This is a genomic window from Polaromonas sp. CG_9.11 (assembly GCF_015752225.1).
GTDB lineage: Bacteria > Pseudomonadota > Gammaproteobacteria > Burkholderiales > Burkholderiaceae_C > Polaromonas.
In genome coordinates this window covers 56955-113149 of record NZ_JADOVE010000004.1, presented here as the reverse complement: position 1 = coordinate 113149, position 56195 = coordinate 56955, and the positions used below count along the sequence as shown (strand labels likewise).

51 protein-coding genes and 1 tRNA gene (1 of these 52 only partly in view) are annotated in these 56195 nt (G+C 62.8%); 27 read left to right on the top strand and 25 right to left on the bottom strand.

What is annotated here, in order from left to right:
• Nucleotides 1-85 precede the first annotated feature (85 nt).
• The 3 genes from dcd (at nucleotide 86) to IWX85_RS05080 (ending at nucleotide 1820) form a co-directional block, all read left to right on the top strand.
• A complete protein-coding gene (dcd, locus tag IWX85_RS05090) occupies nucleotides 86-658 on the top strand; it encodes a dCTP deaminase (RefSeq protein WP_036809536.1) in 573 nt (190 codons plus the stop codon).
• A 230-nt stretch (nucleotides 659-888) separates the two neighbouring features.
• A complete protein-coding gene (locus tag IWX85_RS05085) occupies nucleotides 889-1110 on the top strand; it encodes a TIGR02450 family Trp-rich protein (RefSeq protein WP_196868966.1) in 222 nt (73 codons plus the stop codon).
• Nucleotides 1111-1175: 65 nt separating this feature from the next.
• Nucleotides 1176-1820 (top strand): heme-binding protein, encoded by a 645-nt coding sequence (locus IWX85_RS05080; protein ID WP_036809541.1) that lies wholly within the window; start codon nucleotides 1176-1178, stop codon nucleotides 1818-1820.
• A gap of 38 nt (nucleotides 1821-1858) precedes the next feature.
• Here IWX85_RS05080 and IWX85_RS05075 read toward each other — a convergent pair whose 3' ends face one another.
• Both IWX85_RS05075 and IWX85_RS05070 read right to left on the bottom strand, forming a co-directional pair.
• A complete protein-coding gene (locus IWX85_RS05075) occupies nucleotides 1859-2626 on the bottom strand; it encodes a DUF2189 domain-containing protein (RefSeq protein WP_231379558.1) in 768 nt (255 codons plus the stop codon).
• Nucleotides 2627-3041: 415 nt separating this feature from the next.
• Entirely contained in the window at nucleotides 3042-3410 is a 369-nt protein-coding gene (locus IWX85_RS05070) for a TraR/DksA family transcriptional regulator (RefSeq protein ID WP_196868964.1), read from the bottom strand.
• Nucleotides 3411-3610: 200 nt separating this feature from the next.
• Here IWX85_RS05070 and IWX85_RS05065 point away from each other — a divergent pair, with 200 nt between their 5' ends.
• The 9 genes from IWX85_RS05065 (at nucleotide 3611) to galE (ending at nucleotide 11560) form a co-directional block, all read left to right on the top strand.
• Entirely contained in the window at nucleotides 3611-4480 is an 870-nt protein-coding gene (locus IWX85_RS05065) for a DUF2189 domain-containing protein (protein ID WP_081932624.1), read from the top strand.
• Complete coding sequence (locus IWX85_RS05060) at nucleotides 4480-4689, top strand: DUF2788 domain-containing protein (protein ID WP_196868963.1); 210 nt, start codon at nucleotides 4480-4482, stop codon at nucleotides 4687-4689. The genes IWX85_RS05065 and IWX85_RS05060 overlap by 1 nt, the downstream gene beginning before the upstream one ends.
• A 157-nt stretch (nucleotides 4690-4846) precedes the next feature.
• Nucleotides 4847-5014, top strand: a complete 168-nt coding sequence (locus IWX85_RS05055; RefSeq protein WP_081932625.1) for a DUF2256 domain-containing protein — start codon at nucleotides 4847-4849, stop codon at nucleotides 5012-5014.
• A complete protein-coding gene (locus tag IWX85_RS05050; protein ID WP_196868962.1) occupies nucleotides 5011-6609 on the top strand; it encodes a cryptochrome/photolyase family protein in 1599 nt (532 codons plus the stop codon). Before IWX85_RS05055 ends, IWX85_RS05050 begins: the two co-directional genes overlap by 4 nt.
• Nucleotides 6606-7775, top strand: coding sequence for an FAD-binding domain-containing protein (locus tag IWX85_RS05045; RefSeq protein WP_196868961.1), 1170 nt, complete (start codon nucleotides 6606-6608; stop codon nucleotides 7773-7775). The genes IWX85_RS05050 and IWX85_RS05045 overlap by 4 nt, the downstream gene beginning before the upstream one ends.
• Before the next feature lie 339 nt (nucleotides 7776-8114).
• Entirely contained in the window at nucleotides 8115-8444 is a 330-nt protein-coding gene (locus IWX85_RS05040) for a hypothetical protein (protein ID WP_196868960.1), read from the top strand.
• 20 nt (nucleotides 8445-8464) lie between these two features.
• Nucleotides 8465-9307, top strand: coding sequence for a 2-keto-4-pentenoate hydratase (locus IWX85_RS05035; protein ID WP_036809554.1), 843 nt, complete (start codon nucleotides 8465-8467; stop codon nucleotides 9305-9307).
• A 120-nt stretch (nucleotides 9308-9427) separates the two neighbouring features.
• Nucleotides 9428-10315, top strand: a complete 888-nt coding sequence (locus tag IWX85_RS05030; RefSeq protein WP_196868959.1) for a neutral zinc metallopeptidase — start codon at nucleotides 9428-9430, stop codon at nucleotides 10313-10315.
• Between the two features lie 234 nt (nucleotides 10316-10549).
• Nucleotides 10550-11560: a UDP-glucose 4-epimerase GalE gene (galE, locus tag IWX85_RS05025; protein ID WP_196868958.1), complete on the top strand. Its 1011-nt coding sequence runs from the start codon at nucleotides 10550-10552 to the stop codon at nucleotides 11558-11560.
• A 107-nt stretch (nucleotides 11561-11667) separates the two neighbouring features.
• Here the strand turns inward: galE and IWX85_RS05020 are convergent, their stop codons facing one another.
• The 6 genes from IWX85_RS05020 to IWX85_RS04995 form a co-directional block, all read right to left on the bottom strand.
• Entirely contained in the window at nucleotides 11668-12567 is a 900-nt protein-coding gene (locus IWX85_RS05020) for a transglutaminase family protein (protein WP_051984275.1), read from the bottom strand.
• Nucleotides 12568-12721: 154 nt separating this feature from the next.
• Entirely contained in the window at nucleotides 12722-13606 is an 885-nt protein-coding gene (locus IWX85_RS05015; protein WP_196868957.1) for a transglutaminase family protein, read from the bottom strand.
• Nucleotides 13607-13743: 137 nt separating this feature from the next.
• Nucleotides 13744-14667: an SHOCT domain-containing protein gene (locus tag IWX85_RS05010; protein ID WP_196868956.1), complete on the bottom strand. Its 924-nt coding sequence runs from the start codon at nucleotides 14665-14667 to the stop codon at nucleotides 13744-13746.
• A 119-nt stretch (nucleotides 14668-14786) separates the two neighbouring features.
• Nucleotides 14787-15749, bottom strand: coding sequence for a transglutaminase family protein (locus IWX85_RS05005; RefSeq protein WP_051984276.1), 963 nt, complete (start codon nucleotides 15747-15749; stop codon nucleotides 14787-14789).
• Complete coding sequence (locus IWX85_RS05000) at nucleotides 15746-18298, bottom strand: circularly permuted type 2 ATP-grasp protein (protein ID WP_196868955.1); 2553 nt, start codon at nucleotides 18296-18298, stop codon at nucleotides 15746-15748. The genes IWX85_RS05005 and IWX85_RS05000 overlap by 4 nt, the downstream gene beginning before the upstream one ends.
• Nucleotides 18299-18378: 80 nt before the next feature.
• Entirely contained in the window at nucleotides 18379-21696 is a 3318-nt protein-coding gene (locus tag IWX85_RS04995; RefSeq protein WP_196868954.1) for a DUF2126 domain-containing protein, read from the bottom strand.
• Between the two features lie 493 nt (nucleotides 21697-22189).
• Here IWX85_RS04995 and IWX85_RS04990 point away from each other — a divergent pair, with 493 nt between their 5' ends.
• The 3 genes from IWX85_RS04990 (at nucleotide 22190) to IWX85_RS04980 (ending at nucleotide 24678) form a co-directional block, all read left to right on the top strand.
• Nucleotides 22190-22618 (top strand): pyridoxamine 5'-phosphate oxidase family protein, encoded by a 429-nt coding sequence (locus IWX85_RS04990; RefSeq protein ID WP_196868953.1) that lies wholly within the window; start codon nucleotides 22190-22192, stop codon nucleotides 22616-22618.
• 66 nt (nucleotides 22619-22684) lie between these two features.
• Nucleotides 22685-22990 carry a hypothetical protein gene (locus IWX85_RS04985; protein WP_196868952.1) on the top strand — a complete coding sequence of 102 codons (306 nt, stop codon included), beginning with the start codon at nucleotides 22685-22687 and terminating at the stop codon, nucleotides 22988-22990.
• 131 nt (nucleotides 22991-23121) lie between these two features.
• Complete coding sequence (locus tag IWX85_RS04980; RefSeq protein ID WP_196868951.1) at nucleotides 23122-24678, top strand: sodium:proton antiporter; 1557 nt, start codon at nucleotides 23122-23124, stop codon at nucleotides 24676-24678.
• Between the two features lie 421 nt (nucleotides 24679-25099).
• Here the strand turns inward: IWX85_RS04980 and IWX85_RS04975 are convergent.
• From IWX85_RS04975 to IWX85_RS04935, 9 genes are all read right to left on the bottom strand, one after another.
• Nucleotides 25100-25175, bottom strand: a tRNA-Thr gene (locus IWX85_RS04975).
• Nucleotides 25176-25187: 12 nt separating this feature from the next.
• Nucleotides 25188-26195 carry a class 1 fructose-bisphosphatase gene (locus IWX85_RS04970; protein WP_036809571.1) on the bottom strand — a complete coding sequence of 336 codons (1008 nt, stop codon included), beginning with the start codon at nucleotides 26193-26195 and terminating at the stop codon, nucleotides 25188-25190.
• Between the two features lie 49 nt (nucleotides 26196-26244).
• Complete coding sequence (gene pepN, locus IWX85_RS04965) at nucleotides 26245-28968, bottom strand: aminopeptidase N (RefSeq protein WP_196868950.1); 2724 nt, start codon at nucleotides 28966-28968, stop codon at nucleotides 26245-26247.
• Nucleotides 28969-29019: 51 nt separating this feature from the next.
• Nucleotides 29020-30124, bottom strand: a protein-coding gene (gene prfB / locus IWX85_RS04960; RefSeq protein WP_196868949.1) for a peptide chain release factor 2 whose coding sequence is annotated in 2 segments (ribosomal slippage) — nucleotides 29020-30042 and nucleotides 30044-30124 — 1104 coding nt in all. Because the reading frame shifts where the segments join, the coding sequence is not laid out codon by codon here.
• Nucleotides 30125-30221: 97 nt separating this feature from the next.
• Complete coding sequence (locus tag IWX85_RS04955; RefSeq protein WP_196868948.1) at nucleotides 30222-31430, bottom strand: hybrid sensor histidine kinase/response regulator; 1209 nt, start codon at nucleotides 31428-31430, stop codon at nucleotides 30222-30224.
• Nucleotides 31424-32023 (bottom strand): chemotaxis protein CheB, encoded by a 600-nt coding sequence (locus IWX85_RS04950; RefSeq protein ID WP_196868947.1) that lies wholly within the window; start codon nucleotides 32021-32023, stop codon nucleotides 31424-31426. Before IWX85_RS04950 ends, IWX85_RS04955 begins: the two co-directional genes overlap by 7 nt.
• Entirely contained in the window at nucleotides 32023-32937 is a 915-nt protein-coding gene (locus tag IWX85_RS04945) for a protein-glutamate O-methyltransferase CheR (RefSeq protein ID WP_196868946.1), read from the bottom strand. The genes IWX85_RS04950 and IWX85_RS04945 overlap by 1 nt, the downstream gene beginning before the upstream one ends.
• A gap of 3 nt (nucleotides 32938-32940) precedes the next feature.
• Nucleotides 32941-36417 (bottom strand): response regulator, encoded by a 3477-nt coding sequence (locus tag IWX85_RS04940; protein ID WP_196868945.1) that lies wholly within the window; start codon nucleotides 36415-36417, stop codon nucleotides 32941-32943.
• Between the two features lie 83 nt (nucleotides 36418-36500).
• Nucleotides 36501-37430: an alpha/beta fold hydrolase gene (locus IWX85_RS04935; protein ID WP_196868944.1), complete on the bottom strand. Its 930-nt coding sequence runs from the start codon at nucleotides 37428-37430 to the stop codon at nucleotides 36501-36503.
• 27 nt (nucleotides 37431-37457) lie between these two features.
• Between IWX85_RS04935 and IWX85_RS04930 the strand changes: the two genes are divergently transcribed.
• Nucleotides 37458-39338 (top strand): acyl-CoA synthetase, encoded by a 1881-nt coding sequence (locus IWX85_RS04930; RefSeq protein WP_231379542.1) that lies wholly within the window; start codon nucleotides 37458-37460, stop codon nucleotides 39336-39338.
• A gap of 87 nt (nucleotides 39339-39425) precedes the next feature.
• Here the strand turns inward: IWX85_RS04930 and IWX85_RS04925 are convergent, their stop codons facing one another.
• On the bottom strand, nucleotides 39426-40088 hold the full coding sequence (locus IWX85_RS04925; protein ID WP_196868942.1) for an OmpA family protein: 663 nt from the start codon (nucleotides 40086-40088) through the stop codon (nucleotides 39426-39428).
• Between the two features lie 219 nt (nucleotides 40089-40307).
• Here IWX85_RS04925 and IWX85_RS04920 point away from each other — a divergent pair, with 219 nt between their 5' ends.
• Genes IWX85_RS04920 through plsY form a run of 3 tightly spaced genes read left to right on the top strand, consistent with a single transcriptional unit; the run spans nucleotide 40308 to nucleotide 42569 of the window.
• Nucleotides 40308-41369: an aldo/keto reductase gene (locus IWX85_RS04920; RefSeq protein ID WP_196868941.1), complete on the top strand. Its 1062-nt coding sequence runs from the start codon at nucleotides 40308-40310 to the stop codon at nucleotides 41367-41369.
• Nucleotides 41370-41405: 36 nt separating this feature from the next.
• Nucleotides 41406-41897: an aminoacyl-tRNA deacylase gene (locus tag IWX85_RS04915; protein WP_036809586.1), complete on the top strand. Its 492-nt coding sequence runs from the start codon at nucleotides 41406-41408 to the stop codon at nucleotides 41895-41897.
• Between the two features lie 21 nt (nucleotides 41898-41918).
• On the top strand, nucleotides 41919-42569 hold the full coding sequence (plsY, locus tag IWX85_RS04910; protein ID WP_231379541.1) for a glycerol-3-phosphate 1-O-acyltransferase PlsY: 651 nt from the start codon (nucleotides 41919-41921) through the stop codon (nucleotides 42567-42569).
• Here plsY and IWX85_RS04905 read toward each other — a convergent pair.
• Both IWX85_RS04905 and IWX85_RS04900 read right to left on the bottom strand, forming a co-directional pair.
• Nucleotides 42563-43180 carry a TIGR02281 family clan AA aspartic protease gene (locus IWX85_RS04905; RefSeq protein ID WP_231379556.1) on the bottom strand — a complete coding sequence of 206 codons (618 nt, stop codon included), beginning with the start codon at nucleotides 43178-43180 and terminating at the stop codon, nucleotides 42563-42565. The two genes, plsY and IWX85_RS04905, sit on opposite strands and share 7 nt — an antisense overlap.
• Nucleotides 43181-43246: 66 nt before the next feature.
• Complete coding sequence (locus tag IWX85_RS04900) at nucleotides 43247-43738, bottom strand: YajQ family cyclic di-GMP-binding protein (protein WP_196868940.1); 492 nt, start codon at nucleotides 43736-43738, stop codon at nucleotides 43247-43249.
• Nucleotides 43739-43790: 52 nt separating this feature from the next.
• Between IWX85_RS04900 and murB the strand changes: the two genes are divergently transcribed.
• A complete protein-coding gene (gene murB / locus IWX85_RS04895; protein WP_196868939.1) occupies nucleotides 43791-44858 on the top strand; it encodes a UDP-N-acetylmuramate dehydrogenase in 1068 nt (355 codons plus the stop codon).
• Between the two features lie 118 nt (nucleotides 44859-44976).
• Here the strand turns inward: murB and IWX85_RS04890 are convergent, their stop codons facing one another.
• The 3 genes from IWX85_RS04890 to IWX85_RS04880 form a co-directional block, all read right to left on the bottom strand.
• Entirely contained in the window at nucleotides 44977-46431 is a 1455-nt protein-coding gene (locus IWX85_RS04890; RefSeq protein ID WP_196868938.1) for an alpha/beta hydrolase, read from the bottom strand.
• Nucleotides 46432-46635: 204 nt separating this feature from the next.
• Nucleotides 46636-47964 carry an argininosuccinate synthase gene (gene argG, locus IWX85_RS04885; RefSeq protein ID WP_196868937.1) on the bottom strand — a complete coding sequence of 443 codons (1329 nt, stop codon included), beginning with the start codon at nucleotides 47962-47964 and terminating at the stop codon, nucleotides 46636-46638.
• 40 nt (nucleotides 47965-48004) lie between these two features.
• Nucleotides 48005-48331, bottom strand: a complete 327-nt coding sequence (locus IWX85_RS04880; protein ID WP_036809631.1) for a pyrimidine/purine nucleoside phosphorylase — start codon at nucleotides 48329-48331, stop codon at nucleotides 48005-48007.
• A 142-nt stretch (nucleotides 48332-48473) separates the two neighbouring features.
• Here IWX85_RS04880 and IWX85_RS04875 point away from each other — a divergent pair, with 142 nt between their 5' ends.
• Both IWX85_RS04875 and IWX85_RS04870 read left to right on the top strand, forming a co-directional pair.
• Nucleotides 48474-49049: a sigma-70 family RNA polymerase sigma factor gene (locus tag IWX85_RS04875; RefSeq protein ID WP_036813403.1), complete on the top strand. Its 576-nt coding sequence runs from the start codon at nucleotides 48474-48476 to the stop codon at nucleotides 49047-49049.
• Between the two features lie 466 nt (nucleotides 49050-49515).
• Nucleotides 49516-50301: an anti-sigma factor domain-containing protein gene (locus IWX85_RS04870; RefSeq protein WP_196868936.1), complete on the top strand. Its 786-nt coding sequence runs from the start codon at nucleotides 49516-49518 to the stop codon at nucleotides 50299-50301.
• Nucleotides 50302-50399: 98 nt separating this feature from the next.
• Here the strand turns inward: IWX85_RS04870 and IWX85_RS04865 are convergent, their stop codons facing one another.
• The gene (locus tag IWX85_RS04865; protein ID WP_196868935.1) at nucleotides 50400-51137 is read right to left on the bottom strand and encodes a glycine zipper 2TM domain-containing protein; all 738 of its coding nucleotides are present in this window, start codon (nucleotides 51135-51137) and stop codon (nucleotides 50400-50402) included.
• Nucleotides 51138-51305: 168 nt separating this feature from the next.
• A complete protein-coding gene (locus tag IWX85_RS04860) occupies nucleotides 51306-51650 on the bottom strand; it encodes an arsenate reductase (RefSeq protein WP_196868934.1) in 345 nt (114 codons plus the stop codon).
• A 175-nt stretch (nucleotides 51651-51825) separates the two neighbouring features.
• Between IWX85_RS04860 and pip the strand changes: the two genes are divergently transcribed.
• From pip to purF, 5 genes are all read left to right on the top strand, one after another.
• Nucleotides 51826-52794 carry a prolyl aminopeptidase gene (gene pip, locus IWX85_RS04855; RefSeq protein ID WP_036809648.1) on the top strand — a complete coding sequence of 323 codons (969 nt, stop codon included), beginning with the start codon at nucleotides 51826-51828 and terminating at the stop codon, nucleotides 52792-52794.
• Nucleotides 52795-52928: 134 nt separating this feature from the next.
• A complete protein-coding gene (gene folC, locus IWX85_RS04850; protein WP_196868933.1) occupies nucleotides 52929-54239 on the top strand; it encodes a bifunctional tetrahydrofolate synthase/dihydrofolate synthase in 1311 nt (436 codons plus the stop codon).
• A gap of 87 nt (nucleotides 54240-54326) precedes the next feature.
• Nucleotides 54327-55262: an SPOR domain-containing protein gene (locus IWX85_RS04845; protein ID WP_196868932.1), complete on the top strand. Its 936-nt coding sequence runs from the start codon at nucleotides 54327-54329 to the stop codon at nucleotides 55260-55262.
• A 16-nt stretch (nucleotides 55263-55278) separates the two neighbouring features.
• Nucleotides 55279-55764: a CvpA family protein gene (locus IWX85_RS04840; RefSeq protein ID WP_196868931.1), complete on the top strand. Its 486-nt coding sequence runs from the start codon at nucleotides 55279-55281 to the stop codon at nucleotides 55762-55764.
• 54 nt (nucleotides 55765-55818) lie between these two features.
• On the top strand, nucleotides 55819-56195 hold the start of the coding sequence (purF, locus tag IWX85_RS04835) for an amidophosphoribosyltransferase (protein ID WP_036809657.1). It continues 1153 nt past the right edge of the window; only the first 377 of its 1530 coding nucleotides appear in the window; its start codon is at nucleotides 55819-55821; its stop codon lies off the right edge, out of view.

Below are 56195 nucleotides of genomic sequence, written 5' to 3'. Positions count from 1 at the left end.
ACGGAGCGCTGCCACACCGTAGCCAAATGCCAGCTTCTTCAATCGACGTTGCCTACAATCACCGGCAACGCAAGGAACCTTCCCAATGAGCATCAAGAGCGACAAATGGATACGCCACATGGCCGAAACCACCGGCATGATCGAGCCTTTCGAGCCGAAACAGGTGCGCGAGCGAGACGGCCACAAGATCATCAGCTACGGCACGTCAAGCTACGGCTACGACATTCGCTGCGCGCCCGAGTTCAAGGTCTTCACCAACATCCACAGCACCGTGGTGGACCCGAAGAACTTTGATGAAAAAAGCTTTGTCGACATGCACGGCGACAGCTGCATCATTCCGCCGAACAGCTTCGCGCTGGCCCGCACGCTCGAATACTTTCGCATTCCGCGCAACGTGCTGACCATCTGCCTGGGCAAAAGCACCTATGCGCGCTGCGGCATCATCGTCAACGTCACGCCCTTTGAGCCCGAATGGGAAGGCTACGTGACGCTGGAATTTTCCAACACCACGCCGCTGCCGGCCCGCATCTATGCCGGAGAAGGCTGCGCGCAGGTGCTGTTTTTTGAAAGCGACAAGGACGATGTCTGCGAAATCAGTTACAAAGACCGGGGTGGCAAATACCAGGGGCAGGTCGGCGTGACGCTGCCCAAGGCCTGAAGTCCACCCACGAAAGGCAAGCAACCCATGAGAAATGACGACACCCGCTGCTGCGGAACCGGCACCTGCATGATCAATGCAGAAGGGATGTGCTGGTGTGGCCAGCGCTGGGACGGGGAGAAAATGTGCGCGCCGGGCTTGTCCAGCGAGCCGTCAGTCCAGGCAGCGCCTGACGCCGGGCGGCCTGAAACACCCCTGGAACTTCGGACGGTTGATCATCTGCCTGACGCATGAACCCCCTGAATGCCAAAAAACTCCTGCTGTCCAAATGGACGGCCGTGCAGCCGGTGCAAAAGGACAAGCATTTTCTGGTCACCAAGGTGATCGAGCCGCTGGTGGCAGCCGACAACGCGGAGTGGGTGGAAATCGAGGCGGTCTTTTCACGCGCCACGCAACGGGTTGCCTGGCGTGAGCTGCAAAACGAAGAAGTCTGGAAGCAGGGGTGGGTATGAAGGCCGTCCGCTTGAGGTCAACCCCGGCGGCGTGGCGTCGCCCGGGGCGCTTTGCTGGCCTGCTCATGGCCGGAATCACTGCAGGGAGCATGGCGATGGCTGTTGAAGAACCCCGGTTTGACGTGCTGACACAGGATGGCAGCTACGAAGTCCGCCGGTATGCGCCGGTCATCGTTGCCGAAACGCTCGTCGATGGCGACATGGACGCGGCGTCCAGCAAGGGCTTCAGGCTGATTGCCGACTACATCTTCGGCAACAACACGCTGGCGGCCACGGGCGCTGAAAACGCTTCCGAAAAAATCGCCATGACCGCGCCTGTCACCCTGGAGCCGGTGGCCCGCTCCGCAAAAATAGCCATGACCGCCCCGGTCACGGCGGAACCCGTGGCGGCTGATGCCTCCATGGCGACTGCCAGCCAGTGGCGCATTCATTTCGTGATGCCGGGCCAGTATTCGATGCAGACGCTGCCCAAACCGGTCAACGCGGCGGTCAGCCTGCGTGAACTGCCCGCCAGGACTTTTGCCGTGCTGGGTTACTCGGGCCTGAACACGGCATCCAAGGTGCAGCAAAAAACCGATGAACTGGCGGCCTGGATGCGGTCGCGACAACTGCAGCCCGTCGGCGCGCCGCTGCTGGCGCGCTATGACCCGCCGTGGACCCTGCCCATGTGGCGGCGAAACGAAATACAGGTGGAAGTCAAAAACCCCTGAACTTTCGGCGTTCACCGGCCATTTTTTTGCCGTCTGTTTCAGCCGTGGGCGGTGCTGCTGGCCGATGCATCAGCTTCCTGCCAGCGCACCGTTCCCCGGTAAGCATGCCAGCTTGCATGGCCGAGCAGCGGGCCGATCACCACCAGGCCCGCGCCCCAGGGCAGCAGCGCCAAGGCAATCAGCGTGGTGATGACCAACCCCCACAGCAGCATCACGCCGGGGCTTGAAAACACCACCCGGATGCTGGTAATGGCGGCTGAAATGGCATCGGTGTCGCGGTCCAGGATCATCGGGATGGACACCACGGCGGTCGAAAACACCAGCGCCGCAAACATTCCCCCCAGTACCAGGTAAACGGCGACGAATTCCCAGTTGTCGGGGTTGAACACGGCATTGAGCACCCCGGTGGTCGAAGGCATGCCGGTGTTGAAAAACACCGCGAACACCACCAGCGACGCCCGGCCCCACAGCAGTTCCAGCACGATCATCACCAGAATCAGCATGCTTATGCTGCGGATGTGGCTGTCCCAGCAGGTCAGCGATGCCCCGAGTTCGGGCGTGAGGCCTTGCTCGCGGCGGCGGCTGACTTCATACAGCCCCATTGCCAGGAAGGGGCCGACAAGCAGGCAGCCCGAGGCAATCGTCAGCGTGTATTCAGGCCGGGCGCGAAACACGGCGCCAAGCGTGACCGCCATGAGCCAGAAGCACAGGCCGTAAAACAGGCCGATGCCGGGGTGCGCCTTCAGGTCGCGCCATCCTGCGCCCAGCCAGGCAAAGGGCGCGCCCGGACCGAGCGGCTGCATCATGGCCTGCGGCCCGACCGGAGGCGGAGGCACATACGGCGCGGCCATGACGGGCAGGTCGTCGCGCAGAAGACGGGCTTGGGACGAAACGGTTGCGGGCGGCTTGCAGCCGTCGTCGCGGGAAGGGGGTGAGCGCATGGGGTTTTGGTTGAAAAGACGGGTCTGTCGTCAGGCGTCAGCCTAACCCGTTCCCCCGGCCCTGACCAGCAGGAAAGTACCAACAAGCGCTGCCGCTGCGGATTGACAGGGCCTGCGCCTCGCACTGCGGTTGGGCGGGCAGGGAGGCGGACGGACCTGGCCAGATCGCGGTCAGACATCCACACATGGACTTCGGAATGGGCCATCCCGGCGACAACGTGAAAAGTGCGCATGCAATGCTGTCCCGGGACAGGATAAAAAAAGCAGGAGAAACCGGATTTCAGGCGGCTTGGCGCTGTTCGAATTTTTCCTGGCAGGCAATGCAGCGCGGTGCTTCGGGGCTGGCTTGCAGCCTTGGCGCGGGGATGGGGGCTGCGCAGTTGATGCATTCGCCGTAGCTGCTTGAGTCGATGCGCGCCAGGGCCGCGTCGATCAGTGCCAGTTCGCTGGTTTCGCGCTCGCCAATGGCAAACTCCAGTTCGCGCTCGGTGGCCACCTGGGCGCTGGAGTCCTCGCGGCGATTGAAATGGTCGGCTGCCGCTTCGGCGCGGCCCAGCAGGCCGCCGCGCTGGTCGCTCATCTGCGCCAGCATGGCGGTGTGCATGGCGATCAGTTGCTGGCGGTAGGGCGTGGCTTGTTCTGGGGTCATTGAAAGGTCTCCTTGGTGGATTGAAATTGATCATGCGCCTGTCCGGGATTTCTGTCATTGACAAGAGTCAACGCGCATGAAAACACCCGTGAAGTGCCTGCATCGCATGCCTGCATGGGGTAATGCGCGGCGATTTTCAGCCATGTTGCCGCTGAATCCAGGCGCTGCTCGAAGAATTGCAGGTAAGCTTCCTTTCCACCGTGTCCCCATCCAATCTTCCTCCCCCTCCACCCCTTGCGCCGCGCACCCGCCGCGGCGCGCTGGCCCTGCCCGGCATCCGGAACATCGGCATGGCCCAGCCCCTGGACTGGCTGGCGCGCGGTGCCCGGGACATGCGGCGCGGCGGCTGGCTGAGCCTGCTGCACGGCTTGGTCCCTGCCGCGTTCGGTGGCCTGCTGGTGCTGCTGGCACGCGACCGGTTCTGGCTGCTGGCCGGTGCCTTTTCCGGTTTTCTGGTGGTGGCGCCGGTGCTGGCTACCAGCCTGTATGCCATCAGCCGGGCAATTGAACGCGGTGAGCCGGTCAATCTCCGGCTCATCGTCAACACTTGGACGCGCTGGCAGTTTTCGCGCTATGCGGCCAGGGGCGGCTACTGGAGCATGGTGCGCTTCGGCCTGCTGCTGGCCTTGGCCGGGACCGGCTGGGTGCTGACATCGGCCGCGCTGATCACCCTGCTGGCGCCCGAACCCGTCAACTCGCCGCTGGATTTCCTGCGCCACATCGTGCTGGCGCCAGGCCACTACGTCTTCGAGCTCTGGCTGACCATGGGCGGCCTGATGGCGGCGCCGATCTTTGCATCCAGCGTGATTGCCATGCCGCTGCTGCTCGACCGCCGGGTCGATGTGCTGCAGGCGGTGCTGACCAGCTGGCAGGCGGTGCTGACCAACCCGCTTCCACTGGTCTTGTGGGCGGCGCTGATCATGGTGCTGACGCTGCTCGGCCTGGGCACGCTGCTGCTGGGCCTGGTCGTGGTGCTGCCGCTGCTGGGCCATGCCAGCTGGCATGCCTACCGCGACCTGGTCGATGCCAGTGCGCTGCCCGAGCGCCTGCCGCCCGAGGGTGCCGCCTGATGTTCGGCTATTCAGAGGAGCAGGTGGCCGCCTTTGGACTGTCGTTCGGCGTCGGTGCGTTCATGCTCTACATGCTGTTCATCATCGGCCAGCTGGCCTGGTCGTCCAAGGCCGGAAAGTTTGGCACTTTCGTGATTTTTCTGGGCCTGGCCTTTGGCATGGTGGGCTTTGTCGCCAAGTACGTCATCCAGTGGATGCTGGAAAAGTAAACCCCTGATCTTTGCCTGCTGTGTTCGAGTTTCCGAACAAAAACTCCCTCCTGCGCAATATCTGTCTGCGTCAATAGCTATTAAATAAATAGCGTGTAAAAACCCTTGAAAATCAGGCTGGCCTTGGCGGGCGGATCAGTCTTGCCACAATCGGTCCATGAAAAATGACTTCAAGGGCAACAAGCAGGCCCTACCGCACAAGCTGTGCGCCGTTTGCGGCCGCACCATGACCTGGTGCAAGGCCTGGGCCAAAAACTGGGCCGACGTGCTTGACTGCTCGGATGCCTGCCGCGCCAGGAAAAATAAAAGCGGCGCAGCGGCATGACCGGCGAACACACGGCAGCGGCCGCAGCCACCCCCGCACCTCCCGGGCGGCTGCGCCATCTGGTCATCGTGCTGGGCGACCAGCTGGATGAACAGTCATCTGCCTTTGATGGCTTTGATGCCGAACGTGATTGCGTGTGGATGGCCGAAGTGGCCGAGGAATCCACCCACGTCTGGTCGGCCAAGCAGCGCATTGCCCTGTTTTTGAGCGCCATGCGCCACTTTGCCGAATCGCTGCGCGCCCGGGGCTGGACGGTTCACTACACCCGGCTGGACGACAGCGCCAATGGCGGCACGCTGGCGGCCCAATTGCACCGCGACATCGACACCCTGTCGCCCCAAGCGCTGGTCATGACCGCGCCGGGCGACTGGCGCGTGCTGCAGTCGATGCGCACTGCGGCAAACGCATCGGGCAAGCCGCTTGACTTGCGTGATGACCGGCATTTCTTCAGCACCGTGCGCGACTTTGCCGCGCATGCCGAGGGCCGCAAGCAGTTGCGGCTGGAATACTGGTACCGCGAGCTGCGCACCAAAAACGGCATTTTGATGGAAGGCGGCAAGCCGGCGGGCGGGCAGTGGAATTTTGATGCCGACAACCGCCAGTCCTTTGGCGCGGCCGGGCCGGGCGCGCTGCCGCCGCGCAGCTTTTTCGCGCCCGACGCGATCACGCAGGGCGTCATGGCGCTGGTCAATGCCCGCTTTTCCGGCCATCCTGGCACGCTGGACAGCTTTGGCTGGCCGGTCACCCGGGCGCAGGCGCTGCTGGCGCTCGATGGCTTCATTGCCCAGCGGCTGCCGCTGTTTGGCCAGTACGAAGACGCCATGTGGCATGGCGAGGCCTGGCTCTACCATTCGCACCTGTCGTCGTCGATGAACCTCAAGCTGCTGGGCGCGCGCGAAGTGGTGGCGGCGGCCGAGGCGGCCTGGCGGGCCGGGCATGCGCCGCTGGCGGCCGTGGAAGGCTTTGTCCGGCAAATCCTCGGCTGGCGCGAATTTGTGCGCGGCATCTACTGGACGCAAATGCCCGACTACGCCGGGTGCAACGAACTGGACGCGCAGCAGCCGCTGCCGGATTTTTACTGGACTGGCCAGACCGACATGGCCTGCCTGCGCGACGCCCTCACGCAAACCCTGGCGCACGGCTATGCGCACCACATCCAGCGCCTGATGGTCACCGGCCTGTATGCGCTGCTGTTGGGCGTCAGGCCGCAGGCGGTGCACGAGTGGTACTTGGCCGTGTATGTCGATGCGGTCGAATGGGTGGAAATGCCCAACGTGCTGGGCATGAGCCAGTTTGCCGACGGCGGGCTGATGGCCAGCAAGCCGTATGCCGCCACCGGCAAGTACATCCAGCGCATGAGCAACCACTGCAAGGGCTGCCGCTTCGACCCGGCCGAAGCCACGGGCGACAAGGCCTGCCCGTTCACCACCCTGTACTGGGATTTTTTGATGCGCCACGAACCCCGGCTGGCAAAAAACCCGCGCATGGCGCTGCAGGTGAAAAACATCGCCCGGCTGACCCCGGAAAAACGCGCCCTGATCCTTCAGCAAGCGCAGTCTCATCAAACGCTGGCCAGCCAGCCGCTATCGCCATGACCCCCTTTGTCTTTGAGCCGACCTTGCAGGCCGCCCATGCGCGCATCCAGGCGGTTCGCCCGCAGGACTATGCCCGCACGCGCAATGCCCTGGACGGCGCCGTCACCCGGCTCTCGCCTTACCTGACGCATGGTTTTGTCTCGCTGCCCGAGGTGCATGCGGGCGTGGATGCGGTGTATCCGCTCGATGACCAGCACAAGTTTGTCTTTGAGCTGGGCTGGCGCGCGTATTTCCAGCATGTCTGGCGCCATGTCGGCTCGGGCATTCACCATTCACTGCATGACGGCCTGCTGCCGGAGGCGGCCTATGCGCAAGTGATGCCGGACGATATCGTGCAGGGTAGGACTGGCGTGCCCGCCATCGACTGCGCGGTGCGCGAACTTTATGCCACCGGCTATCTGCACAACCATGCGCGCATGTGGCTGGCCAGCTATGTGGTGCACCTGCGAAAAGTTCACTGGCATGTCGGCGCCGAATGGCTGTATTCGCATTTGCTCGACGGTGATCTGGCTAGCAACCACCTGAGCTGGCAGTGGGTGGCCGGCACCGGCAGCAGCAAGCCGTATGTGTTCAATGCCGACAATGTGCAGCGTTTCGCCCCGGCCGCCTGGCACAGCCCGGGCAGCGTCATTGACACCTCTTATGAAGCGCTTGACCGCATTGCCCGCAGTGAAAAGCCGGCTGTTTTTGGACGCAATGGCGTCGCCGGCATCAGTCCGCCCGAGCGGTTCAGCCTGCCGCCACGGCCGGACGACTTCGCGCTGGTCGATGCACAGGCGGTGCACGGCAGGGATGTCTGGCTGGTGCATCCGTGGGCCTTGGGCGCATTGCCTGCCGACCTGCCCGCAGGCACGCTGGCGCTGGGCATTGCCGTGGCCGAGTTTCACCAGCAGCATCCCTGGACGGCGCAGCGCTGGGACTTCGTCACCCGCCGCATGCGTCAGCTGGCCCCGCTGTGCTGGCATGCCCCCGCGCAAACCATGGGCACGGCGCTGCGCGCAGCGCGTTCGGTGCATCTGCTGGCCGATCCGCACCTGCGGGAGCCGGGCACGCCCTGGTTGCCCGCTTCAGTCCAACAGCATGCTGCGCCGCGCTTGTTCACGCCGGTGGACGAACTCTGCGGCAGCTTTTCAAAATGGCGCGGCCGCACCCGTCTGGTTCGCTGACGACGGCCCGATGCCTGCGGTCAGTGCGCGGCCTGAAAGCCATGGCCGACCGGGCTGCAGTCAGAGGCCAGCCGCAGCTGCCAAATGGCAGTCTGAAGTGGCCGTTTGAAGTTGACAGACATCGTGGCGTGATGGCAAACCCGATCACTTGCAGCCGCAGGTTCGGGAAACCGCTTTTATCCTACGCGGTGACGCGAAAATGGCCGGATTTTCCGGAAAGCTCGACCAGTAGCATGGGCACAGCAATTAAATAAACAGCGGAGCCGGGCCATGGTTGCAAACCAATTAACAAAAGTTGACAAGTCGCCTTGCGGTGTTTGGCTGACGGTGGCTGCCTGCATGGCTTTTGTGGTCCTGCTGGCAGCCCTGTTTCAGGTGGTGACCGGACAGCTTGAACAGGCTGCCCTGCGCCAGGCACAGCACAACGCGGCGCAAGCCGCCCTTGCAGGCTGCGCAGCCAGCGACTCGGGCGCAGTACGCAGGCAATGCGTCGAACAGGTCAATGCAGGCTTCCTGCCCTATTCGACCTACCCCCAGATCGAGACCGATGCACTGGCTGGCGCGCCGGCCATTGCCAGTGCGCCAGGCTTTCAGCAGGCCGCTTTGACCCATCGTGATTCAAGCCGCATGCGACACAATGCCCAGCTGCAGCCCTTGCGCCCCACCTGATCCTCCTGAAGCTCAAGCCCATGACTGATTCAAAATCCTTTTCTGACCTGGCCGACCGCTTGGAGCAGGCGCGCCTGAAGGCCCTGCCGCTGGACTGGCCCGCCACCATGCCCGTGGACTTGCCGCAGGCCTATGCGGCCGCGCTGGCAGTGCGCGCAGCGCGAATCCGGGCTGGCGACGTGCCGGCGGGCTACAAGGTCGGCTTTACCAACCGCAACATCTGGCCGCATTACCAGGTTGATTCACCCATCTGGGGAACCGTCTGGCAAGGCAGCGTGACGCAGGCGACCTCCGATGCGCCCGATGCGGCGGTGCTGTCCCTTGACGGCTTGTGCGAGCCGCGTATCGAACCCGAAATTGTGTTTTGCCTGCGTGATGCGCCGCCCCCCGACTGCTCGGCAGACGAGCTGGTGGCGTCGCTCGACTGGGTGGCGCATGGTTTTGAAATCGTGCATACGCATTTTTCCCACTGGAAGTTCACCGCGGCCCAGGCCGTCGCCGATGCCGGCCTGCATGGCCTCCTGCTGGTCGGAGCGCGCATTCCGGTCCCGGCGGGCACGCCCACGGTCGATCTGGTCCAGGCGCTGGCCGGCCTGACCATTCGCCTGTACGGTGACGGTGCGCTGAAAGACGAAGGCCGGGGCGCCAATGTGCTCGATGGCCCGGTGCAGGCGCTGCTGCACTTCGTGCGGGAATTGCGTGCCACGCCTGGCGCGCCCGCCTTGAAAGCCGGCGACCTGGTGACCACCGGGACGCTGACCGATGCCCATCCGGTGGCGCCGGGGCAAACCTGGCAGACCCAGATCGAGTCGTCGGGTCCGGTGGGCGGCGCGCTTGCGGGGCTGACGGTTCGTTTTGAATAACCTTTCATGGATCACGCCAAATGGGTCTTGAAACCGGGCGGTCCATCCTGAATATTTTTCGACATGCGGGCAGCTGGACGCTGGCATTGGCCTGTTGACCACTTTGTACCCGGAGGCACCATGAAATGGGAAGGCAATCGAGAATCTGACAACGTCGAGGACCGGCGCAGCAACGGCGGCGGCGGTTTTGGCGGCGGCGGCCTGCTGGGTGGGCGCAGCATTGGCATCGGGACCATCGTCGTGGCCCTGGTGGGCGGCTGGATTTTCGGCATCAACCCGCTGACCCTTTTGAGCATGTTCAGCGGCGCAGGGGCGCCCACCGCACAGGTGCAGCAGCAAGCCCCCGCGCAGCGGCCGCCAGCCGACGACCGCATGGCCGCCTTCGTGTCCACCGTGCTGGCCGATACCGAAGACGTTTGGAAAGACGTGTTCGCCAAGGGTGGCGGCACCTACCAGGAGCCCCGGCTGGTGCTGTTTCGCGGCGCCACGCAAACCGCCTGCGGCCAGGGGCAGGCGGCCATGGGGCCTTTTTACTGCCCCGGCGACCAAAAGGTCTACATCGACCTCGGGTTTTACGAAACCCTGAAAAACAAGCTGGGCGCCCCCGGCGACTTTGCGCAGGCCTATGTGATCGCCCATGAAGTCGGCCACCATGTGCAGAACCTGCTGGGCATCAGCGAAAAAATGGAGCAGATGCGCGGCCGCGTCAGCAAGGTCGAGTACAACGCGCTGAGCGTTCGCCTGGAACTGCAGGCTGACTGCTTTGCCGGCGTCTGGGCCAACCATGCCCAGAGCGCCCGGCAGATCCTGGAGAAGGGCGATGTCGAGGAAGCCATGAATGCTGCGGCCCAGATTGGCGACGATGCATTGCAGCGCTCAAGCCGCGGTGCCGTGGTGCCTGAAAGCTTCACCCATGGCACGAGTTCCCAGCGTCAGCGGTGGTTCGACACCGGCCTGAAGAACGGCAGCGTCAAGGCCTGCGACACCTTTGGCGCCCGCAACCTGTAAGACTATTTCGACTGAAGGCCACCGCACTGGCGTCCGCTGGCCGACGCACCGTTTGATGAACTCCTGAATCCATAGCGGCTTGTGCAGACGGGTATTGCGCAAGCGGGTGATTTGATCATAATCAGACGGAACACAACCGCGAGACCCGACTTGCGATTGACCGGCTTGCCATGAGGTGCCAAGCCGGACAGCGCAGACCGCCCAGCTACCATCCATCCAATAGACCACCCTTCCATGAACATACTCCTGACCGGCGGTGCCGGCTATATCGGCAGCCATACCTGCGTCGCACTGATCGAGGCGGGCTTTACCCCGGTGATCCTGGACAACTTTTCCAACAGCCATCCGGCCGTGCTGGAGCGCCTGCAGCAGATCACCGGCCAGACCGTGGCGTGTGAAAAAGGCGATGTGCTCGACACGCCGTGGGTTGGCGACGTGCTTGGGCGCCACCGCATTGCTGCCGTGCTGCACTTTGCCGGCGACAAGGCGGTCGGCGAAAGCGTGGCCCGGCCGCTCAGGTACTACCGCAACAACATTGGCGGCGCGGTCAGCCTGCTGGAGGCGATGCAGTCGTCAAGTTGCAGGACGCTGGTGTTTTCGAGCAGCGCCACGGTGTATGGCGATCCGGCATCGGTGCCCATCACCGAAGGTTTTCCGCGCAGCCACACCAACCCCTACGGCCACACCAAGCTGGTGATCGAGGACATCCTGTCGGCGGTGCAGTCGTCCGACCCGTCCTGGCAGCTGGGCGTGCTGCGCTATTTCAATCCGGTTGGCGCGCACCAAAGCGGCCTGATCGGCGAAGACCCGAGCGGCATTCCCAACAACCTGATGCCTTTCGTGACGCAGGTGGCGATTGGCAAGCGGCCCTTCCTGAACGTGTACGGCAGTGACTATCCCACGCCGGACGGCACCGGCGTGCGCGACTATATCCACGTCCAGGACCTGGCCGAAGGGCATGTGGCCGCACTCCAGGCGCTGTTGGAAACCAAAAAAAGCTTTGCCGTGAACCTGGGAACCGGCCGCGGCAACAGCGTGCTGGAAGTGGTCAAGGCGTTTGAAAAGGCCAGCGGCCGTCCGGTCAACTACCAGATCGCCGCACGCCGGCCGGGTGATGTGGCGCAGTGCTATGCCGACCCGTCACTGGCGCATCGCCTGCTGGGCTGGACCGCCAGCCGCAGCCTGGCCGACATGTGCCTCGATGCCTGGCGCTGGCAAAGCGGCAACCCGGAAGGCTATCAATAAGGTTTAAACAGCCTTTTGCGCCCGACTGCATTGAGTTTTTAGCTATCAAATAAATAGCAAAAAGCAGTTTTTAGGATCCTTGCGCGACAGCAGCTCCGCTTGTGCGCTTATCCCGGAAAGGCCGCGTTGCGGTTCAACAGCATTACATCAGGGCTCATCGCGACCATGCGCGCGGGGCCGAAAATGGTGGCGAAGGCTACGTCCTTGGCATCCCGGCCATGGGCCAGGCGCACGATCTGGTCCAGCGGCGACATCGCGGTCGGATCGAACATTACCCAGCGCCCGCCCAGGTAAGCCTCAAAGACGGCATGAAAATCCGGCGGCGGTTCGTCGAACGTGGCATAGCCGCTGACCAGCCGGGCCGGAATGTTCAGCGCCCTGCAAAAGGTCACCGCCAGGTGTGCGAAGTCCCGGCAAACGCCGGCTCGCTGCATGAAGACTTCGCGCGCTGTCGTGGTGGCGTTGGTCGAGCCGATGCGGTAATCAATGTTGCCGCGCACCCATTCGCAAATGGCCTGCACGCGGGCGTAGCCCTGAGGCAACTGCCCAAACAGTTCAGCGGCATTCGGCCCCAGCAGGTCGGATTCGCAATAGCGGGTGGGCGTCAGGTAATGCAGCACATCGTCCGGTAGCTCGTGCACCGGCACTTCCGGCGCATTGACATCAGCGGGCTCGATCATGCGGTCGACCAAGGCGTGGTAGACCACTTTCAGCGGGCCGGGCTGGGCCTGAAAGCGCAAGAAGCGATTGCCCGACTGGCTGTCGCAATAGGTTCGAAAAGGCGTGGGCGGCTCGATCTGCAAATTTTCCTGAACCAGCGTCTGGCCCATGCCGTTGGCCACATGGATCAGAAACACAAACTCGGAAGGGCCATCGACGGCATAGTCCAGCGTCGAATCAATTTGCAACCGGTTGGTGTTGAATGGCTGCGCCACGGCGGCGGCGGGGGCCAGCTGGTCCTGAAACATCAAGGCAGTGCTGGGGTCGTTCATCAAGGTATCGTTCATCGGAGTTCCTGCGGGGCAATAGGATGGCTTGAGTCATGACTCAAGCAGTATCGAAAACTTATGAATTGAACCAGTTTGTGCAGAGCCGGCACATCGGCAGGCCGGAACTGGCGCTGTAGGACGAAGCCCGCCGTTGCAGGCTGTTGGAGCCGATTCAGCCTCGCTTGCGCACCTGGACGGTGACATCCATGCCCAGGAAGTCTCCTGGCGAACCGTCCCAGGATCCATGCAGCGGCTTGGCCAGGCTGGCATGGCGGGCCACCCCAACCGGAATGAGGTCGGTGCCGCCGATCAGGTTGTTGGTCGGATCGAACGGAATCCAGCCGGCGTCGGGCAGGTAGATCTGCACCCAGGCATGGGTGGAGCCGTTGCCATAACAATGCTGGTCCTCGGTGTCCAGCCACGGCGTGTACAGGTAGCCTGAAACGAAGCGTGCCGCATAGCCGAGCCGGCGCACCGCCTCGATCATCAGGGTCGCAAAATCCCGACAGGCGCCGCTTTTCAGCCGCAGCGTGTCATACGGCGTCTGCACCCCGGGATTGAGGCGCACATGGTAGGTCATGGTGTTGCGGATGTATTGCGTCATTTCCACCAGCAATTCCCGGGTTCCGGTGGTTTCGTCGGGCCGGATGAACTGGTTGGCCCAGTCCTGCAGGATGCCGCTGGGGTCGTCGTAGTAGGGCGTCAGATAATGGTGCAGCACCATGCGTTCTTCGTCGCCATACGCCAGCGGGAACTGCCGGGCGCGCGAACTCATGGGAAAGTTGACCGCTCGGGTGCCAGTGTGTTCGACCGAGGACATGCACACCACCTCCAGTTCATTCGCCGGGCTCTGCGGCTGGATCTTGGCGATGGAATTGGAATAGGCATCCTGAAACATGCGGATGTCCACCGGCGCAGGCGTGACCCGCAGGTCAGTGGCCAGGACCCGCAGGTCATGGCTGTCGCGCGGGCGGAACTGCACCCAGTGCTCGCCCAGCGTGACCTGCTGGGCATACCGGTAATGGGTGGTGTGGGTGATGTCGAAGATGGCGGACACATCAAGGCTCGGGAGTTGCAGACTGCAGAGCGTCCGCTTTTTGGCTGAACTGTGCAATCAGTGGCCGACAGGCAAGCCTGTCGGATGCGTCCTACCCGTCTTGACCGGGGTGCACGGTGCAACCGCCGCGGGCAGGCCTACAGCCGTGACAGCAATTCGGTTTTCTTGCCGTTGAAGTCTTCATCGCTGATGATGGCCCGGCTTCGCAGGTCGGCAAGCTTCTCGATCATCTGGAAAATGTCTGCATTGCCTGGCGTGGGGTTGCCAGGACCGGCCTGCAATCCCGGCTGGAGCGGAAAAGGGGCTTGCGCCGCGCAGGCTGCTGGCAAAAATTCACGAATGGCTGCCTGCGTTGAGTCGAAGCCGTTCGCGCTCCCGGCTACGTCAAGGTTGTGCTGCATGCCATTGACCGACACGACCGGCAGGCGGGTCACATCCACCAGTCCGTACTGGCTGGAAAAGGTGACCGAGCCGCTGAAGGACTGCTGCTGCGAAAAACCGCCGAGCTGGTGGTCCTGCGTGTCATAGACGGTGACGCTGCCATTCATTTCGATGGCCAGGCGGCGCGCTTGCGCAAAGTAGGCATAGCTCACGCCGTTCTGGGCGCCGGTGCTGTTGGGCCAGCGCAGGTCGGACGGCCACCAGTCGGGCGACGTGCCCGGGGCCGGCGCGGCAAACAGGCTGGCTGGAGGATTCATGGGCGCAGTGACGTTCTGGTACGCGTCGCCGGCATGGCTGGTTTGCTGCTGGCCGCCCTGGTTTTGCGACTGGAAGCTGCCGGTCCTGAGCAGTTCGGGCTGGCTGGCCACCAGCCTTGAAAGTTCGGCGCACAGGGCATCGACGCGACCCTTGAGCTGGTTGTTGAACATGTCGGACACCATGGTCATGCCGCCGCGCATCCACTGGCCGGAGCCGCTGAATTCGGGATGGTTGAACTGCGCCATGCTGCCGTTGCCGTTGATGACGGATTCGAGCATGCTCGCTACCGCCTCAGGGCTGAATCCGTGGCGCTGGGCGATGTCGTTGACGGCCTGGTGGCCGCTGTTTGAAAGTTGTTTCATGGGAGGGTTCAATTTTATGAAATGCAAAAAAAGGCGGCGGAAAATTCTCCGCCAAGGTTGTGGCGGGCCGGGTTTCAACGTGTTGACATGGACTGCCCGGAAGCACGGCGCATTGCCGCTCAAGTTTGGCAAACTGCCGCCACCTTGTTGCCTGGCCGCGATACGCCCTCCAGCGGCAGCGGTGTGACGGTCACCCGCACCTCGAGTTCCTGCTCGCCGCCGCCCAGCACCACGCCGCGCATCGGCGTGACATCGCTGAAGTCGCGGCCCCAGCCCAGGGTGATGTGCTCGTGCTGCACCAGGCAGCGGTTGGTCGGGTCAAAATCAACCCAGCCCGGACCTGGGCAAAAAACCGACACCCAGGCATGCGATGCATCGGCACCGATCAGGCGCGGCTGGCCGGCGGGCGGGTGCGTCAGGATGTAGCCGCTCATATAGCGCGCGGGCAGGCCCAGGCTGCGCAGGCAGCCGATCATCAACTGGGCAAAATCCTGGCAGACGCCCCGGCGGCCACGCAGGACCTCATCCAGCGGCGTGGAAATGTCGGTCGCGGTGTCGTCAAAATCGAACTCGTCAAAAATTCGCTGGGTCAGGTCGAGTGCGGCATCAAGCTGCGCCCGGCCCGGCGTGTAGCTGATGCGCGCAAACGCTTCGAGTTCCAGGCTGCAGCTCACGTGCGGCGAGGCATACAGAAAGCGGTAGGCATCAATCATGGCGGCATCCATGCCCTGTTGCAGCCGGTCGCGCAGGCTTTCCCAGGAAGCGCTTCCCTGGATGCCGTCCCGATCGGGCCGCTGCATCAGCGCAACCGTCGATTCGGCATGCACCATCAGGCTTTGGTGCGCTGCGGTGATGGTGACCTGACGGGTCTTGTTGCCAAAATAATCCATCCCGTCGATGCCATCGTTTTCTGTTGGCGTCACCCAGAGCGCATGCGACTCGATCTGCTGGTAGGGGAAGGACCTCGGCGTCATGTGCAGGTATTGCTGCGACAGCGTAACCGCGCTCCCGTAGGTCACCTGGGTTTCGTGAACAACGTGATAACGGGCGCGCACGGCAGTGCTCACGGGCAAGGGATTCATGCTGTTTGCGTCTTCGTTGGGTGGCTGCCGGTGTAGCTGAAGAATTGAACGCTGACCTGTTGCGACATTTGCGCGCTTGCCACCTGGATACGGCGGAGCAGGTCCATCAGGTGCGCATTGCCGCAATACAGGTCCGTGTCGGGCGCCAGCGACACCAACTCGTTCCTCAACAGGGCCAGTTCCTGTTCTCCGCACGGGCCGTAGGTCAGCGATATCTTTGTCAGGCTCTTGAGGACGCCTTCGAGCTGGAACAGAATCGAACGGGTATTGCTTTCGTCCAATAGCAGCAGGTCCAGCACCGGCAGCCATTCGGGCTGCGCCCGGTAGCGGGCACGGTAGGTGATGATGCAGTCGGACAGTTCCAGCAGCCAGTCCAGGTTGCCGTTGGCTTGCATGCCAAGCGCATGTTGCAGCGTCACGGCCTGGAACTGCAGGCGTTCCAGACGCCGCCCCAAGGACATGAAACGCCAGCCCAGGTCGCGGCTCATGCCGTCGAGGGCAAAGCCGGACATGGTCATCAGGGCGGTGGTGGCGTCATCAAGAATCGTCATCGCTTCTGACTGGGACAGCCGGGCGTCAGCGCCAGACACGCCTTGCACCATCTGGTTGAAGGCGCGCCAGTTGTCAACGGAAAAGCGTTCGCGCAACTGGCCGGCACTTTGGTAGAGCTGCTGCTGCTGCCTGGCCAGCCCCGGAACGTCTGGCGACGCCACTGCATGCATCAGTTCTGCCTTGATCATGGTGTCGCTCAGGAGAGATGCCACCTTGCCGGCCTGTGCCTGGCTTTGACCTGGCATGCTTTCCTTCAATTCGATCAGGCCGAACCAGGTACACAGCGCCACCACGGTTGGCCATTCGTCGCCGCGATTTGCCGGTCCCACATTGAACAGGAAATTCAGCGCGACGCGAAGCAGGCGGGCGGTGTTGTCGCAACGCTCTGCATTGCGGCCGAACCAGAAAAGATTTTCTGCCACACGGCTGGAAATATGGGTGTCGTCGCGGACCAGGTCCTGGTGCGTGATGGTGCGTTTGCGCAGACTGGGCACCTCGACGTGCTGGCTGGCCTGTATCCAGGTGTCCTTGCTGCCGCCACCACGCTGCATGGTGATGATGCGCGAATCCAGCCCTGTCGCCACGCGGGTCAGTCCGCCCGGCATCACGACGTAGCCTTTTGGCGTGGCGCAGGCGTAGACCCGAAGGCCAATGGCGCGGGCATTCAGGCCGCCGCCAGCATCATGATCCAACACCGGCGCCTGGGACAGCCGGACCAGTTCCTGTGCCACATAGTTTTTGGGATTGGCGCGCATCTTGTGGATGAACGCTGTACGCGCCTCTCCTGTCAGGTCTTTGCCAAAGATGGGAAATTCCCGGAGCTGGGGAAAGCTCGGCTTGATGATGAGCTGGTCGAGCCGGTTGATCACCACTTCCAGTGCAGCGGGTTCACCGCACCACCAGGTGGCCACCGACGGCATCTTGAGCGGCTCGTCCAGCAGGCGCTTGCACAGCGACGGCAGGAAGCCGAGCAGCGCACCCGACTCCAGCAGGCTCGACCCCAGGCTGTTGGCAATCAGCACATTGCCGCGCCGGGCGGCCTCGGTCAGTCCGGCCACGCCCAGCGCCGAGTCGGTGCGCAATTCAAGTGGGTCGCAGTAGTCATCGTCGACCCGGCGCATGACCACATGCACCCGCTGCAAGCCGGACAGTGTCTTGTGCCACACAATGCCGTCCCGCACCGTCAGGTCGCTGCCTTCAACCAGCGGCAATCCAAGATAGCGCGCCAGGTAGGCCTGCTCGTAATAGGTTTCGTTGTACGGCCCTGGCGTCAGCAGAACGATCAGCGGCGCTTCACTCTCGCGCAACGGTACTCCCCCTGGGCCACTGGCCGCGCATTGGCGCCCCCAGGTGGCCAGGCTGTCGCGCAGCGTGTCAAAGAAGCCGGCCAGGTGCTGGACGTTCAGGTCGCGCAGCAGATCAGGGAAGGTCCGCGAGATGACCGAGCGGTTTTCCAGCGCATACCCGGCGCCCGAGGGTGCCTGCGTCCGGTCGGCCACGGCCCACCAGCCGCCGTTGGGTGCCCGGGCCAGGTCGATGGCGTAAAAGTGCAGGGCGACGCCGTCCTTGTGCCGCATCCCATGGCATGGCCGCAGGAAGCCGGCGTGTCCGTGAATCAGTGCGGGCGGCAACAGCCTTTCTGCCAGCATTTTTTGCTCGCCGTAGACATCGATCAGCAGCCGGTTTATCAGCGTGGCACGCTGGATCACTGCGGCCTCAATGCCTGCCCACTCGCCCGGCGGCAGGATCATCGGCAGGACATTCAGGTCCCAGGGGCGCTGCATGCCTTTGTCATCGGTGTAGACGTTGTAGGTCACGCCGTTTTCACGCACCTGCCTTTGCACCGACTCGGTGCGTTTGCGCATGACGTCAGGCGTTTCGTGTGCCAGGCTGTCCAGGAAGGTGCGCCAATGCGCGCGTGGCTGGCCCGAGCGGTCCAGCATTTCATCAAAACTATCTGGCGCAGCCGGGTAACCGGCAAGTAGTTGATTCAACATCGGATCGGGTATTTCTCTTGCAAAAACGCGGATGACTCAAAAGCGAGGCATCCGCGTTGGGTGAGCGTGCAAGGATACAGTCAATAAGGCTGCCACCGTAAATCGAGCGTCATGGGGAAGCCTGGATTCAACTCCTCTTTGTACACGTTCATCGGTCCGGGCGTATGCCCGTGCGACCAAAAGCGCGCGAACCGGCGTGCCTCGGCCGCGTTGGCATTGATCGGCGAATGCGCTTCGCTGCGTCCGCCCGGATGCACGACGTGGTAAGTACAGCCGCCGATGGCGCGACCGCTCCAGGTGTCCACCAGGTCGAAGGTCAGCGGCGCCTGCACCCCAATGGTCGGGTGCAGGGCGGACCACGGGCTCCAGGCGCGAAAACGCACGCCGGCCACATACTCGCCCGGAACGCCGGTCGGATGCAGCGGCAGCATGCGTCCGTTGCAGGCGATCACATGGCGTCCGTCGGTCAACCCGCGTACCCGCAATTGCATGCGTTCCACCGATGAATCGACATAGCGCGCCGTGCCGCCGCCGGTCATTTCCTCGCCCAGCACATTCCACGGCTCGATGGCCTGGCGCAGTTCCATCTCCACGCCTTCATAGACCACGGTGCCAAAACGCGGAAACCGGAATTCGATGAACGGGTCGAACCAATGCTCTTCAAAGGCGTAACCCGAGGCGCGCAAATCCTTGACCACATCGCGGATGTCCTGTGCCACGAAATGCGGGAGCATCCAGCGGTCATGCAGCGCAGTGCCCCAGTGAACCAGTTTGGCCTGGTAGGGCTGGCGCCAGAAACGCGCCACCAGCGCGCGCAGCAGCAGCATTTGCAGCAGGCTCATTCGCTCATGCGGCGGCATCTCGAAGGCGCGGAATTCGACCAGCCCCAGGCGGCCGGTCGGGCCGTCAGGGGAATACAGCTTGTCGATGGAAAATTCCGAGCGATGGGTGTTGCCGGTCAGGTCAACCAGCAGGTTGCGCAGCAGGCGGTCCACCATCCAGGGCTTGTCGCCCGGCTGCAGGGTCGGCAGCACCTGGTCCATCTGCTGAAAGGCAATCGCCAGTTCGTACAGGTTGTCGTCGCGTGCCTCATCGACACGCGGCGCCTGGCTGGTCGGGCCGATAAAGGTGCCCGAAAACAGATACGACAGCGCCGGATGGTTCTGCCAGTAGGTGATCAGGCTTTTCAGCAGGTCGGGCCGGCGCAGCATCGGGCTGTCTTCGGCGGTCGCGCCGCCCAGCGTCGCGTGGTTGCCGCCGCCAGTGCCGGTATGGCGGCCATCGACCATGAATTTTTCAGTGCCCAGGCGCGTCAGCCGTGCCTCTTCATACAAGGTGGTCATGTTGTAGACCAGCTCGTTCCAGCTGGCCGCCGGGTGGATGTTCACCTCAATGACACCCGGATCGGGCGTGACGCTGAGCAGCTTGATGCGCGGGTCGCGCGGCGGCGGATAGCCTTCGATCCACAGCTTGAGCTTGAGCTTGGCCGCCGTGTTCTCGACCGACGTGACCAGCGCCAGGTAGTCTTCGATGCGTTTGACCGGGGGCATGAAGACATGCAGCCGGCCACCCCTTGCCTGCACGCACAGCGCGGTGTGGATGACTTCACTTGGCTCGGGCTGCTCGTCCGCAGGCGCCGGCTTCTTCGCCTTGGCCGTGTTCCGTTTTTCCTTTCGGCCGGCATCCAGCGGCGCTTGCGGTGCGAAAGGATCGACATCGAATTCAGGCTCTTTTTCGTCGGGCTGCACCCAGGGCAGCGCATTCAGCGGCAGACGCAGCCCCAGAGGCGAGTCTCCCTCGGTCAGGTAAAGATGCTCGCGCTTGAGCGGCCAGGGGGAGGTGCGCCAGGCGGTTCCCAGGGCAATGCTCGGGTCCAGGTCCCTGGGTTTGAGCGGCAGCACATAGCCCACGACCTGGCCCAGTCCGTCTTCAAGCAGGCGCGCCAGGCGTCGCCGCTGCTCCGGGGCCTTCAGGTCAACCTGCAGCGGGTCCAGGTTCACCGGCAGGCCTTGCTCCAGCCGGGCTTGTTGCAAGACGTCTTCATAGGCGGGAATCTGGCTGTGGGCCGGCAAGCCCAGCGCCTTGACCAATTCGGCGCTGAAACGCTCGGCCTCTTCGCTGCCATAGCCATCGGGGATGGCCTCGTCCGAGAACAGCGTGGGATCGAGCCACATCGGCTGGCCGTCAATGCGCCAGTAAATGTTCAGGGCCCAGCGCGGCAGGGGTTCGCCGGGATACCATTTTCCCTGGCCGTAATGCAGCATCCCGCCCGGTGCAAAGTGATTTTTCAGGCGATGCATGAGCTGACCGGCCAGTTCACGCTTCTTGTCGCCGTGCGCCAGGGTGTTCCATTCGGCGCCGTCCATGTCGTCGATGGACACAAAGGTCGGCTCGCCGCCCTGGGTCAGGCGCACATCCTGGCGCTTCAGGTCAGCGTCGACCTGCTGACCCAGCAGGTTGATTTTTTGCCAGTCTTCTTCCTTGTAAGGCTTGGTCACGCGCGGGTCTTCATGAATGCGCGTGATCGTCATTTCATGAAAGAACGTGACCTCGGCCTTGTCGGTAAAGCCGGTCACCGGCGCCGCCGACGAAGGCATGGCCGTGCAGGCCAGCGGAATATGGCCTTCGCTGGCCAGCATGCCCGATGTCGGGTCCAGCCCGATCCAGCCGGCGCCGGGAACATACACCTCGGTCCACGCATGCAGGTCGGTGAAGTCGACTTCGGTGCCGCTAGGGCCATCGAGCGAGGCCTGGTCGGCACGCAACTGGATCAGGTAACCCGACACGAACCGTGCGGCCAAACCCATCTCGCGCATGATCTGCACCAGCAGCCACCCGCTGTCGCGGCAGGAGCCCGAGCGTTTTTGCAACGTTTCTTCGGGTGTCTGCACGCCAGGCTCCATGCGCAGCAAGTACGCAATGTCGCCTTGCAGGCGTTGGTTCACCGCCACCAGAAAGTCGTTGGTTGCCAGGTTTTTCTTCAGCAGGTCGCGCCGTGCGTCTGCCACCCAGGCCACCAGCAATTCTCCGGGCTTGTCGGCCTTCAAATAGGGGCTGAGTTCGGCGGCCAGTTGCACCGGGTAGCTGAACGGGAAAAATTCGGCATATTTTTCGACGAAAAAATCAAACGGATTGATGACGGTCATGTCTGCCACCAGGTCAACCGTGAATTCGAGCTGGTTTGATTTTTCAGGGAACACGTAGCGGCCGATGTAATTGCCGTAGGGGTCCTGCTGCCAGTTGATGAAATGGTCTTCTGGCGTGACGGTCAGCGAATAGGAAAGAATCGGGGTTCGCGCATGGGGTGCCGGTCGCAGGCGAACCTCATGCGGTGACAGTGCGACCAGGCGATCGTAGTGGTAGCTGGTTTTGTGGTGCAGCGCAACACGGATGGCCATGGGAGGGTGCCTTTCAGTGGAAGATGGGAGGACGCAAATCAAGGTGTCTTGCAGGCAACAAAATCTTTGTTCCAGACGCAGGATTCATGCCTGCATGTCGCATTTATAGCAGCGATGCTCGGGCATCTCGGGCCACCTGCAACTTTCACGGCCTCGATCCTGCGGGTGATGTCGACCGGATGCCGGGTTGCCCCAATTTCAATGTGCATGATGCTCACTTGGCCAAAGATCGACGGGAAAATGAGGCCACACGGACTTTGGAAAAAGAAATATCAGAGGCAATCTTGTAGCCAAGCAGACCAAGGGTCAATTGCGCTGACATGTCTTGCCTGCGCAGGGGGGCGGCTTCACATCTGGAGGGTAGGGCCGCAACAGGCTTGCTGACCGTTTGCTCCTACGTTTTTTCTGCGCGGTGTCTGATGCGGCCCGCCCAGCCAATTTCATAGTGTAGGGCTTGCCCAGTTCAATCACGATTGTCAAAGGTAAACCATCCATGCAAATGCACATCCAGAAGACTGACTTGAAAGACATGGCGAAAAAAATGTGCAATCTCGATATCGCCTCGCTGGTTACAGTGGCCGAAGACGGGTTACTCGCTGCCCGCCCCATGAGCAACAACGCCGACGTTGACTTTGACGGCAAGTCCTACTATTTCACCTATGAAGCATCGGACAAGGTCAAGCAGATCAGTGGCAACCCTGAAGTGCAGTTGGCATTCGAGGGCGATGACAAACTTTATGTGACCGTCACCGGCCGGGCCGAACTGATCCGTGACAAGGCCGAATTTGACAAGCACTGGGTCCCTGAACTGGGGCAATGGTTTGCTCAAGGCACTGACACGCCGGGCATGGTGCTGCTGTGCGTCAAGGCCACGCACGCCAAGTATTGGCAGGACATGGAAATGGGGGAATGGCGGGCGTAGGTTGATGGCCTTCCTGCTGTTGAGGTTGAGGCGGATGTCGAACGTATCCAGACTGCGCTCGGCCATATGCCGGTTCCAGAAACAGGTGCATTGAAGACTATTTTTTGCCCTGCGTACGCAATTGGCATGGGTTGTTGGTGCCACGGGCTGACTGAACGGATCGGCCTGGGCCCGATGGAAAATAATCCAGTCGAGACATCAATCAGCGTTGATTTTCATGCCTTCACCAGGCATCGCAAAGGAAAGCCCAGTGTGAAACCAGTGCATGAACTGCTTGATACGGTCACATTCGACCACCGAATCACAATTCCTGAAATCTGGTGCTCGATGGCCATCGCGCGCTCAAGACTGCCGGCTGCATTTTGGCCTTGAACGCATGGTCAATGATGCTTTTCGCAGCACTGCCTGGCTTGAAGTCGTTTTGGCTGCGCATATGACCGGTGTCCAGGATTCGCTGACACAAGCGCCAGTGTCCGTTTGTTACGGTCTGCAAGGACGCAACCATGAGCCTGATTGACGTCACGTTCATCGTGCTCGGCCTGACGCTGGTGACGGCGCTGTTTACGCCAAAAACCAGCGTGCCTGCACCGGTCGTCTTTGCCTGTGCAGGCATTGCAGTCGGCGTGGTCTGGCACCTGATGCCGTTCCTGCCGGTGATTCGCGTGCCGCCGGACCTGGTGTTGTTCATCTTCCTGCCGCCGCTGCTGACGACAGCTGCGTATGCGTTGCCTTTGCAGACGTTTCGGCGCAACCTGCGGCCTATCGCACTGCTGGCTATCGGCCTCGTCCTCGCAACGATTGGCGCAGTTGCACTGATCGGCCATTTCCTTGTCGGACTGGGGTGGGCGGCTGCCGTTGTTCTCGGCGCCATCCTTGCTCCGCCTGATCCGGTTGCCGCCACCGCCGTGGCCGGCAAGACCGGACTGTCGCACCGGCTTGTGGTGATCCTTGAAGGTGAGGGACTGGTCAACGACGCGGTCGCCATCGTTGCCTACGGTGTCGCACTGGAGGCGCTGACCACCGGCAAGTTCGAAGCTACCCACGCGTTGCTGGCACTGCTTCAGGAGGTACCGATTGGTGTAGCCGTCGGGCTGGCGGCGGGCTGGATCGCCGGCTTGCTCAGGCGGCGTATCGACAGCGTGCCGCTCGAGATTGGCATTTCGCTCGCGACGCCCTACCTGGCCTACCACCTCGCCGACCGCTTTGGCGGCTCGGCCGTGCTGGCTGTGGTCACGCTGGGCTTTATGCTGCGATCCTCGTCGGCCCGGGTTTCTTCGCCCGTCGCGCGTCTCGCCGCACGCACGGTCTGGAGTTTCCTGCGCTATGTCAGTACCGCGCTGGTCTTCGTGCTGCTTGGGCTGCTGATCGGCGAGATTGCGGTTAACTGGCCGGGTTGGGCCGTGGTCCGTGCCGGCATCATTCTGGGCGCGGCTGTCATCGTTGTTCGCCTGGCCTGGATGCTGATGGTGCCGCGTTTGGTGGCGATCTTCGGTATCGGCCATGATTCTGTACCGTCGCTCGGCGAGCGGTTCGTGCTGGGCTGGGCCGGCATGCGCGGCGTGGTTTCGCTCGCACTGGCGCTGGCCCTGCCGCTGGCCTTCGGCGGGGACGGGGAACTCCGGAGCACGATCATCTTCCTGACGCTGATCGTCATCATCGCCACGCTGTTGTTCCAGGGCATCACGCTACTGCCGCTGGTCCAGCGTCTGCAGGTCGGCGACCCGGACCGGGAAGCGCGCGAGGAGTGCAGCGCGCGGATTCGAGCGCGACGGGCCAGCATCGCCGCCGTGAAAAAGTCGGGCGGTGGTTCCGGGGATCTGATCGCGCGGCTGGAATCGGGCAGTATCGGCATCGCAAGCGCAGGAGCGCTGGGCCGCCATGCAGAGCATGGCCCGGCGCTGCTGCAGGCACTCGATGCGCAGCGCAAGGTCGTCAACAGCCTGCGCGATGCCGGCCGGATGGGCAGTGCGCTGGCCGAGCGCCTGGACACAGAGCTTGACCTCGATGCAATGAATGCAACAGGTGACGGGGCCCGGCTTACCAATGCTGGCGAAGAGTGAAATTTCCCCCAACTGGACGGCCTTCGGGCGTGGCGTTTTGCATTGATTGGGCTGCGCCTGCCGGTGCCGACATAGAAGCAAAGAACAACTAAGTTATGGACCGTGATCATGACACGAGGGAGCCTCAAACGCTTACCCTTTGGAGGTTAGGGGGGCTTGAAAGTCTGGAGCCTTTGACTGCGGGAAACCGACCGATATTTCACGTGGACAAAAAATCCCCATTTCAAACGCTATTCAAATGTCGGGCCGTGCCTGCATGGTGAAATTTATTTGAAACAGGTCAGGAATCTGACCCACACCCACTGGGCAGCGGGGCTGAACGGCAGTGTTTTTCTCAAGAATCAATTAGCGCGTGTTGATCCTGGTGCTAACCCAAAAAAAATCCGCTATGGTTTAGATAGCGGACTTTTGTTTTTTGTATTGGTGCCGGAGAGATGAATCGAACACCCGACCTTCTCATTACGAATGAGCTGCTCTACCGACTGAGCTACACCGGCTTAAGCCCTCAATTATAGCCCGGCGTGGTAGGCGGTTACGCGGTCGACTTCATTTTTAGAGCCCAGGATCACGCTGACACGCTCGTGCAGTTTGGTCGGCTGGAGGTCAAGTATGCGCTGTTTGCCGTTGGTGGCGGCGCCTCCGGCCTGCTCGATGAGCCAGCTCATCGGGTTGGCTTCGTACATCAGGCGCAGCTTGCCGGCTTTTTGCGGCTCGCGCTTGTCCCACGGGTACAAAAATACGCCGCCCCGGCACAGGATGCGGTGCACGTCGGCGACCATGGAGGCAATCCAGCGCATGTTGAAGTCCTTGCCGCGCGGTCCTTCCTTGCCCTGCAGGCATTCGTCGATGTAGCGCTTGACCGGTTCGTCCCAGTGCCGCATGTTGCTCATGTTGATGGCAAATTCCTGGGTGTCAGCCGGAATCCGGACGTTTTCTTCCGTGAGCAGGAACGAGCCCTGTTCACGGTCGAGGGTGAACATGGCCACACCGTCGCCCACGGTCAGCACCAGTGTGGTCTGCGGACCGTAGACGCAGTAACCCGCCGCCACCTGACTGGAGCCGGCCTGCAGGAAATCGCTTTCCTCGACGCCGTGGTGGCCCTCGGCCTTTTTCAGCACACTGAAGATGGTGCCGATACTGACATTGACGTCGATGTTGCTGGAACCATCGAGCGGGTCGAACATCAGCAGGTATTCGCCCTGCGGATAGCGGTTCGGCACCACGTAGATGCTGTCCATTTCTTCCGAGGCCATGGCCGCCAGATGACCGCCCCATTCGTTCGCCTCGATCAGCACTTCATTGGCGATGATGTCGAGCTTTTTCTGGATCTCGCCCTGCACGTTTTCACTGCCGGCCGTGCCCATCACGTCACCGAGAGCGCCTTTGTTGACAGCCTGGCTGATGCCTTTACAGGCGCGGGCCACCACTTCGATCAGCAGGCGCAACTCGGGCGGAATGTGGCCGTCGAGGCGTTGCTGCTCGACCAGATAGCGCGTAAGGGAAATATTTTTGGGCATCAAGAACTCCGTGGACAGGGTGAGGAGGGTGAGTGGATCGCAAGCCGGCTCAATGGCCCAGCGCGCGCGCGACCACTTCGTGCGTGTCTTTGCTCAGGTCGGAGCGGGCGGCCACGCGGGCAATTGCCTGGTGCGCCTGGCTGCGGTAGGGCTCGGCCAGTTTGCTCCAGCGGTCCAGCGCGCGTGCCAGCCGGGCGGCGACCTGCGGGTTGAGGGCGTCAAGTTCAATGACGCGTTCGCACCAGAAGGTGTAGCCGGCCCCGTCAAGCCGGTGAAAACCAGCTGGATTGCCCTGGCAGAAGGTGCTGACCACGCTGCGCACGCGGTTCGGATTTTTCAGGCTGAAGTCAGCATGCTTCATGAGTTGCCTGACCGCCGGCAGGATGTTGCCGCCGCGGTCGGGCGCGCCGGTTTGCAGGCTGAACCATTTGTCGATGACGAGGGGCTCGTCCTTGAACATGGCATGGAACAGGGCCAGTGCCTGGGTAGCCAGCGGATGGCTGCTCGAAACCAGAGCCGCCAGGGCGTTGAAGCGGTCGGTCATGTTGCCGGCGTCCTTGAAACGCTGCAGCGTCTTGCCGGGCCAGACGGTGTCGCCGCTGGCTTGGGCTGCCAGGCACAGATGCGTCAGTGCCATGCCGGCCAGCGCGCGCCGGCCGCTCGACACCGGGTCGGGCGTGTAGGCGCCGGTGTCGTGGTTCGCTTCGTACGCCGCTTCCCAGTCGGCTTGCAGTGCGGTGGAAAGCTGCTGGCGCATGGCTTCGCGCACGGCATGGATGTGCTGCGGATCGACCACGTCGAGCTGTTCGGCCAGGTACGTTTCCGACGGCAGCGTCAGCACCAGGTCCTTGAAGGCCGAATCGAGCGACGGATGGCGCAATACCTCGCGCATGGCGTCCAGATAAGCATCATTTAGCACGTTTGCGCATGATGCGTCTGCGCTGGTAGCTATATTTTTAATAGCGCTTACGGCTTGGTTGACAGCCAGTCGCTGGCCGGCTTCCCAGCGGTTGAAAGGGTCGCTGTCGTGTGCCAGCAGATGCAGCAGTTGCGCATCGGTATAGGCAAAATCCAGCACGACCGGCGCGGTGAAGCCGCGCAAGATGGACGGAACCGGTTCGGCGTCGATGTTGACGAAGGTGAAGCTTTCGTGCGCCTGCGTCAGCACGACGGTGCGCGTTCCTGCCGCCGGAACGGTTTCGCCGTCCAGTTGCAGCGGCACATCCTGGCCGTCCACGCCAAGCAGGCCCAGGCTGACCGGAATCACGAACGGCTCCTTGACCGGCTGGCCCTGCGTAGGCGCGCAGCTTTGCGCCAGCGTGAGCGTGTAACTGCGCGCGGCGGCGTCGTACACGCCCTGCGCTTGCAGGCGAGGCGTGCCGGCCTGGCTGTACCAGCGTTTGAACTGCGGCAACAGGCGCGACAGGTCGGACGCCGGATTGGCGTCGGCAATGGCTTGTGCAAAATCGTCGCAGGTTACGGCGTTGCCGTCGTGCCGCTCGAAGTAGAGCGTCATGCCCTTGGCAAAACCGTCCCGACCCACCAGCGTCTGCATCATGCGGACGACTTCGGCGCCTTTTTCGTAGATGGTGACGGTGTAGAAGTTGCTGATCTCGATATAGCTGTCGGGCCGCACCGGATGCGCCATCGGGCCGGCGTCTTCGGGGAACTGGGCGGTGCGCAGCACGCGAACGTCCTCGATGCGCTTGACGGCGCGGGCTGAACGCTCGGCGCACAAATCCTGCGAAAACTCCTGGTCGCGGAACACCGTCAGGCCTTCTTTCAGGCTCAGCTGGAACCAGTCGCGGCAGGTGATGCGGTTGCCGGTCCAGTTGTGGAAGTACTCATGGCCGACGACGCTTTCGATGTTCGAGAAATCAACGTCGGTGGCGGTGGCCTGGTTCGCCAGCACGTACTTGGTGTTGAAGATGTTCAGGCCCTTGTTTTCCATGGCGCCCATGTTGAAGTCGCTGGTGGCGACGATCATGAAGCGCTCCAGGTCAAGCTTCAAGCCAAAGCGGGCTTCGTCCCAGGCGACCGAATGCATCAGCGAGACCATGGCGTGTTCGGTCTTGTCCAGGTCGCCGGGCCGCACATAGACCTGCAGCAAATGCTCTTTGCCAGCGCGCGTGGTGATGCGCTGCTCCCGCGCCACCAATTGGCCGGCCACCAGCGCAAACAGGTAGCTTGGCTTGCGGTGTGGATCGACCCATTTGGCGAAATGCCGCGCGCCGTTGGGGCCGTCGTCCAGCGGCCCGTGCGCCACCAGGTTGCCGTTGGACAGCAGCACCGGGTAGTTCGCCTTGTCAGCGCGCAGCGTGACGCTGAAGCTGGCCATCACGTCCGGACGGTCCAGGAAGTAGGTGATGCGCCGAAAGCCCTCGGCTTCGCACTGCGTGAAGAACGAGTCGTTGCTGACGTACAGGCCCATCAGCTTGGTGTTCTTGGCCGGGCAGGTGGTGGTGAAGATTTCCAGCTCGAACGCATCGGGCAGGTCGCACAGCACCAGCTGGCCGCCTTCCATCTTGAACGACGTGCCTTGCCCGTTGACCATCACCCGCGCCAGGTTGAGTTCCTCGCCGTCCAGCCGGAGCGGCTGCGCCGGCACCTCCGGGTTGCGGCGCAACCGCATCTTGTTGAGCACGCGCGTTTTGGCTGGGTCCAGGTCAAAGCACAGGTCGACCGTGTCGATCCAGTAGGCCGGGGCGGTGTAGTCAGCGCGGTTGATGACCACGGCGGTGCCGGGTCCTGTTCCGTCAAGCATTTGCAGCATGGCTGGTTCCTCAAAAATCCAGAAATTCAAAACGGGCGGCAGGCGCCGCCATCAGACGCCCTGTTTCAGGGACGCTTCAATAAACGGATCCAGGTCGCCGTCCAGCACTTTTTGCGTGGCCGAGGTTTCATAGTTGGTGCGCAGGTCCTTGATGCGGCTGTTGTCCAGCACATAGCTGCGGATCTGGTGGCCCCAACCGACGTCGGTCTTGGTGTCTTCAAGCTTTTGCTGCGCTTCCTGCTGCTTGCGCAGCTCGAAGTCGTACAGCCGCGAGCGCAGGCGTTTCCAGGCGACATCGCGGTTGCCGTGCTGCGAGCGGCCTTCCTGGCACTGCACGACGATGCCGGTCGGGATGTGCGTCAGGCGAACAGCCGAGTCGGTCTTGTTGATGTGCTGGCCACCGGCGCCGCTGGCGCGGTAGGTGTCGGTGCGCACGTCGGCCGGGTTGATGTCGATCTCGATCGAATCGTCAATCTCGGGATAGACGAACACCGAGGCAAACGAGGTGTGGCGTCCGCCCGACGAGTCGAACGGTGACTTGCGGACCAGCCGGTGCACGCCGGTTTCGGTGCGCAGCAGGCCAAAGGCGTACTCGCCCTCGATCTTGATGGTCGCGCCCTTGATGCCAGCGGTGTCGCCCACAGACTCGTCTTCGATCGTGGTCTTGAAGCCCTTGCGCTCGGCGTACTTCAGGTACTGGCGCAGCAGCATGCTGGCCCAGTCGCAGGCTTCGGTGCCGCCGGCGCCGGCCTGGATGTCGAGGAAGCAATTGAGCGGATCGGCCGGGTTGTTGAACATCCGGCGGAATTCCATTTTTTCGACTTCTGCGGCCACCAGGGCGGCTTCGCCCTCAATGGCGCGCATGCCGGCTTCGTCGTTGTCGTCCTTCGACATTTCAAACAGCTCGGTGTTGTCAAGCAGTTCCTGCTCCAGCCGGTCCAGGATCAGCACCACGTCTTCGAGCGATTTTTTTTCGCGGCCGAGTTCCTGCGCGCGCTTGGGGTTGTCCCAGACCTTCGGGTCTTCGAGCGCGGCGTTGACTTCGTTCAGTTTTCGGGCTTTGGCAGGGTAGTCAAAGATACCCCCTGAGTTCATTCACCCGGTTGCTCAGGTCCTCGATCTGGTTGGCAATGGTGTTGATGTGTTCTGCGTCCATGGGGAAAAGTCCTGTCGTTGTCTGAATTCAATCGGCCATTTTCTCATGCTCCCGGCCGTCTGCCGCGTGCCTGCTTGCAGGCCGGCGCGCGGGCAGGTCAAAGGGGCGCGGTGGCCGGCACCGCCAGCGGCAGCGTGACGCTGAACAGCGCGCCTTCGGCCTCGCGGCTCTGCACGCTGATGGTTCCGCCGTGCGCTTCGACCAGCTGCCGGGTGATGTACAGCCCCAGCCCCAGGCCGGTCGTGCTGTCGTCCTGGCCCACGGCCCGCTCGAAAGGATCGAAGATACGCTGCTGGTCCCGGGCCGGTATGCCCTTTCCCTGGTCGCGAACGTGAAGGACCACGCTGTCGCCCAGCAGGACCAGGCTGACCTCCACCGGCTTGCCGTTGCCGTAGCGCAGTGCATTCGTCAGCAGGTTGGTCACCACCTGCTCGATCCTGAATTCGTCCCAGCAACCGGTCACCGGCTGGTCGGCATGCAGGGTGATGGCGCTGCCCGCAGCCTGTGCCTGGTGGCTCAGGTTGCCCGTCACGCGGCAGAGCAATCCCGGCAAATCGACCGGGCCGGGACGGATCGACAGCCGGTTGCTGCGGATACGCGTGACATCGAGCATGTCGTCGATCAGTCGCACCATGCTCTGGACCTGGCGCTGGTCACGCGCGACCATTTTTTCCAGGTAGGCAGCATCGAAAACGGCCACCTTGCCGCGCTCCAGCAGCATTTTGCGCATCTGGACATCCATGAAGAGCGTGTTCAGCGGCGTTCGCAGTTCATGCGCCACCACTGACATGAACTCGTCGCGCATGTTCAAGGCCTTTTGCAGTGCCATCTGCGTGGCCTGCAGGTTCTCCAGCAGCGCGTCCTGCTCCTGCCTGCTTTTTTCAAGCGCCAGCACCTGGCGCCGGGTTTCCAGGCGCTGCCGGTAAAGCAGGGCAAACACATTCACCTTGGACTGCACCGCCTGCACATCGAGCGGCTTGTACAAAAAGTCGACGGCGCCGCTTTCATAACCCTTGAACGCGAAGTTCGACTCCTTGCCCGCCGCTGTGACGAAGACGATGGGAATGTGGCGCGTTTTTTCCGTGCCGCGCATCAGTTCGGCCAGCTCGAAGCCGTTCATGCCAGGCATCTGGACATCCAGGATGGCCAGCGCAAATTCATGGGTCAGCAGCAAGGCCAGCGCTTCCTCGCCGCTGGACGCCTCAAAAACCGTCCGGCCTTCCAGACGGATGACGGCTTCAAGCGCCAGCAGGTTGTCGGGCAGGTCGTCAACGATCAGGACATTGACGTTGTTGTCGTTCAGCATGAATTCTTTCCCATTTCCAGCAGCAGGCGGTGGATGCTTTTCAAATCAAGAATCAGGTCGGGCTGGCGCAGGCGAATGGCCGCTTCGGGCATCACGGGCATGCGCGCCTCGGCCGGGTCCTGCACCACGGTCAGTCCGCCTTGCCGGCCGATTTTATCCAGCCCCTTGGCGCCGTCCGCATTGGCGCCGGTCAGCACGATTCCGGCAAGGTGCAAGCCGTAGGCATCGGCTGCCGACTCCATCAGCACATCGATCGACGGACGCGAAAAATGCACTTGTGCCTCGCAGCTCAGGGACAGCGAATGGTCCGTCTCGACCAATAAATGGTAGCCCGGCGGCGCAAAGTAGAGCGTTCCCGGTACCAGCGTTTCCTTGTCTGCCGCCTCCCGTACCTGCAAGAACATGCGCCGCTGGAAAATCTCCGCCAGCTGGCTGTGATGGCTTTCGGACAAGTGCAGCACCACCACCAGCGGCACGCCAAAGCTGGCGGGCAGTCCGGGCAGGATGTCCATCAGCGCGTCCACGCCGCCGGCCGAAGCGCCGATCACCACCGCCTTGACGCGCTGCAATTTCGCCTGGGTGATCTCGTTCATCACCCCAGCCCCGGCCGTTTGCGAAAGATGCGCTCGGCGCGCACCAGCGGCTCGAAACGGGTGGCATAGCTGGAAAAATCAATGGTTTCCTTGCTGCCCAGGCCCAGGAAGCCGCGATGCCCCAGCGATTCGTGAAACAGGCCAAAGGCGCGGTCCTGCAGTTTCTTGGTGAAATAGATCAGTACATTGCGGCACAGCACCAGCTGGGTTTCCGAAAACACGCTGTCCGTGGCCAGGCTGTGGTCGGCAAAGACGATGTTTTCGCGCAGTGACTTGTCGAAGATGGCCGCCGCGTAGGCGGCGGTGTAGTAGTCGCCAAAGGCCCGCTTGCCGCCGGACTGCTGGTAGTTGGCGGTGAAGCCACGGATGCTGCTCAGGGGAAAGATGCCTTGCCGTGCCTTGTCCAGGGACGCGGGGTTGATGTCGGTGGCATAGATCAGTGAACGCTCCAGCAAGCCTTCCTCACGCAGCAAGATAGCCAGCGAATACACCTCTTCCCCGGTGCTGCAGCCGGCGATCCACACCTTGAGGGAGGCATAGGTGCGCAGGTGCGGCACCACCTGCTGGCGCAGGGCCAGAAAAAAAGACGGATCGCGAAACATTTCACTGACCGGTATCGTCAGGTACTGGAGCACCTGCTGGAACACCCTCGGGTCGTGCACCACCCGGGACTGCAGCTCGGAAATGCTCGGGCAGGCCAGTTGCGTCAGCGCATACAGCACGCGGCGTTTTTGCGAGGCGCCGGAATAATCGCGGAAATCGTAGCTGTACTTGAGGTAAATCGCCTCCATCAGGCGCGTGAGCTCGATGTCGGTTGTGGTGGGGGCCGTAGTGGCGGCCTGGGGGGTATTGCCCGGTTCAGCCACCGGGCCGATCGCCGCCGGTGGTCCTGACAGGCTGGTTTTTTGGGCCATGGCTCAAGTCCGCCCGGCCACGGGCATCCATACCCTGAGCAGGGAAAACAGCCGGTCCAGGTCGATCGGCTTGGCCAGGTAGTCGTTGGCGCCGGCCGCGAGGCACTGTTCCTGGTCGTCCTTCATGGCTTTGGCGGTCACCGCGATGATGGGAAGTTTTTGCAAACGTGGATTCTGGCGGATGCGGCGCATGGCTTCAAGCCCGTCCATGCCGGGCATCATGATGTCCATGAGCACCAGCTCGATGCCCGGCACCGCGTCGAGCCGCTCCAGCGCCTCAAAGCCGTTGCGACCGATTTCCACCACGAAGCCCTTTTGCTCCAGTGCGCTGGTCAGCGAAAAAATGTTGCGCACGTCGTCATCGACCAGCAGGATTTTCCGGCCCTCGAACACCTCGTCGCGGCTGCGGGCGGTTTTCAGCAGTTGCTGCTGTTCGGCCGACAGGCTGGACTCCACCTTGTGCAGGAACAGCGTGACTTCATCGAGCAGGCGCTCGGGGGAATGCGCGCCCTTGATGATGATGGAGCGCGAGTATTTCAGCAGGTCGGCCTCTTCGGCGCGGCTCAGACTGCGGCCGGTGTACACGATCACTGGTGGAAACGAGCAGATGTCGCCCGCCGACATGCGCCTGAGCAGTTCATTGCCCTGCATGTCGGGCAGCTTCAAGTCCACGATCATGCAGTCGAAGATCGTGCTGGCCAGCAGGGCCAGCGCTTCGGCGCCGGTCCGTACCGCAGTGATATTGACCTCGTTGTCGGCAATCAGCCGGATCACGCTTTCACGCTGCAGTTCGTCGTCTTCCACCAGCAGCACACGCTTGAGCTTTTGCGTCAGCCTGTTTTCCAGGGTGGTGAACACCTCCTTCAGCTGTTCGCGGCTCGACGGCTTGACGGCATAGCCCACGGCGCCCAGCAGCATGGCGGCTTCCCGGTGGTCCTGGCCGGACACCACATGCACCGGAATATGGCGTGTCCGGGGCGTTTCCTTGAAGCGCTGCAGCACCGACAGGCCCGAGCGGTCCGGCAGGCCCATGTCGAGCAGCACCGCATCGGGCATGAACTGCTCGGCCAGCATGAACCCGTCTTCGCCGCTGTGCGCCACCAGGCAGTTGAAGCCCAGCTCGTGCGCCAGGTCGTACAGGATGCGGGCGAAGACCGCGTCGTCCTCGATCACCAGCACCACCCGGCCCTTGCCCTTCATGAAGCGGTCATCGGCAAAAGCCGGCAGCGCAGGCTGCGATGGGGCGGATGGCGTTGCCTGGCCCGGCGCCTGACCAGCGGGCTGAACCGCAGGCTGCGCGGCGGCTGGCGGCTGGTCGGACAAATTGTCGAGCGGCGCGGGCAGGGCGGCAGGCAGGTGCAGCGTGAAGGTGCTGCCCTGGCCGGGAACGCTTTGCACCGAAATCGAGCCGCCCAGCAGCAGGCTCAGGTCGCGTGAGATCGACAGCCCCAGCCCGGTGCCGCCGTAGCGCCGGCTGGTGGTGCCGTCGGCTTGGCGGAAGGCATCGAAAATGATGTCCTGCTGCTCCTGGCCAATGCCAATGCCCGAATCCTGCACCGCCAGCGCAATGCCGCCGGCGGCTTCGGGCGCCACCTGCAGGCGGACAGCGCCGGTTTCGGTGAACTTGAGCGCATTCGACAGCAGGTTTTTCAAAATCTGCTCGACGCGCTGGCGGTCGGTCAGCAGGACCGCCGGCGTGCCCGGCGCGATCTGCACGTCAAAGGTCAGCTTTTTCTGCCGGGCGAGCGGCTCGAAGCTGGTCTTGAGCGCATCGACCACGGTGGCCAGCGTGACCTGTTCCGGCACCAGTTCGAGCTTGCCGGCTTCAACCTTGGAAATGTCCAGGATGTCATTGATCAGGTTCAGTAGGTCATTGCCGGCCGAATGGATGGCCCGGGCAAACCGCACCTGTTCGTCGGTCAGGTTGCCTTTGGGATTCTCGGACAGCAGCCGGGCCAGGATCAGCGAGCTGTTCAGCGGTGTGCGCAATTCGTGCGACATGTTGGCCAGAAACTCGGACTTGTAGCGACTGGCGCGCGCCAGTTCCTCGGCGCGCGCTTCCAGGTCGGCCTGCGCCTGGCGCAAATCCGCATTCTTGTGGTCCAGCGACATGGCCTGCTCGGCCAGCTGCTCGTTGGTCTGCTCCAGTTCGGCCTGCTGGTTTTCCAGCGTCGCCTGCGACTGCTGCAGGACATGCGACTGCTCCTGCAGCTCTTCATTGGCCGTGCGCAGTTCTTCCTGCTGGACCTGCAGCTCTTCATTGAGCTGCTGCGTTTCGCCCAGCGCATCCTGAAGGCGCTGGCGGTACACCGCACCATGCAGCGCGGTGCCGATGGTGTGGGCCACCAGCCCGACCAGTTCCATGTCGCGCGGCTGCAGTTCGCGGAAAAAGGCCATCTCGACCACGCCCGTCACCTGCGCATCGTGGTGCAGCGGCACCACCAGCACATGGCGCGGCGCCGCCTGCCCGAGGCCCGACGACACCTTGAGGTAGTCGGGCGGCACGTCATCCAGCCGGACGATGCGGTTTTCCAGCGCCGCCTGGCCCACCAGTCCCTGGGTGCTGTAGTAGGTCTGCTCGACCGCCTCGCTTGCCGGCGTGAAGCCGTGGGCGGCCACGCGCCTGAGCACGCCATCGCTGCCCCGGCTGTAAAGCGCCGCCACCGGGGCATCCAGGTAGTGCGCCAGGAATTCCAGCGCGCTGTGCCCCAGCCGCGCCATGTCCGGCTGGCCAAGCATTTGTTCGGCCAGCCGCGTCTGGCCGCTGCGCAGCCAGGCCTGCTGCTTCAACTGGGTGGCATGGCCGGCCTGCTGCTTGAGTACCTCGTCGTAATTGAGCGACAGGCCCAGCAATTCGCGCCGTCCCCGAAACGCCAGCAGGCCGCTGACGCCGAGCGTGAACAGCAGATAAGCCAGCACGCTCCAGAACGTGGTGTCGCGCGCTTTTTCATTGCGCTCCAGCAGCAGCCGCTGCTCCATCGAAATGAAGCCAGCCAGTTCCTGGCGTATCGCGTCTTTCAGGCGCCTGCCACGACTTGTGCGCGCCAAGGCAACATAGTCCAGATTGTTGCGCCGCAGGGCAATACACTCTTGCGCAAATTCTTTCCATTGCTGCTGCAAGCCGGTGATCCGCTGGAGCCGGGCCACCTGGGCCAGGTTGTCGCTGACCATGGCGGACAGGACCGCGACCTCGCTGTCAAAGCGGGACAAGGCCGCCTCGTAGGGTTCCAGGAAGGATTCATCGCCGGTCACCAGGTAGCCGCGCATGCTCGACTCCATTTCCGAGTTCAGCCGGGCCACGTGGTTGGCGTTGCCAATGACCCGCTCGGAGTGTTCCACCCAGTTCAGGGTGGACAGCAGGTAGACGATCAAGGCCAGGAAAAGTACCGCGCTCAGGGCGCCCAGCCCCAGCGGAAAACTGATGTTGCGCGACAAAATGCGGCGAAAACTGTGCTGGTTGACGAGTTGCGAATCGTTCATGAAAGGGACTTTGCGCTTCGGAGGAAAAAAAGCGTCAAGTTTGCCCTAAAAACAACCGCGCCCGGGGCTGGCGGCCCGGCAGCTCAGGCCAGGAAGGCTTCGATCAGCCGGGCCAGCACCTCGGGCTGGTCGTGGTGCAGCATGTGGCCGGCGTCCTCGACCACGGCCACCCGCGCGTCGGGCACCTCACGCAGCCGCTCATGGTATTCATCGAGCGAATACTTGCCTTTCCACCACTGCGCCATCGAGTCCCCCGACGCCTCGACCGCCAGCACCGGGGCGCTGATGCGCTGGTAGATTTCCAGCACTTCATCCACCCGGTAGAGCTGTGCGCTCGGGACCTTGTGCGCCGGGTTGCCCAAAATCTGCCACTGGCCCGATGCATCGGGCCGCGCCCAGTGGCTGGCGAGCCAGCGTGCCTTGTCCGGCGTCAGCCGGGGATTGGTCTTCATCAGGCGCTGCGCTACGCCGCCGACATCGTCATAGCTTTTCAGCGCCAGTTCGCCGCGCTGCACGCTTTTCAGCCCGTCCATCCACTGCGCCAGCCGACTGGCCGCCTGGCTGGGGCGGCTGGCCGGCAGGCCGAATCCTTCCAGGTTGACCAGCCGGCGAATGCGCGCCGGCCGCACGCCGGCATACAGCATGGCGACGTTGCCGCCCATGCTGTGGCCCACCAGGTCGACAGCCTGGCCGGGCGCGTAATGGTCGAGCAAACCGTCCAGGTCCGCCAGGTAGTCGGCAAACCAGTAGCTGTCGGCCTGCCAGCCTGAGGGCGACAGGCCGGTCTGCCCGAAGCCGCGCCAGTCGGGCGCAATGATGGTGCGGCCGGCGGCAAACGCGTCGGTGAAGGCGTCGACCATGAACTGGTAGGAAGCCGCCACATCCATCCAGCCATGCACTAAAAACAGCGGCGGTAGCGCCGGGGCTTGCCCGCTGCTCCAGGTCAGCACATGGTGGTCGAGTCCGCGCATAGGGACAAACTCGCTGCGAAAAGTTCGGATTTCTTTGTACATTGGACGCACATCATAAGGAGACACGCCTTGAACAGCAGTCAAGACAGCGACAAGCCCGGCCACCGCCTGGCGCAGGACCCGCCCGATCACTATGCGCAACTGCACGGCGGCTTTCGCTGGCAGGTGGATGAGTTCTTCAACATTGCCGAGGTCTGCTGCAGCCGCTGGGCCAGGGCCGCGAATACGCAACCAGATGCTATGGAAAGAATAGCTGTTCGTGCTCACCAGACCAGCGCAAAAGCTGTTTTTCATACCTATTCCGAGCTGAAGCAGGCAGCCGATGCGCTCAGCCATGGGCTGGCCGCGCTGGGGGTGCAGCGTGGCGACCGGGTGGCCATCGTGATGCCGCAGCGCTTCGAGACAGCCGTGGCCTACATGGCCGTGTTCCAGCTAGGCGCCGTCGCCATGCCGCTGTCGATGCTGTTCGGGCCTGAAGCGCTGGCCTTCCGGCTCCAGGACAGCGCGGCAGTGCTGGCGATCTGCGATGAAAGCTCGATTGACAGCGTGAACGCCGTCAGGGCCGAATGCCCGGCGCTGCGCACGCTGGTGGCCGCGGGCAGCGCGGCGGGGCAGGGCGACGTGGACTACACGGCGAGCTTGCAGGCGCAGCAGGGCGAATTCACCGCGGCCCGCACCCGCGCCGACGACGCCGCGATCCTGATCTACACCAGCGGCACGACCGGCCCGCCCAAGGGCGCGTTGCTGGCGCACCGCGCGCTGATCGGCAACCTGCCCGGCTTCGTCTGCAGCCAGAACTGGTTCGGCTTTGACGGCATCGGCAATCAAGCCTCCAGCGCCGTGTTCTGGAGCCCGGCCGACTGGGCCTGGACCGGCGGGCTGATGGATGCGCTGCTGCCGACGCTGTATTTCGGCCGGCCGATTGTCGCTTTCAACGGCCGCTTCAGCCCCGAACTCGCCTTTGGCCTGATGGCCGAACACGGCGTGACGCACACCTTTTTGTTCCCCACCGCGCTCAAGGCCATGATGAAGGCTTTTGCGCGTCCCCGCGAGCAGTTCACGCTCCGCTTGCAAGGGCTGATGAGCGCCGGCGAGGCGGTCGGCGACGCGGTGTTCGACTACTGCCGCGAGCAGCTCGGCGTGACGGTCAACGAGATGTTCGGCCAGACGGAAATCAACTATGTGGTTGGCAACTGCCACGAGGCGGCTGCTTCGCTGGCTGCGCTGCCGTCACAGGGCTTCGTGCCGCTTCAGGGAGGCCAGTCGGCAGAATTGTTTCCGGTGCTGGCCGCCCTGGGGGGGCGCGCCGGCTGGCCGGCCCGGCCGGGCAGCATGGGCAAGGCCTATCCGGGCCATCAGGTCAAGGTGATCGACGACGACGGCCACGAATGCCCAGTCGGCGTGCCGGGCGACGTGGCGGTCAGCCGCTTTGACAGTCACGGCGATGCGGACCCGATTTTTTTCCTGGGCTATTGGAAGAACGAAGCCGCCACGCGCGCCAAGTTCACCGGCGACTGGTGCCGCACCGGCGACCTGGCGCGTCGCGATGCCGACGGCTACCTCTGGTATGAAGGCCGGGCCGACGATGTGTTCAAGGCCGCCGGCTACCGCATCGGCCCCGGAGAAATCGAGAACTGCCTGGTCAAGCATCCGGCCGTGGCCAACGCCGCCGTGGTGCCAAAACCCGACAGCGAACGTGGTGCAGTGGTCAAGGCCTACGTTGTGCTTGCTCCTGATTCAATAGCTGCCCGTGCAGCTGCAGCAGGCGCAATAGCCGAATTTGATAAAAATCTGATGGCCGAACTGCAGGCCCACGTCAGAAACATGCTGGCGCCCTATGAATATCCCAAGGAGATCGAATTCATCGACGCGCTGCCGATGACCACCACTGGCAAGGTGCAGCGCCGGGTGCTGCGGTTACTGGAAGAAGCACGCTTCAAAAACAACTGAACGCCCCGCCATTGGCCAGGCACGGTGCTGGCAGGCAAGAAAAAAGCACCCGGAGGTGCTTTTGTCATTCAAGCGGTCGAGGCCGGATCAACGTGCCGCAGGCTCAGCCACGTAGATTTCAACACGGCGGTTCTTGGCGCGGCCTTGTGTGCTGGTGTTGTCGGCAATCGGTTCGCGCTCGCCACGGCCGTCGGTGGCAATGCGTTGCGCTGCCACGCCACGGCCGACCAGGTAGTCGCGGGCAGCATTGGCGCGGTCAACCGACAGCGGGTTGTTGATGGCGTCAGAACCTTCGCTGTCGGTGTGGCCGATGATGGACACCGTGGTGATTGGGTTCTGGTTCAGGCTGGTCGCGAAATTTGTCAGCACCGGCGCAAAGTTCGACTTGATGGCCGAGCGGCCCACGTCGAACGACACGTCGCTCGGAATGTCCAGCTTCAGGCGGTTGTCCTGCGTCTGGCTCACGCCCACACCGGTGCCGGCCGTGGCGCGTTCCATGGCGACTTTCTGGTCCTGCATTTTCTTGGACCAGATGTAGCCGCCGCCTGCGCCGACCGCGCCGCCCAGCACCGCACCCTGCGCCGCGCCCTTGGAGCCGCCGGTGGCCGCGCCCAACAGTGCGCCCAGGCCGGCGCCGATGCCTGCGCCCTGTGCCGTGCCGCGCTGGGTTTCGCTCATGTTTGCGCAACCCGACAAGACGGCCAGGGACAATGCTGCGCAGGTCATGGTGGTGGTGAATGCTTTTCTCATGGAAGGCTCCTCAAATATATTGATATTGCTTGATTCGAACTGCGCATTAGAGCGCCAGTAGGTGAATGCTAAACGTTTCATTTGTATGAAATTGTCAGACAAACGCCCCTGCAAGCGTGCGATGAAGCCACTTTCACAGCCTTTAAACTAGCGCTTTTCGGCTATTGCCGGCAAGGCTGGTTTCTTTTTCCAACCCGTTCATTCCAACCCTTCCATTTCATGAATAAAGTTCAACTCGGCACAAGCGATTTGCAGGTGACCCCGGTCTGCCTGGGTACCATGACGTTTGGCGAACAGGTCGATGAAGCCGCGTCCCATGCCATTTTGGACCGCTCGCTGGCGCGGGGAATCAATTTCCTCGACACCGCTGAAATGTATTCGGTGCCGGCGCGCGCCGAAACCTTTGGCGCCACCGAAACCATCATCGGCAACTGGCTGGTCCGGCACCCGGGCGCGCGCCGGCAACTGGTGCTGGCCACCAAGGTCGCCGGACCGTCGCGCGGCATGCCCTGGATTCGCGAAGGCACAGGCATGACGGCGCATGACATCACCGCGTCCTGCCATGCCAGCTTGACACGCCTGCAGACCGATGTGATCGACCTTTACCAGATCCACTGGCCCGAGCGCCATGTGCCCGCCTTTGGTGCGCTGTATTACAACCCGGCCCATGAACGCAGCACGACCTCCATGCATGAGCAGCTCGAAGCGCTGGGCCGGCTGGTCAGCCAGGGCAAGGTGCGCCACATCGGCCTGTCGAACGAAACGCCTTACGGCGTGCACGAGTTCGTCCGCCTGGCCGAGCAGCATGGCCTGCCGCGCGTGGCCACGGTGCAAAACCCGTACTGCCTGGTCAACCGCACCGTGGAAAACGGCCTGGACGAAACCATGCACCGCCTGGGCGTGTCGCTGCTGGCGTATTCGCCGCTGGGTTTCGGCCTGCTGACCGGCAAGTACGACGCCTCAGGCCTGGACGGCGCCGGCGCCCCACAGGATGCCCGTATCGCCCGTTATGAGTCGGTTCGCAAGCAGCGCTGGGGCCGTCCCGAAGCGCTGGCGGCCGCCCGCCGCTACAACCAGCTGGCACGCGACCACGGCTTGAGCCCTGCGCAGCTGGCGCTGGCGTTTTGCTACACCCGGTGGCAGGTCGCCAGCACCATCATCGGCGTGACCTCGGTGGCGCAGCTTGACGAAGACCTGGACGCCTGGGGCACGGTGCTGAGCGGCGAGGTGCTGGCGGAAATCGACCGGATTCGCTGGGAAGCCCGCGACCCGGCCCTGTGAACGCCGTGTCTGTCCGGACTGCTGCATCTACAAACCATGGCTAAAAAAGACCATGTTTCCGAGACCCCGGCCACGCAATGGCTCAAGGCCAGCAACGTGGTTTTTACCGAACATCCCTACGAATACCTGGCGCATGGCGGTGCGCAGCACAGCGCGGCGGTACTGGGGTTTGACCCGTTCACCGTCGTCAAGACGCTGGTGATGCAGGACCAGGACGCCAAACCCCTGCTGGTGCTGATGCACGGCAACCGCAAGGTCTCAACCAAGAGCCTGGCGCGCCAGATCGGTGCCAAGTCGGTCGAACCTTGCAAGCCCGAAGTTGCCAGTCGCCACAGCGGCTACCTGGTCGGCGGCACGTCGCCTTTCGGCACCCGCAAAAGCATGCCGGTTTATATCGAGCAAAGCATCCTGGCGCTGCCCGAGATCGCCATCAATGGCGGGCGGCGCGGTTACCTGGTGCGCCTTGACCCGCAGGTATGCGTGACGCTGCTGGGCGCCAAGCCGGTGCAGTGCGCACTGGCTGAATAACAACCTCAAGGAGACCTGACTTTGAACTACGCCTACTTTATGGGTGCGACGCTGCTGGCCTATCTGCTCGGCTCGCTGTCATTTGCCGTCATCGTCAGCCGCTTGTCGGGCTTGAGTGACCCGCGCAGCTACGGCAGCAAGAACCCCGGCGCGACCAACGTGCTGCGTTCGGGCAACAAGCCAGCAGCGGTCGCCACGCTGCTGCTCGACGGCCTGAAAGGCTGGCTTCCGGTGGTGCTGGTCAAGTGGTTCGGGGCCGACTACGGCCTGGGCGACGGCACCGTGGCGGCGGTGGCGCTGGCGGCGTTCGTCGGCCATTTGTACCCGGTGTTCTTCCAGTTCAAGGGCGGCAAGGGCGTGGCCACGGCGGCCGGCGTGCTGCTGGGCATCCACTGGGTGTTGGGCCTGGCCACGCTGGCCACCTTCGGCATCGTGGTGTTCTTCTCGCGCTATGTGTCGCTGGCCTCCATCGCCGCCGCCGTGTTTGCGCCATTTTTCTACCTGCTGGGTGACCGCGCCGCCTGGAATGTCGACAGCACCATCGTGCTGGCGCTGGTGGCGATTGGCGCATTGCTGGTGTATCGCCACCGCGAAAACATCGGCAAGCTGCTCAAGGGGACGGAATCGAAACTCGGGGCTTCCAGGCAGCCCGGAAAAAAACCGCGTCAGTAACGTCGGTCCAGCGTCATCAGCGTGTTGTCGCGTTGCATCTGAAAGCGTGACAAAAAGCTGTTGCCCAGCAGCATGAACGGCATGGGCTGCGGTATCACCACCGCATCCACGTCATACACCTCGACATCGCCCACGCGCACCGAATTGAGTTTGATGCGAAAGCCCAGGGCCGCGCCGTTGGCAGTGGATATCTGTACCGGCACGCCATTTTTGTAGGTGATGCCTGCGCGGTCGGCATCCGGCGCGCCCATGGCAATGCTGGTGGCGCCGGTATCGACCATGAACTGTACCGCCCGGCCGTTGATCTGTCCGGCGGTCATGAAGTGCCCGCCACTGCTTTCGGTCAGCACGATGCGGGTGCCGCGCCCGCCGCCGCCGCCGCCGCCCAGGCTGACCGGCGCCTGGCCAACCCGCAGCGTCTGGCGTTTGCCCGACTGTTCAACGACCGCCTGGTCCCCGGAGGTGGAGATGACCTTGACACCCTGGTGCGTCTCTCCGGTGGCCACTGTTTTTGGCGCCGTGCCATTGACGACCAGCAGCGCCTTGCCGCCCATCATTCCCGCCAGCGCAACGCTTTCGGCCTGTGCGCCAGCCAGATTCCAGGTCAGCAGGAAGAAGGCAAAAAAGCCAACAACGTGCGCGGCGAACCACGCATGGCGGGGAGCGTGGGGGCTCACTCAATCCCGAAAGTTGTCGAAACTCAGCGGCAAATCCTTGATTTCGGCGCGAATCAAGGCCATGGCGGCCTGCAGGTCGTCGCGCTTGGCGCCGGTCACCCGGACTTTTCCTTCCTGGATGGCGGCCTGCACCTTCATCTTGTTGCCCTTGATGAGCTGCTGGATCTTCTTGGCCTCTTCGGTCTCGATGCCGTCGCGCACCTTGGTGACCTGCTTGACCTTGTCACCGCCAATTTTCTCGACCTTGCCGATGTCCAGAAAACGCACATCGACGCCGGACTTGGTCAGCTTGTTGCGCAAGATGTCGTGGATTTGCTCAATCTGGAAATCGCCATCGCCAATCAGGATGATTTCCTTGTCCTTTTCCTTCAGTTCGACCGAGGCAGCCGTTCCCTTGAAGTCAAACCGGGTGCCGATTTCCTTGGCGGTGTTCTCCACCGCGTTTTTGACCTTGACCAGGTCGGTTTCAAGAACAGTGTCGAATGAAGGCATGGTGTGGGTTTCCTGAAAAAAGGGGGGGCCGCATGGGTGAGACAATCCCGGAATGTTAGTCGAGAAAAACGTTCCCCTCCAGTCCTCCAACACCTTCGGCATCGTCGCCAAGGCGCTTCATCTTGTGCGTCTCAGGAGCGAAGCCGACATTCACGCCGTGCTGCAAGACCCGGCCTTGCAGGCTGCCCCCAAATTTGTGCTCGGCGGCGGCAGCAACATCGTGCTGACCGGCGACGTCAAGCCGCTGGTGCTCAAGGTCGAGATCATGGGCAAGCGCCTGGTTCGCGAGACCGACAAGGCCTGGATTGTCGAGGCCGGCGCCGGCGAAGACTGGCACGAACTGGTCGCCTGGACGCTGGAAAACGGCTTTCCCGGTCTGGAAAACCTGGCGCTGATTCCCGGCACGGTGGGCGCCTCGCCGGTGCAGAACATCGGCGCTTATGGTGTCGAGTTGCAAGACCGTTTCGAGTCGCTCGATGCCGTCGATCTGACAACCGGCCAGAGCTTCACGCTGAACGCCGCGCAATGCGCGTTCGGCTACCGCGATTCGGTTTTCAAGCACGCCAGCAAGCCTGGCGAAGCGTCGGGCGCGCAAGCGTTGGGTTTGAAGGACAAGGCGCTGATCACCCGCGTTCGCTTCTTGTTGCCGAAAGCCTGGAAACCCGTGCTCGGCTATGCAGATATAGAGAAAAAGAGGCTCCAGCGCAAGGTGGATGTGCCTGATGCGCTACAAATTTATGAGTGGGTTTGTGAAATTCGTCGCGCCAAGCTGCCTGACTGGAAAGTCATTGGCAATGCCGGCAGCTTCTTTAAAAATCCGACCGTCTCGCCTGAGCAGTGCGAGGACATCATCCAGCGCGATCCGAAAATCGTGCACTACCAGCTGGCTGACGGCTCGGTCAAGCTCGCCGCCGGCTGGCTGATTGACGCCTGCGGCTGGAAAGGCAAGTCCATTGGCAACGCCGGTGTGTACGACAAGCAGGCGCTGGTGCTGGTCAACCGGGGCGGCAGCGCCAACCCGGTCACCGGCGGCGAGGTGATGACGCTGGCCAAGGCGATCCAGACGAGTGTCTATGAGCGCTTTGGGCTGCGGCTGGAGCCGGAACCTGTGGTGGTTTGAAAACATATACACGTTCTTACGCCGCCCGACCGGGCAAAAAAAGGCCCGGAAGATCCGGGCCCGCACAGTTCCTTGGACTGAGATTCAAAAATTATGATTGCGGCCGGCTCCCAGCCGCTCAGTTCACCGGGCAGGCGGGGTAGTTGGCCTGGAAAGCGGCGCGGACGGCAGGGGGGGTGAAGTCCTCTGCGCTTGGCGAATTTTTGGTGAAGGTGCAGCCATAGGTGGGCGATGCCAGCGTGGCGGCGGTTTTCACGTCGTCGCCAGCGGGTTTGGGGCCACCGGCTTCCCACTTGACCATGTCGTCAAACGCGGTGCTGGCTTCAGCCGCCGTGAAAGCGCAGTGGCCCACGTCGCGGATGGCGCGCTGCACCAGGAAGCGGTCTGTGCCTTTGGCCTTGGTGCGGTCAAAGTAGACCTGCTCCATCTTGAACGGCACGAACAGGTCACCCAGCGTGTGGATCGACACCACCGGGATGCTGATGTCGCCGGCAGACGTGGGAATCCAGCGCAGACCGTCGCGGCGCAGTCGGTTGGCGTCTGCGGTGGGCCGAATCTTGAAGGCGCTGGCGTTGAATGAGGTGTCCAGGGCCGTGTTGCTGGTCGACGTGGCATCCACCTTGTAGAACAGTTGGGTAGTGTCCAGTACGTTCTGGGTCAGGATGCCCCTGATGGTGCCGTCACCGCCCAGCGAGGCGAAGATGTTGCCCTGGTTGCTCGCGTTGGCCCAGCCTTCTTTGTAGAAGGGCCGATCGCCACCGCTCAGGTTCATGACCGCATTTTTCAGCTTGTCTCCCTGCGCGTTGGTTTGGGTCGGGAAGGTGCTCCACAGTGCCGACTGGATGGCTGGTGTCAGTGCCTCGAAATCGGTGGTTGGGAAACTGGTGATCGGGAAACCTGCCAATTGCTGCGCCACTACCTGGTAGCCGCCAAAGTAATTGAACAGTTCGGTGTCGCCCAGCACACCGCACATTGGCACGGCGCCGGCGTATTTGACCTTGTTGATGGCGTTGACCTGGGCTTCCGCCTCAATCGCGGCTGCCGTGATGTGCCCGCCCATGGAAATACCGGTGATAAAAATCTTTGACGGTGTCGCTAACGTGCGCCCCTTGGCGGCCGCGATCTGCACAAAGTTCAGCGCCAGCGCGTTGGTGTCTTCCACACCCACCCGCACATCGTAGTAGTTTTTCGAATAGCTCGATGCGGCCCATGCGTAGCCGTTGTCCAGCAGATAGCGCCGCATGATGGGGGTGTCCACCGTCAGGTTGGGGCCAGTGCCACGGTAGCCATGCGCCCACATGACGAGTTTGCCGTTCCAGCCGGTTTTCGGCACTTCCACGCGGTAAGCCGCCCCGCCCAGCACACCGGTCCAGCGGTCGGTGTCAACCGTGCTGCTGCCCAGCGCGGCAAACGTCGCCTCTGCCACGGGTGTGAAAACGCGCGTGTCCTGAAGCCTGGTTTCTTCTGGGACGGCGACAGCCGTGGCGCCGTTGTCGCCGCCTCCGCAGGCTGCCAGCGAAGCCAGCCCAATGGCCGCCAGGGCAGGTCGAAAAATCCCGAAATGCTGTTTCATTGATGTCTCCGGTTGTAGCCACGATCGCGGCATTCTTTGTTCTGCCAGAAGAGTACCGCTGCGCTTGCTGGCGTTCCTGTCGCGCAAATTACATGCAGCACACCGGATAAACCCTCGGAGACCGTGGCTTGCGAAAATTCGGAGAGATGAAAAAGCCTTTTCAGGGACAGCGCTGTCGCAGTCCTCCATGCCTAGCTACGTTGACTAGCTGCCCGTCAGGTTCAGCAAATCCCCGCCCGTTCCCAGCGACAGCACGCCGCTCTTGGCATAAATGCCCAGCTTGGCGCGGGTGTCGATGATGTCCAGATTGCGCATCGTCAGCTGGCCGATGCGGTCCAGCGGCGTGAAGGCGCCCTCGACCTTTTCCATGCTCAGCCGCTCGGAGTGGTAGGTGAGGTTGCTTGATTCGGTGTTGAGGATCGAGTAATCGTTGCCCCGGCGCAGTTCGATAGTCACTTCGCCGGTGATGGCGCTGGCGACCCAGCGCTGGGCGGTTTCGCGCAGCATGATGGCTTGCGAGTCAAACCAGCGGCCCTGGTACAGCAGGCGGCCCAGCCGGCGGCCGCTGTCGCGGTACTGCTCGATGGTGTCCTCGTTGTGGATGCCCGTGACCAGGCGCTCGTAGGCGATGAACAGCAGCGCCAGGCCGGGCGCTTCGTAGATTCCCCGGCTTTTCGCTTCGATGATGCGGTTCTCGATCTGGTCGCTCATACCCAGGCCGTGGCGGCCACCAATGCGGTTGGCTTCCAGGATCAGCTCGACCAGGTCGGTATATTCGACGCCGTTCAGCGCGACCGGACGGCCTTCTTCAAAACGCACGCTGACTTCCTCGCGCTTGACTTCGACGTCGTCTTTCCAGAACGCCACGCCCATGATCGGGTTGACAATCTTCATGCCGCTGGAGAGGAATTCAAGGTCTTTGGCCTCGTGCGTGGCGCCCAGCATGTTGGAGTCGGTCGAATAGGCTTTTTCGGACGACATCTTGTAGCCAAAGCCGGCTTCGGTCATGAAGGCGGACATTTCGGCGCGGCCGCCCAGCTCGTCGATGAACAGCTGGTCAAGCCACGGCTTGTAGATTCTCAAGGCAGGATTGGTCAGCAGGCCGTAGCGGTAAAAGCGCTCGATGTCGTTGCCTTTGTAGGTGCTGCCGTCGCCCCAGATGTTGACGTCGTCTTCCTTCATGGCGGCTACCAGCATGGTGCCGGTCACGGCGCGGCCCAGCGGCGTGGTGTTGAAGTAGGTGACGCCGGCGGTGGTGATGTGGAAGGCGCCCGCCTGTAGCGCGGCCAGGCCTTCGGCGGCCAGTTGCTTGCGGCAGTCGATCAGCCGGGCTTTTTCAGCGCCGTACTGCATCGCCTTGCGCGGAATGTCTTCATAGTCGGGCTCGTCGGGCTGACCCAGGTTGGCGGTATAGGCGTAGGGGATCGCGCCCTTGAGCTTCATCCAGTGCAGTGCGGCGCTGGTGTCGAGTCCACCGGAAAAGGCGATGCCGACTTTCTGGCCGGCGGGAAGGTTTTGGAGAATGGTGGCCATGAATTGAAGTGTTCCTGCAGGTTGTGAGACGGGTGTGGGGTCAGGCGAAATGACAGATGTAGTGAAAGGCCTCAAAACCCGGTGCGACGCGGATGTCGAATTTCGAGTTGCCGGGCACGCTGAAGGACTCGCCTGCCGAGCTTGTCAGCCAGCTGTCGGAGCCGGCCAGCTTGTATTCGCAGGCGCCGCCCACGCATTCCATGATTTCGGCGGCGCCGGTGTTGAATGCCAAGGTGGCCGGCAGGATCACGCCGACCGATTTTTTGGTGCCGTCTGCCAGCGTAAAGCCATGGCTGATGCATTTGCCGTCAAAGTACACATTGGCCTGGGTGGTGATGCTGACGTTGTCGATTTTTTCGGTGGTCATGATGTTTTGTATCGGTGTAAATGCTGCCCAGTGCAGGCGGGCAGATCAAGCGTGGATTTTAGGTCAGCCGGCTGCATCGGCTGGTGGCCGCTGAATCCGGAAGTCGGTTTCTGGCGTATGAATAGTGTGGACAATGTCGTTCATGAAACCAGAAAGCCCGGATACCCAATTGATTGCACTGCTGGACCGCGTGGCGCTGGCCGATGAGTCGGCGCTCAAAGAGCTGTATGGCCTGACGTCCTCCAAGCTCTACGGCGTGGCGGTCCGCGTGGTCACCAACCGGGACTGGGCCGAAGACGTGCTGCAGGAAGCCTTTCTGAACATCTGGAAGGTGGCCGGAACTTACAAATCCACGCTGTCGCCGCCCATGGCCTGGATGGGCTTGCTGGTGCGCAGTCGGGGGCTTGATTTTCTGCGCCGCCGCGCCTCCGACCGCGCCGACCGGGTGCAGGAGCTTGATGACGTGATCTCGGACACGGTCGCCGGCGACTCGCCCAATCCGATGGATACCACCCAAGCCAGCGAGCAGGCCTGGGCGCTGCACCAGTGCCTGAGCCAGCTCGAAAACAAACAGCGCGAAGTGGTCAGCCTGGCCTACCTGCGCGACCTGAGCCACAGCGAACTGGCCGAGCAGCTCAGGTTGCCGCTGGGAACCGTGAAAACCTGGATTCGCCGGGGGCTGGAGCAATTGCGCGGCTGCATGGGAAGGTTTGCATGAATGTTGCCCCCACGCTCCCCACTTCGTGTGGTTCGCTGCCCCCCGAGGGGGCCGCTGCGCCTGCGGCCTGGCAAAGCCAGTTCCGCGGCGCCTGCTGGTCTGGATCGGACGCGCCTGTGCTCCCCACTTCGTGTGGTTCGCTGCCCCCCGAGGGGGCCGCTGCGCCTGCGGCCTGGCAAAGCCAGTTCCGCGGCGCCTGCTGGTCTGGATCGGACGCGCCTGTGCTTTCCACTTCGTGTGGTTCGCTGCCCTCTCGGGGGGCTGCTGCGCCTGCGGCCTGGCAAAGCCAGTTCCGCGGCGCCTGCTGGTCTGGATCGGACGCGCCTGTGCTTTCCACTTCGTGTGGTTCGCTGCCCTCTCGGGGGGCTGCTGCGCCTGCGGCCTGGCAAAGCCAGTTCCGCGGCGCCTGCTGGCGCGCAGTTCCTTTGCCTGCCGGTTGGTGTGCCTCATTTTTTAAAGCAGCTTCATGAATATTCACAAAAACCCCGCGCTGGCCGACCAGCTGGCCGCCAGCTATGCGCTGGGCACGTTGCGCGGCAGCGCGCGGCGCCGCTTTGAAACCCTGGCGCGTGACAACGCGACCTTGCGTGCGACCGCGCTGATCTGGCAAAGCCGGCTGGCGTCGGTGGCCGAACTGCAGCCTGAAGTGGTGCCCAGCCCGGTGATCTGGAAGCGGATCGAAAACCTCATCAATGCAGAGAAGCAGGCCCAGGCCATGCAGGCGGCCCGAAGCATGCCTGCCGTGCCAGCGCCTGCCGGGGGCCGCTGGTGGTCCAGCCTGGGCCTGTGGCGTGGCGCCACCGTAGCCGGCGCGTTTGCTACTTTGCTGGCCGTGGTGACCGGCGTGAATTTCACAAAGCAGCTGAACGGTCAGGTGCAGGAACTCAGCGCTAAACTTTCAGCCACCCCGGCCATTGAATACGTCGCCGTGCTGGCCGATGACAAGGCCAATGCCTCGATGCTGGTGACGTTTGACCCCAAGACCCAGAAACTGATGCTCAAGCGCGTGGGCGATTTCCGCGAGCAGACCGACAAGTCACTCGAACTGTGGGCCTTGCCGCCGGGGGCGCCGGCCAAGTCGCTGGGCGTGATGAGCGGCGACGCGGTGGTCCAGCTGACCGCCGCCGACACCGACATCCGCCGATCGCCAATGCTGGCCATCACGCTGGAACCCAAGGGCGGCGTGCCGCCCGGAACCGCCGCCACCGGGCCGATTCTGTTCAAGGGTGCGTTGATCAGGACACCCGAATAGCCGGCACCCTGCAACAGCGAAAAATCGGCGCGTCATGAGGGCAAACCTTGAAAAGGGACGCTTGTGAAGCGTATCTTATTGCTTTCAGGATAAAAAATTCAGCGCCAATGGCCGCGGTGCCCGCCGCCAAAGCCCTGGCTGTAGCCGAAGTTGAGTGACAGGCCGATGGGCGGGTAATACGGGGCATAGTAGGGACGGGGGGCGTAATAGGCCGGTTCGTAGACCGGTGCCATCATCACCGGCTGAACGTAAACCGGCTGAGGTTGCACGTAAACCTGCTGCGGCTGCACCTGCACCGGTGGGAAATAGCTTTGCGGCGACGACTGGAAAGGTTGCGGCCCGGCCTCGATGGCGCCAACCGGCGTGACATTCAGGCGCACATGCAGGCCGGGATCACTGGGCATTTGCGCACTGTATTGCGTGCCCTGGTATTCATACACCACGTTGAAATAGCTGGCCCGGTTTTCATAAAACGTCTGTGTGCTGCAGCGCTGGACATTTTGCAGCTGGTTGTTCGGGCCTTCAATGCGGTCGCCCAGCATGGCGCCGCCGACCAAACCGATCATGGTGGCCGCCGCCCGGCCGCCGCCGTTGCCGATCGCATTGCCCGCCGCGCCGCCGGCGATGGCGCCCATCAGGGCGCCTGCGCCCGACCGGGGTGCCTGCACCACGACGGCTTCATGGCTGCACACCTGGCGCGGCACAGCCACCTGCTGCACCACCGGTGTGCTGGAAATCACCCGCGCCAGGATGTCCATGGCCGATGCGGGCACCGACACCAGGCAGGCAGCCGCCACCGCAGAACCGATGCAGGTTTTGATCAGGGTATTTTTCATGTTCAGGCCTCTTTGTCCAACTCGCCAATCACGCGGGAGCGCTGTGGCAAATGCCGTGTCTTCGGACTTTCGAAAACTCCGGATTTTAACGAATCGGACCTGTTTCGAGGCACAAAGTTCGGTGGCTGCACTGTAAAGCTGGTGACCATCCAGCGCTGCCGGACCGATTCAAACCCGTCCAGCCCAGTCGGCGGCATCGAAGCCGACGGTGATGTCCGGGCCCCAGTCCACCACCGGCCGCTTGATCACGCTCGGATTGGCGCGCATCAGGGCCTCGGCGCTGGCCGCATCGACCACGGCGGCCTGCGTGGTCGCGTCGAGCTTGCGCCAGGTCGTGCCCTTGCGGTTCAGCAGCTTTTCCCAGCCGGCAGTGCGCACCCACCGCGTCAGTTGCTCCGAAGGAACGCCCTGCTTTTTGAGGTCATGAAAGACGTGGTCGTGTCCGTGTTTCGCAAGCCAGGTCCGGGCTTTCTTGACGGTGTCGCAGTTCGGAATTCCGTAAACAATGGTCATGTCGTCTTTTTCAGGTTTTATAAGGAAATAATGTGCCTTGCGCACTATCCACGGACACAAGCAGCTATTGATTGTGTAGCATTCGGCCCGCAGGCTGCGGGCGGTAATAAGGCACGAATCCGCCAGCGTCCTGGCAGCGTGCCGTTGCTGCCTGAATTGTTTTGAGGGAAACCCCATGATTTCTTCCGCCTCCACTGTTGCCGCGCCTGCGCTTTATCCGCCCGTCGAGCCGTTTCGCACCGGCACGCTCGACACCGGCGACGGCCATTCGATCTACTGGGAACTGTGCGGCAACCCGCATGGCAAGCCTGCGGTGTTTTTGCATGGCGGTCCAGGTTCGGGCTGCGCGCCAGACCACCGGCGGCTGTTTGACCCCGCGCGCTATTGTGTGCTGCTGTTCGACCAGCGCGGCTGCGGCCGCTCGCGCCCGCATGCGTCGCTTGACAACAACACGACCTGGCACCTGGTCGCCGACATCGAGCGGCTGCGCAGCCTGATCGGCGTGGAGCGCTGGCTGGTGTTTGGCGGCTCCTGGGGTTCGTCGTTGGCGCTGGCCTATGCGCAGACGCACCCGGCGCAGGTGTCCGAACTGGTCGTGCGCGGCATTTTCACGCTGCGCCGCGCCGAGTTGCACTGGTACTACCAGGAAGGCGCGTCCTGGCTGTTCCCCGACCTGTGGGAGGACTTTGTGGCACCAATACCACCGGCCGAGCGTGGGGACCTGATGGCTGCCTACCGCCGGCGGCTGGTCGGCAGCGACCGGGCTGCGCAACGGGCCTGCGCCCGCGCCTGGAGCCTGTGGGAAGGGCAGACTATCACGCTGCTGCCGGACCCGACGGGCGCGGCCAGGCACGGTGGCGACGACTTTGCGCTGGCGTTTGCGCGCATCGAAAACCATTATTTCGTGCATGGCGGCTGGCTGGAGGAGGGCCAGCTCATCCGCGATGCGGGCAAGCTGGCCGGCATTCCGGGCGTCATCGTGCAGGGCCGCTACGACATGGCGTGCCCCACCAAAACTGCCTGGGACCTGCACCGGGCCTGGCCAGAAGCGGAATTTCACCTGGTCGCCAACGCCGGCCATGCCTTCAATGAGCCCGGCATCCTGGCGCAATTGCTGGCCGCCAATGACCGCTTCGCTGATTGACAAACAGCGGATCGAAATGATCCTTTCAGCGGGGCGCGGAACCGGCTTTGCCGGGCCGCAGGCGCCGCCCCCCTGCAAGGGGGGCGGATGCCACACGCAGTGAGCGTCAACGGGGGGTGTGCTTCAATGTGCATATGCAATATCACACCACTTTGGACGACTGGCTGGCGCACTGCGAGCGCCTGCACCCGAAAAGCATCGACATGGGCCTGGACCGTGTCCGGGCCGTGGCCGAACGCATGGGGTTGAAGTTTGACTGCCCCATCATCACCGTGGCCGGCACCAACGGCAAGGGCTCGACCTGCGCCATGCTCGAAGCCATTCTGATGGAGGCCGGCTACCGGACCGGCGTCTACACTTCGCCGCACCTGGTGCATTTCGAGGAGCGTTGCCGGGTGCGCGGCAACATCGTCAATGCTACTGATCTGCTAGCAAACTTTGCCCGTGTGGAAAGCGCAAGAAGCCAAAATGGTGATGAAGTCTCGCTGACCTATTTCGAATTCACCACCCTGGCCATTCTGCAGCTGCTGGCCGACGCAAAGCTTGATGTGGTGATCCTGGAGGTTGGCCTGGGCGGCCGGCTCGACGCCGTCAACATCCTGGATGCCGACTGCGCCGTCATCACCAGCATCGACCTGGACCACATGGAATTGCTCGGACAGACTCGGGAAGCCATCGGATTCGAGAAAGCCGGCATCCTGCGCGCAGGCCGTCCCGTCGTCGTAAGCGACCCGGTTCCGCCGCAAAGCGTGCTGGACCATGCGGCAGCCTTGGGCGCTGATTTGTGGCGTTTTGGCCACGACTTCAATTTTTCCGGCGACAAGCTCCAGTGGAGTTGGGCCGGCCGCGGACGCCGCTACGCCGGCATGGCCTATCCGGCGCTGCGCGGCGCCAACCAGCTGGTCAATGCCTCGGGTGTGCTGGCGGCGCTGACGGCGCTGCGCGACCGGCTGCCGGTGACTGCGCAGTCGGTGCGCAATGGCCTGTCGCTGGTCGAGCTGCCGGGGCGTTTCCAGATCATTCCCGGCCAGCCGACGCTGGTGCTTGACGTGGCACACAACCCGCATTCAGTGGCCGCGCTGACCGAAAACCTTGACGCCATGGGTTTTTACCCGTGCACCCATGCAGTGTTTGGCGCCATGGCCGACAAGGACGTCGCCCCCATGCTGGCGCGCATCGGACCGCTCGTGGACAAATGGTATTTCACTGACCTGCCAACGCCGCGGGCTGCCACCGGCGAAGCGCTGCGCGCCGCCTGGCAGGCTGGCAACACCCGGTCGGACGCAACCGCCAGTGCTTACAAAAGCCCCGAGTCAGCACTGGAGACGGCTGTCAAGGCGGCAAACCCCACTGATAGAATCGTCGTCTTTGGCTCGTTCTACACCGTGGGCGGAATCCTCAAGAACGGCGTGCCGCGTTTTTCGGCGCCGCACTTTTCGGCCTGAGGCCGAATCAACCGGACCCATCGCCTGCACCAGAACGGCAAGCGGCTTGCAACCCTTACCTGGCCTTCAACGGACTCCAATCACACCATGCCGTTTTTCAAGTTCCGCCGGGGCGACGCCAGTCCAACCCCTCCTGCCGGTTCAGCCGCCCAGGCGCAAAGCGTTGAAGTGATACGCAAGCGCGCCAAGCACCGGCTGATCGGTGCATCGGTGCTGGTGCTGTTGGGCGTCGTCGGCTTTCCCCTTCTTTTCGAAACCCAGCCACGCCCGGTGGCTGTCGATATTCCGATTGAAATCCCGGGAAAAAATGCCGTCAGGCCGCTGGTGGTGCCTGCGCCTGCGCCTGCGCCTGCGCTGGCCACTGCGCCCGCATCGGCCAAAATGGCTGCGTCTGCAACGCAGACAGTGACGGCGGCGGCCAGCTTGGCGCCCAGCGAAGAGATTTATTCGTCAAAACCCGCACCACCGCTTGCTGATCCTTCTTCTCAAGCTATTAAAAAAGAAGCAAAACCGGAGGCCCAGCAGGAGGCAAAAGCCGAAACCAGGCCAGAGGTCAAGCCACGCCCTGAACCTAAACCTGAACCCAGGCCAGTCGAAATAGTTGAAGCCCGGCCTGTTGTCAAGCCCGAGCCCAAGCCTGCGCCTGCGCCGGCCAAGTCCGCCACTTCAAGCGACGACGGCGCACGGGCGATTGCGTTGCTCAATGCCACGGCCGCACCGCAGCCGCCCAAGGTGGCGGCGCTGACCAAGCCGGCAGCCACTGAAGAAACCAAGGCCGCTGCCGCTGAAACCAAAGGTCGCATGGTGGTGCAGGTCGGTGCTTTTGCCGATGCCGCCAAGGCCGAGGAAACACGTCGCCGGCTGGAAAAGGCCGGCCTCACCAGCTACACCCAGGTGGCTGACACCAAGGATGGCAAGCGCGTCCGGGTTCGCGTCGGGCCCTTTGCCAACAAGGCGGAGGCTGAAAAAGCGGTGAACAAGATCAGGTCGCTTGATTTGCCGGTTGCCATCCTGAGTTTCTAGTCTTGCTGGCTGCGCTGTGATGCCGCTTGACTGGATTTTGGCAGGGATTTTGTTTTTTTCCCTGTTGCTGGGCGCCTGGCGCGGCCTGGTCTATGAAGTGTTGTCGGTGCTGGGCTGGGCGGCTTCGTTTTATGCGTCGCAATGGTTTGCGCCGCAGGTGGCGTTGCTGCTTCCCTGGCCGTCGGCCACCGAGCCAGTGCGCTATGCAGCGGCTTTCGTGCTGGTCTTCATCGCGGCACTGTTTGCGGCCGGTTTGCTGGCCGCCTTGTTGAAACGGCTGGTGGACGCCATCGGCCTGCGGCCTGTAGACCGCACGCTGGGTGCGGCGTTCGGCGTTGTGCGCGGCATGATCCTGCTGCTCGCTGCCACCGTCGTCATGGACATGACGGCGATGAAGTCGAGCGACTGGTGGCAGGAGTCCATCGGGGCGCAAACGCTGACGGCGGCGCTTGCCAGCCTGAAGCCGCTGCTGCCGGAGCCGTTTGCAAGGTATCTGGGTTGATTTTTGTTGTTTTGTCTTTACGTTGAGAAATCAACACACCATGAGTAAAAAACCATGTGCGGAATAGTTGGAATCGTCAGCAAGGCGCCTGTCAATCAGCTGATTTACGACGGACTGCTGCTGCTGCAGCACCGAGGCCAGGATGCCGCCGGCATCGTTACCCAGCAGGGACAAAAGTTTTACATGCACAAGGCCAAGGGCATGGTGCGGGACGTGTTCCGCACCCGCAACATGCGCGCACTGCCGGGCAATGTCGGGCTGGGCCAGGTGCGTTACCCGACGGCGGGCAATGCCTTCAGCGAAGACGAGGCGCAGCCCTTCTATGTCAACGCGCCGTTTGGCCTGGTCTTGTCGCACAACGGCAACCTGACCAACGCGGCCGAGCTCAAGGCCGAGCTGTTCAACACCGACCACCGCCACATCAACACCGA

Excerpts from the sequence above, each read along its gene's own strand:
- dcd (WP_036809536.1), top strand. The coding sequence starts at position 86 with ATGAGCATCAAGAGCGACAAATGGATACGCCACATGGCCGAAACCACC.
- IWX85_RS05085 (WP_196868966.1), top strand. The coding sequence starts at position 889 with ATGAACCCCCTGAATGCCAAAAAACTCCTGCTGTCCAAATGGACGGCC.
- IWX85_RS05080 (WP_036809541.1), top strand. The coding sequence starts at position 1,176 with ATGGCCGGAATCACTGCAGGGAGCATGGCGATGGCTGTTGAAGAACCC.
- IWX85_RS05075 (WP_231379558.1), bottom strand. The coding sequence starts at position 2,626 with ATGATGCAGCCGCTCGGTCCGGGCGCGCCCTTTGCCTGGCTGGGCGCA.
- IWX85_RS05070 (WP_196868964.1), bottom strand. The coding sequence starts at position 3,410 with ATGACCCCAGAACAAGCCACGCCCTACCGCCAGCAACTGATCGCCATG.
- IWX85_RS05060 (WP_196868963.1), top strand. The coding sequence starts at position 4,480 with ATGTTCGGCTATTCAGAGGAGCAGGTGGCCGCCTTTGGACTGTCGTTC.
- IWX85_RS05055 (WP_081932625.1), top strand. The coding sequence starts at position 4,847 with ATGAAAAATGACTTCAAGGGCAACAAGCAGGCCCTACCGCACAAGCTG.
- IWX85_RS05050 (WP_196868962.1), top strand. The coding sequence starts at position 5,011 with ATGACCGGCGAACACACGGCAGCGGCCGCAGCCACCCCCGCACCTCCC.
- IWX85_RS05045 (WP_196868961.1), top strand. The coding sequence starts at position 6,606 with ATGACCCCCTTTGTCTTTGAGCCGACCTTGCAGGCCGCCCATGCGCGC.
- IWX85_RS05040 (WP_196868960.1), top strand. The coding sequence starts at position 8,115 with ATGGCTTTTGTGGTCCTGCTGGCAGCCCTGTTTCAGGTGGTGACCGGA.
- IWX85_RS05035 (WP_036809554.1), top strand. The coding sequence starts at position 8,465 with ATGACTGATTCAAAATCCTTTTCTGACCTGGCCGACCGCTTGGAGCAG.
- IWX85_RS05030 (WP_196868959.1), top strand. The coding sequence starts at position 9,428 with ATGAAATGGGAAGGCAATCGAGAATCTGACAACGTCGAGGACCGGCGC.
- galE (WP_196868958.1), top strand. The coding sequence starts at position 10,550 with ATGAACATACTCCTGACCGGCGGTGCCGGCTATATCGGCAGCCATACC.
- IWX85_RS05020 (WP_051984275.1), bottom strand. The coding sequence starts at position 12,567 with ATGAACGATACCTTGATGAACGACCCCAGCACTGCCTTGATGTTTCAG.
- IWX85_RS05010 (WP_196868956.1), bottom strand. The coding sequence starts at position 14,667 with ATGAAACAACTTTCAAACAGCGGCCACCAGGCCGTCAACGACATCGCC.
- IWX85_RS05005 (WP_051984276.1), bottom strand. The coding sequence starts at position 15,749 with ATGAATCCCTTGCCCGTGAGCACTGCCGTGCGCGCCCGTTATCACGTT.
- IWX85_RS05000 (WP_196868955.1), bottom strand. The coding sequence starts at position 18,298 with ATGTTGAATCAACTACTTGCCGGTTACCCGGCTGCGCCAGATAGTTTT.
- IWX85_RS04995 (WP_196868954.1), bottom strand. The coding sequence starts at position 21,696 with ATGGCCATCCGTGTTGCGCTGCACCACAAAACCAGCTACCACTACGAT.
- IWX85_RS04990 (WP_196868953.1), top strand. The coding sequence starts at position 22,190 with ATGCAAATGCACATCCAGAAGACTGACTTGAAAGACATGGCGAAAAAA.
- IWX85_RS04985 (WP_196868952.1), top strand. The coding sequence starts at position 22,685 with ATGCCGGTTCCAGAAACAGGTGCATTGAAGACTATTTTTTGCCCTGCG.
- IWX85_RS04980 (WP_196868951.1), top strand. The coding sequence starts at position 23,122 with ATGAGCCTGATTGACGTCACGTTCATCGTGCTCGGCCTGACGCTGGTG.
- IWX85_RS04970 (WP_036809571.1), bottom strand. The coding sequence starts at position 26,195 with ATGCCCAAAAATATTTCCCTTACGCGCTATCTGGTCGAGCAGCAACGC.
- pepN (WP_196868950.1), bottom strand. The coding sequence starts at position 28,968 with ATGCTGCAAATGCTTGACGGAACAGGACCCGGCACCGCCGTGGTCATC.
- IWX85_RS04955 (WP_196868948.1), bottom strand. The coding sequence starts at position 31,430 with ATGCTGAACGACAACAACGTCAATGTCCTGATCGTTGACGACCTGCCC.
- IWX85_RS04950 (WP_196868947.1), bottom strand. The coding sequence starts at position 32,023 with ATGAACGAGATCACCCAGGCGAAATTGCAGCGCGTCAAGGCGGTGGTG.
- IWX85_RS04945 (WP_196868946.1), bottom strand. The coding sequence starts at position 32,937 with ATGGCCCAAAAAACCAGCCTGTCAGGACCACCGGCGGCGATCGGCCCG.
- IWX85_RS04940 (WP_196868945.1), bottom strand. The coding sequence starts at position 36,417 with ATGAACGATTCGCAACTCGTCAACCAGCACAGTTTTCGCCGCATTTTG.
- IWX85_RS04935 (WP_196868944.1), bottom strand. The coding sequence starts at position 37,430 with ATGTACAAAGAAATCCGAACTTTTCGCAGCGAGTTTGTCCCTATGCGC.
- IWX85_RS04925 (WP_196868942.1), bottom strand. The coding sequence starts at position 40,088 with ATGAGAAAAGCATTCACCACCACCATGACCTGCGCAGCATTGTCCCTG.
- IWX85_RS04920 (WP_196868941.1), top strand. The coding sequence starts at position 40,308 with ATGAATAAAGTTCAACTCGGCACAAGCGATTTGCAGGTGACCCCGGTC.
- IWX85_RS04915 (WP_036809586.1), top strand. The coding sequence starts at position 41,406 with ATGGCTAAAAAAGACCATGTTTCCGAGACCCCGGCCACGCAATGGCTC.
- IWX85_RS04900 (WP_196868940.1), bottom strand. The coding sequence starts at position 43,738 with ATGCCTTCATTCGACACTGTTCTTGAAACCGACCTGGTCAAGGTCAAA.
- murB (WP_196868939.1), top strand. The coding sequence starts at position 43,791 with ATGTTAGTCGAGAAAAACGTTCCCCTCCAGTCCTCCAACACCTTCGGC.
- IWX85_RS04890 (WP_196868938.1), bottom strand. The coding sequence starts at position 46,431 with ATGAAACAGCATTTCGGGATTTTTCGACCTGCCCTGGCGGCCATTGGG.
- argG (WP_196868937.1), bottom strand. The coding sequence starts at position 47,964 with ATGGCCACCATTCTCCAAAACCTTCCCGCCGGCCAGAAAGTCGGCATC.
- IWX85_RS04880 (WP_036809631.1), bottom strand. The coding sequence starts at position 48,331 with ATGACCACCGAAAAAATCGACAACGTCAGCATCACCACCCAGGCCAAT.
- IWX85_RS04875 (WP_036813403.1), top strand. The coding sequence starts at position 48,474 with ATGAAACCAGAAAGCCCGGATACCCAATTGATTGCACTGCTGGACCGC.
- IWX85_RS04870 (WP_196868936.1), top strand. The coding sequence starts at position 49,516 with ATGAATATTCACAAAAACCCCGCGCTGGCCGACCAGCTGGCCGCCAGC.
- IWX85_RS04865 (WP_196868935.1), bottom strand. The coding sequence starts at position 51,137 with ATGAAAAATACCCTGATCAAAACCTGCATCGGTTCTGCGGTGGCGGCT.
- IWX85_RS04860 (WP_196868934.1), bottom strand. The coding sequence starts at position 51,650 with ATGACCATTGTTTACGGAATTCCGAACTGCGACACCGTCAAGAAAGCC.
- pip (WP_036809648.1), top strand. The coding sequence starts at position 51,826 with ATGATTTCTTCCGCCTCCACTGTTGCCGCGCCTGCGCTTTATCCGCCC.
- folC (WP_196868933.1), top strand. The coding sequence starts at position 52,929 with ATGCAATATCACACCACTTTGGACGACTGGCTGGCGCACTGCGAGCGC.
- IWX85_RS04845 (WP_196868932.1), top strand. The coding sequence starts at position 54,327 with ATGCCGTTTTTCAAGTTCCGCCGGGGCGACGCCAGTCCAACCCCTCCT.